Annotated in this window: 52 protein-coding genes (2 of these 52 running past the window's edge); 20 read left to right on the forward strand and 32 right to left on the reverse strand. The window is 67.0% G+C overall.

The features are described from left to right. A protein-coding gene (locus tag AC5P8Y_RS04560) for a M20 family metallopeptidase (RefSeq protein ID WP_033835553.1) crosses the window boundary here: on the reverse strand, positions 1-88 show its beginning. The gene continues 1,406 nt to the left of window position 1, outside the view; the window shows 88 of its 1,494 coding nt (coding positions 1-88); its start codon is at positions 86-88; the stop codon falls past the left edge of the window. Between the two features lie 199 nt (positions 89-287). Here AC5P8Y_RS04560 and AC5P8Y_RS04565 point away from each other — a divergent pair, with 199 nt between their 5' ends. The 4 genes from AC5P8Y_RS04565 (at position 288) to AC5P8Y_RS04580 (ending at position 3,438) form a co-directional block, all read left to right on the forward strand. Next, complete coding sequence (locus AC5P8Y_RS04565; protein WP_024958219.1) at positions 288-614, forward strand: ComEA family DNA-binding protein; 327 nt, start codon at positions 288-290, stop codon at positions 612-614. 352 nt (positions 615-966) lie between these two features. Beyond that, positions 967-2,052: a L,D-transpeptidase gene (locus tag AC5P8Y_RS04570; RefSeq protein ID WP_495201844.1), complete on the forward strand. Its 1,086-nt coding sequence runs from the start codon at positions 967-969 to the stop codon at positions 2,050-2,052. A gap of 17 nt (positions 2,053-2,069) precedes the next feature. Next, positions 2,070-2,795, forward strand: a complete 726-nt coding sequence (locus AC5P8Y_RS04575) for a murein L,D-transpeptidase catalytic domain family protein (protein ID WP_005408415.1) — start codon at positions 2,070-2,072, stop codon at positions 2,793-2,795. 34 nt (positions 2,796-2,829) lie between these two features. After that, positions 2,830-3,438 (forward strand): HutD/Ves family protein, encoded by a 609-nt coding sequence (locus AC5P8Y_RS04580; RefSeq protein ID WP_495201845.1) that lies wholly within the window; start codon positions 2,830-2,832, stop codon positions 3,436-3,438. A gap of 147 nt (positions 3,439-3,585) precedes the next feature. Here the strand turns inward: AC5P8Y_RS04580 and AC5P8Y_RS04585 are convergent, their stop codons facing one another. The 13 genes from AC5P8Y_RS04585 to AC5P8Y_RS04645 all read right to left on the reverse strand — a co-directional run bounded on the left by AC5P8Y_RS04585 (position 3,586) and on the right by AC5P8Y_RS04645 (position 17,059). Beyond that, positions 3,586-5,190, reverse strand: a complete 1,605-nt coding sequence (locus AC5P8Y_RS04585) for a sulfite reductase subunit alpha (RefSeq protein ID WP_049403271.1) — start codon at positions 5,188-5,190, stop codon at positions 3,586-3,588. Continuing rightward, positions 5,187-6,158 (reverse strand): FAD:protein FMN transferase, encoded by a 972-nt coding sequence (locus tag AC5P8Y_RS04590; protein WP_111188185.1) that lies wholly within the window; start codon positions 6,156-6,158, stop codon positions 5,187-5,189. The genes AC5P8Y_RS04585 and AC5P8Y_RS04590 overlap by 4 nt, the downstream gene beginning before the upstream one ends. Positions 6,159-6,211: 53 nt before the next feature. After that, positions 6,212-7,015, reverse strand: coding sequence for a DUF4198 domain-containing protein (locus tag AC5P8Y_RS04595; protein WP_049403270.1), 804 nt, complete (start codon positions 7,013-7,015; stop codon positions 6,212-6,214). Between the two features lie 122 nt (positions 7,016-7,137). Continuing rightward, complete coding sequence (locus AC5P8Y_RS04600; RefSeq protein WP_005408420.1) at positions 7,138-7,656, reverse strand: DUF2271 domain-containing protein; 519 nt, start codon at positions 7,654-7,656, stop codon at positions 7,138-7,140. A gap of 26 nt (positions 7,657-7,682) precedes the next feature. Continuing rightward, positions 7,683-8,321, reverse strand: a complete 639-nt coding sequence (locus AC5P8Y_RS04605) for a PepSY-associated TM helix domain-containing protein (RefSeq protein ID WP_005408421.1) — start codon at positions 8,319-8,321, stop codon at positions 7,683-7,685. Positions 8,322-8,519: 198 nt separating this feature from the next. Further along, entirely contained in the window at positions 8,520-10,940 is a 2,421-nt protein-coding gene (locus AC5P8Y_RS04610) for a TonB-dependent receptor domain-containing protein (RefSeq protein ID WP_164133323.1), read from the reverse strand. Between the two features lie 146 nt (positions 10,941-11,086). Beyond that, entirely contained in the window at positions 11,087-11,485 is a 399-nt protein-coding gene (locus tag AC5P8Y_RS04615) for a hypothetical protein (RefSeq protein WP_005408423.1), read from the reverse strand. A 164-nt stretch (positions 11,486-11,649) separates the two neighbouring features. Next, a complete protein-coding gene (locus tag AC5P8Y_RS04620) occupies positions 11,650-12,327 on the reverse strand; it encodes a Fe2+-dependent dioxygenase (RefSeq protein WP_049403267.1) in 678 nt (225 codons plus the stop codon). A gap of 10 nt (positions 12,328-12,337) precedes the next feature. Beyond that, a complete protein-coding gene (locus AC5P8Y_RS04625; RefSeq protein WP_227415301.1) occupies positions 12,338-13,057 on the reverse strand; it encodes a tetratricopeptide repeat protein in 720 nt (239 codons plus the stop codon). Between the two features lie 68 nt (positions 13,058-13,125). Then, positions 13,126-15,432: a TonB-dependent receptor gene (locus AC5P8Y_RS04630; RefSeq protein ID WP_033835561.1), complete on the reverse strand. Its 2,307-nt coding sequence runs from the start codon at positions 15,430-15,432 to the stop codon at positions 13,126-13,128. 152 nt (positions 15,433-15,584) lie between these two features. Beyond that, entirely contained in the window at positions 15,585-15,989 is a 405-nt protein-coding gene (locus tag AC5P8Y_RS04635; protein WP_005408427.1) for a hypothetical protein, read from the reverse strand. A gap of 201 nt (positions 15,990-16,190) precedes the next feature. Then, entirely contained in the window at positions 16,191-16,523 is a 333-nt protein-coding gene (locus AC5P8Y_RS04640) for a non-heme iron oxygenase ferredoxin subunit (RefSeq protein WP_005412525.1), read from the reverse strand. After that, a complete protein-coding gene (locus AC5P8Y_RS04645) occupies positions 16,520-17,059 on the reverse strand; it encodes a GNAT family N-acetyltransferase (RefSeq protein ID WP_033835564.1) in 540 nt (179 codons plus the stop codon). Before AC5P8Y_RS04645 ends, AC5P8Y_RS04640 begins: the two co-directional genes overlap by 4 nt. Before the next feature lie 229 nt (positions 17,060-17,288). Between AC5P8Y_RS04645 and AC5P8Y_RS04650 the strand changes: the two genes are divergently transcribed. After that, positions 17,289-18,002: a transposase gene (locus AC5P8Y_RS04650; RefSeq protein WP_049456627.1), complete on the forward strand. Its 714-nt coding sequence runs from the start codon at positions 17,289-17,291 to the stop codon at positions 18,000-18,002. Here the strand turns inward: AC5P8Y_RS04650 and AC5P8Y_RS04655 are convergent. The 6 genes from AC5P8Y_RS04655 to AC5P8Y_RS04680 are packed head-to-tail and all read right to left on the reverse strand — an operon-like array spanning position 17,933 to position 23,564. After that, positions 17,933-19,189, reverse strand: coding sequence for a cysteine desulfurase (locus AC5P8Y_RS04655; protein WP_033835565.1), 1,257 nt, complete (start codon positions 19,187-19,189; stop codon positions 17,933-17,935). The genes AC5P8Y_RS04650 and AC5P8Y_RS04655 overlap by 70 nt on opposite strands. After that, complete coding sequence (gene sufD, locus AC5P8Y_RS04660) at positions 19,186-20,448, reverse strand: Fe-S cluster assembly protein SufD (RefSeq protein WP_033835566.1); 1,263 nt, start codon at positions 20,446-20,448, stop codon at positions 19,186-19,188. The genes AC5P8Y_RS04655 and sufD overlap by 4 nt, the downstream gene beginning before the upstream one ends. Next, positions 20,448-21,212 carry a Fe-S cluster assembly ATPase SufC gene (sufC, locus tag AC5P8Y_RS04665; RefSeq protein ID WP_033835567.1) on the reverse strand — a complete coding sequence of 255 codons (765 nt, stop codon included), beginning with the start codon at positions 21,210-21,212 and terminating at the stop codon, positions 20,448-20,450. Before sufC ends, sufD begins: the two co-directional genes overlap by 1 nt. Before the next feature lie 2 nt (positions 21,213-21,214). Beyond that, positions 21,215-21,619, reverse strand: coding sequence for a hypothetical protein (locus tag AC5P8Y_RS04670; protein WP_164133325.1), 405 nt, complete (start codon positions 21,617-21,619; stop codon positions 21,215-21,217). Next, the gene (sufB, locus tag AC5P8Y_RS04675; RefSeq protein WP_005408435.1) at positions 21,616-23,091 is read right to left on the reverse strand and encodes a Fe-S cluster assembly protein SufB; all 1,476 of its coding nucleotides are present in this window, start codon (positions 23,089-23,091) and stop codon (positions 21,616-21,618) included. Before sufB ends, AC5P8Y_RS04670 begins: the two co-directional genes overlap by 4 nt. A 17-nt stretch (positions 23,092-23,108) precedes the next feature. After that, the gene (locus AC5P8Y_RS04680; RefSeq protein ID WP_005408436.1) at positions 23,109-23,564 is read right to left on the reverse strand and encodes an SUF system Fe-S cluster assembly regulator; all 456 of its coding nucleotides are present in this window, start codon (positions 23,562-23,564) and stop codon (positions 23,109-23,111) included. 208 nt (positions 23,565-23,772) lie between these two features. Between AC5P8Y_RS04680 and AC5P8Y_RS04685 the strand changes: the two genes are divergently transcribed. Then, entirely contained in the window at positions 23,773-24,240 is a 468-nt protein-coding gene (locus tag AC5P8Y_RS04685; protein WP_012479369.1) for an SET domain-containing protein, read from the forward strand. Between the two features lie 162 nt (positions 24,241-24,402). Further along, entirely contained in the window at positions 24,403-24,945 is a 543-nt protein-coding gene (locus tag AC5P8Y_RS04690) for a type 1 glutamine amidotransferase domain-containing protein (RefSeq protein ID WP_033835569.1), read from the forward strand. Positions 24,946-24,983: 38 nt separating this feature from the next. On the opposite strand, the gene AC5P8Y_RS04695 is transcribed toward AC5P8Y_RS04690, so the two are convergent. The 4 genes from AC5P8Y_RS04695 to AC5P8Y_RS04710 all read right to left on the reverse strand — a co-directional run bounded on the left by AC5P8Y_RS04695 (position 24,984) and on the right by AC5P8Y_RS04710 (position 27,247). Then, positions 24,984-25,580 (reverse strand): YceB family lipoprotein, encoded by a 597-nt coding sequence (locus tag AC5P8Y_RS04695; RefSeq protein ID WP_111188180.1) that lies wholly within the window; start codon positions 25,578-25,580, stop codon positions 24,984-24,986. Positions 25,581-25,662: 82 nt separating this feature from the next. Next, entirely contained in the window at positions 25,663-26,193 is a 531-nt protein-coding gene (locus AC5P8Y_RS04700; protein WP_033835571.1) for a hypothetical protein, read from the reverse strand. Positions 26,194-26,244: 51 nt separating this feature from the next. Next, complete coding sequence (locus AC5P8Y_RS04705) at positions 26,245-26,553, reverse strand: DUF3861 family protein (RefSeq protein ID WP_005408441.1); 309 nt, start codon at positions 26,551-26,553, stop codon at positions 26,245-26,247. A gap of 295 nt (positions 26,554-26,848) precedes the next feature. Then, positions 26,849-27,247 carry an HU family DNA-binding protein gene (locus AC5P8Y_RS04710; protein WP_005408442.1) on the reverse strand — a complete coding sequence of 133 codons (399 nt, stop codon included), beginning with the start codon at positions 27,245-27,247 and terminating at the stop codon, positions 26,849-26,851. 372 nt (positions 27,248-27,619) lie between these two features. Between AC5P8Y_RS04710 and AC5P8Y_RS04715 the strand changes: the two genes are divergently transcribed. After that, complete coding sequence (locus AC5P8Y_RS04715) at positions 27,620-28,051, forward strand: OsmC family protein (protein ID WP_005408443.1); 432 nt, start codon at positions 27,620-27,622, stop codon at positions 28,049-28,051. Between the two features lie 158 nt (positions 28,052-28,209). On the opposite strand, the gene AC5P8Y_RS04720 is transcribed toward AC5P8Y_RS04715, so the two are convergent. Together AC5P8Y_RS04720 and AC5P8Y_RS04725 are read right to left on the reverse strand one after the other, a co-directional pair. Then, complete coding sequence (locus tag AC5P8Y_RS04720) at positions 28,210-29,088, reverse strand: PhzF family phenazine biosynthesis protein (protein ID WP_033835572.1); 879 nt, start codon at positions 29,086-29,088, stop codon at positions 28,210-28,212. A 131-nt stretch (positions 29,089-29,219) separates the two neighbouring features. Next, positions 29,220-30,092, reverse strand: coding sequence for a PhzF family phenazine biosynthesis protein (locus AC5P8Y_RS04725; protein ID WP_111188181.1), 873 nt, complete (start codon positions 30,090-30,092; stop codon positions 29,220-29,222). Positions 30,093-30,167: 75 nt separating this feature from the next. Between AC5P8Y_RS04725 and AC5P8Y_RS04730 the strand changes: the two genes are divergently transcribed. The 3 genes from AC5P8Y_RS04730 (at position 30,168) to murD (ending at position 35,581) form a co-directional block, all read left to right on the forward strand. Then, positions 30,168-32,762, forward strand: coding sequence for a bifunctional aspartate kinase/diaminopimelate decarboxylase (locus AC5P8Y_RS04730; protein ID WP_164133326.1), 2,595 nt, complete (start codon positions 30,168-30,170; stop codon positions 32,760-32,762). A gap of 76 nt (positions 32,763-32,838) precedes the next feature. Next, positions 32,839-34,191 carry a UDP-N-acetyl-alpha-D-muramoyl-L-alanyl-L-glutamate epimerase gene (gene murL, locus AC5P8Y_RS04735; protein WP_111188183.1) on the forward strand — a complete coding sequence of 451 codons (1,353 nt, stop codon included), beginning with the start codon at positions 32,839-32,841 and terminating at the stop codon, positions 34,189-34,191. After that, positions 34,172-35,581, forward strand: a complete 1,410-nt coding sequence (murD, locus tag AC5P8Y_RS04740) for a UDP-N-acetylmuramoyl-L-alanine--D-glutamate ligase (RefSeq protein ID WP_111188184.1) — start codon at positions 34,172-34,174, stop codon at positions 35,579-35,581. Before murL ends, murD begins: the two co-directional genes overlap by 20 nt. Before the next feature lie 88 nt (positions 35,582-35,669). Here murD and AC5P8Y_RS04745 read toward each other — a convergent pair whose 3' ends face one another. Next, entirely contained in the window at positions 35,670-36,257 is a 588-nt protein-coding gene (locus AC5P8Y_RS04745; RefSeq protein WP_049403255.1) for an SMI1/KNR4 family protein, read from the reverse strand. Positions 36,258-36,394: 137 nt separating this feature from the next. Here AC5P8Y_RS04745 and AC5P8Y_RS04750 point away from each other — a divergent pair, with 137 nt between their 5' ends. Together AC5P8Y_RS04750 and AC5P8Y_RS04755 are read left to right on the forward strand one after the other, a co-directional pair. Beyond that, positions 36,395-36,814 carry an SMI1/KNR4 family protein gene (locus AC5P8Y_RS04750; protein ID WP_049403254.1) on the forward strand — a complete coding sequence of 140 codons (420 nt, stop codon included), beginning with the start codon at positions 36,395-36,397 and terminating at the stop codon, positions 36,812-36,814. A gap of 113 nt (positions 36,815-36,927) precedes the next feature. Then, positions 36,928-37,719 (forward strand): dienelactone hydrolase family protein, encoded by a 792-nt coding sequence (locus AC5P8Y_RS04755; protein WP_049403253.1) that lies wholly within the window; start codon positions 36,928-36,930, stop codon positions 37,717-37,719. A gap of 258 nt (positions 37,720-37,977) precedes the next feature. On the opposite strand, the gene AC5P8Y_RS04760 is transcribed toward AC5P8Y_RS04755, so the two are convergent. Then, positions 37,978-38,976 (reverse strand): polyprenyl synthetase family protein, encoded by a 999-nt coding sequence (locus AC5P8Y_RS04760; protein WP_005408451.1) that lies wholly within the window; start codon positions 38,974-38,976, stop codon positions 37,978-37,980. 214 nt (positions 38,977-39,190) lie between these two features. On the opposite strand from AC5P8Y_RS04760, the gene AC5P8Y_RS04765 reads away from it, so the two are divergent. After that, the gene (locus AC5P8Y_RS04765) at positions 39,191-40,804 is read left to right on the forward strand and encodes an alpha-glucosidase family protein (RefSeq protein ID WP_049403252.1); all 1,614 of its coding nucleotides are present in this window, start codon (positions 39,191-39,193) and stop codon (positions 40,802-40,804) included. 208 nt (positions 40,805-41,012) lie between these two features. Here AC5P8Y_RS04765 and AC5P8Y_RS04770 read toward each other — a convergent pair whose 3' ends face one another. Together AC5P8Y_RS04770 and AC5P8Y_RS04775 are read right to left on the reverse strand one after the other, a co-directional pair. Next, positions 41,013-43,781, reverse strand: coding sequence for a TonB-dependent receptor (locus AC5P8Y_RS04770; RefSeq protein WP_049403333.1), 2,769 nt, complete (start codon positions 43,779-43,781; stop codon positions 41,013-41,015). Between the two features lie 216 nt (positions 43,782-43,997). Further along, positions 43,998-46,049, reverse strand: coding sequence for a glycoside hydrolase family 97 protein (locus AC5P8Y_RS04775; protein WP_049403251.1), 2,052 nt, complete (start codon positions 46,047-46,049; stop codon positions 43,998-44,000). A gap of 237 nt (positions 46,050-46,286) precedes the next feature. Between AC5P8Y_RS04775 and AC5P8Y_RS04780 the strand changes: the two genes are divergently transcribed. From AC5P8Y_RS04780 to AC5P8Y_RS04805, 6 genes are all read left to right on the forward strand, one after another. Further along, positions 46,287-48,479, forward strand: a complete 2,193-nt coding sequence (locus AC5P8Y_RS04780) for a glucosidase family protein (RefSeq protein WP_495201846.1) — start codon at positions 46,287-46,289, stop codon at positions 48,477-48,479. Continuing rightward, the gene (locus AC5P8Y_RS04785; RefSeq protein ID WP_005412548.1) at positions 48,476-49,963 is read left to right on the forward strand and encodes an MFS transporter; all 1,488 of its coding nucleotides are present in this window, start codon (positions 48,476-48,478) and stop codon (positions 49,961-49,963) included. Before AC5P8Y_RS04780 ends, AC5P8Y_RS04785 begins: the two co-directional genes overlap by 4 nt. Continuing rightward, the gene (locus AC5P8Y_RS04790; protein WP_329771700.1) at positions 49,963-51,678 is read left to right on the forward strand and encodes an alpha-amylase family glycosyl hydrolase; all 1,716 of its coding nucleotides are present in this window, start codon (positions 49,963-49,965) and stop codon (positions 51,676-51,678) included. The genes AC5P8Y_RS04785 and AC5P8Y_RS04790 overlap by 1 nt, the downstream gene beginning before the upstream one ends. 120 nt (positions 51,679-51,798) lie before the next feature. Continuing rightward, positions 51,799-52,185, forward strand: coding sequence for an SseB family protein (locus AC5P8Y_RS04795; RefSeq protein ID WP_024956961.1), 387 nt, complete (start codon positions 51,799-51,801; stop codon positions 52,183-52,185). A gap of 150 nt (positions 52,186-52,335) precedes the next feature. Then, the gene (locus AC5P8Y_RS04800) at positions 52,336-52,800 is read left to right on the forward strand and encodes a GNAT family N-acetyltransferase (protein WP_111188035.1); all 465 of its coding nucleotides are present in this window, start codon (positions 52,336-52,338) and stop codon (positions 52,798-52,800) included. Continuing rightward, positions 52,797-53,099 (forward strand): hypothetical protein, encoded by a 303-nt coding sequence (locus AC5P8Y_RS04805; protein WP_049403246.1) that lies wholly within the window; start codon positions 52,797-52,799, stop codon positions 53,097-53,099. Before AC5P8Y_RS04800 ends, AC5P8Y_RS04805 begins: the two co-directional genes overlap by 4 nt. Before the next feature lie 27 nt (positions 53,100-53,126). On the opposite strand, the gene AC5P8Y_RS04810 is transcribed toward AC5P8Y_RS04805, so the two are convergent. Continuing rightward, complete coding sequence (locus AC5P8Y_RS04810; RefSeq protein WP_111188036.1) at positions 53,127-53,528, reverse strand: hypothetical protein; 402 nt, start codon at positions 53,526-53,528, stop codon at positions 53,127-53,129. Positions 53,529-54,003: 475 nt separating this feature from the next. Continuing rightward, positions 54,004-55,619 carry the final stretch of an ABC transporter permease/M1 family aminopeptidase gene (locus tag AC5P8Y_RS04815; protein WP_111188037.1) on the reverse strand. Its footprint extends 1,969 nt past the window's final position, so only the last 1,616 of its 3,585 coding nucleotides appear in the window; its start codon lies beyond the right edge, outside the window; its stop codon occupies positions 54,004-54,006.

Here is a 55,619-nt window from a genome sequence, read left to right on the forward strand (position 1 = left end):
TGGGAATGCGGATGTAGTCGACCAACTGCGGGACAATCTCGCTGTCCCACTTGTCATTGACGAATTGGCCGAGCTTGGCGCTGTCCATCTGAAACTCCGGTTGCATGGGCTGATGCGGCCATTCTACGCCTGTGCCACGGGTAGGGTTTTTCCTACATCACGTCGGGTATTTGGCTGGCTTACGGAAATCCGGGAAACCGATAGGCTGTGTGCATGTGGTGACGGACACTGTTCCTACCGACGGGATTGCCGGTCGGGGCGGCCAGAATCACAAGGAGATACACGTTGTGCCTTGGTTTGTCGTGTTGAGGGCACTGGTGCTGGTCATGGGGATCGCTGGGGCGCATGCCGCCGAACCGATCGACATCAACCGCGCCGATGCCCAGGCGCTGCAGCAGGGATTGACGATGGTCGGAGCCGCCAAGGCCGAGGCGATCGTCGAGCACCGGCGCAGACACGGCCCGTTTCATCGCGTCGAGGACCTGACGCAGGTGAAGGGGATAGGGAAAGCAATCGTCGAACGGAATCGACAGCGGATCACCGTAGGCAACAGGTTGTTGCCGGCGGATCCGGTACCCGGATCGGTACCGGTGCGAACCGTACCGAGGCGCTGACAGCAGGAATCGTCGGAACCGGCAGGAAGCTGGTTCAGCGGTCACGGACAGGACGGCCGTGACCACCGACCGCCGCAGGACGCGGCACCAATCACCAGGATGGTGGCATCACAGACCTGTGGAAGGGGCTGAGATACAAACAGGACAGACGCGGCCGCGTGCAGGATGCAACGCTACCCCCACAGCGCAGGATGCGAGGGGGCGGCAGCAGGCCGACAAGGACGTAACGATTGCCCGGTACGACACATGGCTGTGTCGCCGGGCAGTTTCATTTCCGGCGCCTGGTTTTGCCGCGGCCACCACGGGCCGATGGTGTACGGTGGCCGCACCGCATGGAAAGGACCCCCGCTGGATGCTCCCGCGCCGCCCCACCACCCTGATGCTCGCCCTTGCACTGGCCCTGCCGCTGCTGGCCCATGCCGCTGCGCCGACAGCGGCTGCCAAGCCCACGGCTGCCGCAGCCAGCAGCGCTGAAGTGCGCGGGCCGACCGACCTCAAGCCGGGCGAATACCTCTGGCATCCGGAAATCTCGCCGACCGGCCCGATCGTGCTGGTGGTCAGCCTCGATGAGCAGCGCGCCTACGTCTACCGCAACGGCATTGCCATCGGCCTGACCACGATCAGCTCGGGCAAGGCCGGGCACGAGACGCCAACCGGCGTGTTCACCATCCTGCAGAAGGACAAGGACCACAGGTCCAACCTCTACAACAGCGCGCCGATGCCGTACATGCAGCGGCTGACCTGGGACGGCATCGCCCTGCATGGCGGCAGCCTGCCCGGGCATCCCGCCTCGCACGGCTGCGTGCGCCTGCCGCAGGCCTTCGCGCAGAAGCTGTTCAGCGAAACCCAGCGCGGCGATACCGTGGTCGTGGCCGATGCCAAGAGCTCACCGATGACCCTGGCCTATCCGTCGGTGCTGGCGCCGGTGAACGCGCGCGGCCAGGCCCTGCCGGAGGCCGAGGGCGGAGCCCCGGCACAGGCCTGGTGGGACGACAGCGCGGCGCCGGCCGGGCAGGTCGGCATCCTGGTCAGCCTGCACGACCAGCGCCTGTACGTGCTGCGCGATGGCGTGATGATCGGCGAGTCGCCGCTGAAGGCTGACGCCCTGCCGGCGTTCCAGGGCACCACGCTGTTCGTGATGGGGCAGGGTTACAGCGACACCCCCAGCCCGCTGGACGTGAACCAGCGCCTGCACCAGTGGACGGCCTACCCGTTGCTGGGCCAGGACCGTGCCCAGGCCACGCCGGACCTGCTGGCCACGCCCTCGCTGCCGATGGCGCTGCCGGCCGATTTCGCCCGCCAGCTGTACCAGGTGCTGGTGCCGGGCACGACCCTGCTGGTGACCTCGCTGCCGGCGGTCCGCCCAAGCCCGGCTGAATCCGGAATGCAGCCGGTCTTGGAATCCGAGCCGCCAGGGTCCACCCTCAAGGGCTACTGAGTCCCTTCGTTGTGCCCATGACTGCATCCCGCCTGTGCCGGCTGGCCGCGTTCGGCCTGCTGGCGACCTCGGCCAGCGCCCCGGCGCTGGCACAGACGCCCGCCCTTGCCACCAGCGCCGATGATCTGGCTGCCCTGCTGTCGCGCAGTGCGCCCAAGGCCGACCGCCACGTGTTGCAGCTGGCGGCGCACGCCATGCGCTGTGCGCTGCAGCGGCCGGAACTGGGCATCAATGGTGATCGCCTCAGCGTGATCGACTATTCGCGCCCGTCCACCGAGCCGCGCCTGTGGGTGTTCGACCTGGCCCACCAGCGCCTGCTGTTCGAGGAGTGGGTGGCGCATGGCCGCAACAGTGGCGAGAACCGCACCGAGCACTTCTCCAACCGCGATGGCAGTTTCATGTCCAGTCTCGGCGCGTTCACCGCGCAGGAGACCTACATGGGTGGCAATGGATATTCGCTGCGCCTGGCCGGGCTGGAACCGGGCTTCAACGACCGCGCGCGTGACCGAGCCATCGTCATCCATGGTGCGCCATACGTGAACCCGGCTGCCGCGCAGCTGCAGGGGCGGCTGGGCCGCAGCCTGGGTTGCCCGGCGGTGCGCCTGTCGGTGGCCAGGCCGCTGATCGATGCGTTGCGTGGCGGCACGATGGTGTTTGCTTACTACCCCGACCAGGATTGGCTGAAGCACTCGCAGCTGCTGGCCGGCGGGTGCGGTGGCCAGGGCACGCTCGCCACGCGGTGATGCACGACGGCGCGCGGCATGATGCAATGCGCCGATGAACATCGACTCCCTGCTGCACACTCCGAGCCAGGTGATCTCCAGCCTGGACTACCGCCGCGAACGTTGGCGCAACGGACTGGGCTGGACCCGCGAGATCCTGCGCCTGCCCGCGCAGGGCGATGACTGGGCGCTGCGCCTGTCGGTGGCCGAAATCGAACAGGATGCCGCGTTTTCTGCCTTCCCCGGCGTGGAGCGCGAACTGGTGTTGCTGCAGGGCAATGGCGTGCGCCTGCGCTTCGGCGATGGACGCGTGGCGGAAGTGCTGCCGCCACACGGACGAGTGCGGTTTGCTGGTGAGGAGACACTGCACGGGGAACTGGTCGATGGCACCACCCACGACTTCAACCTGATGTGGAAGCGCGAGCTGCTGCAGGCCGAACTGCTGCACCGGCCGCTGGTGGGCGCGATGTTCTTCTTCTGCGAACCGGGCGTGGCCTGGGCGCTGCATCTGCTGGCCGGTCAGGCGGAGTTTGGTGCCGACAGCGGGCAGCCGGCGTTGCAGGCGGGCGATACCGCATGGTTGGCGGCCGGCGAACGTCAGCGGCACGCATTGCAGGGCGGTGGCGAGTTGCTGGCGATACGGGTCAGTGCAGCAGCGGGATGATTCCTGGGCGCCGGTGGGCGCCATCCACGCATGGCGTGGATCTACAGCTGTGCGGTTGTCACCATGCCTGGGCACGCCGTCATGGTGCGGCTGTGGTTGGGGTCAGAGCCCTTTCCTGCGGAAAGGGATCCGACCCCGATGGTTCGTTCAATACACATCGCGCCGGTAACGACCGGCCAGCAACAGCGCTTCCTTGCCCGCAGTACCCAACACCTGCTCGATCACCGCATCCACCGCCGGGGCCATGCCCTGCAGGCTGCCGCAGACCAGGATCGTCGTGCCTTCATCCACCCACTGCCGCAGCGTTGCCGCTTCGGCCAGCAGCCGGTCCTGCACATAGCGATGCGCGCCGCCATCTCGGCTGAACACTGCATCCAACCGCGCCAGCGTGCCGTCGGCCAGCATCGCCTGCAGTTCTTCACCGAAGTGGAAGTCGTGCGCGGCGGTACGCTCACCGAACAGCAGCCAGGTGCGGCGCGCGCCACTCCGGGCACGTTCGTGCAGATGCGCGCGCAGGCCGGCGATGCCGGTGCCGTTGCCGATCAGCAGCAGCGGCACATCGGCGGGCACGCCATGGAAATTGTCGTTGCGGCGCAGACGCAGCTGCACCGGTTCGTCGATGGCCGCGTGGTCGCACAGCCAGCCACTGCCGATGCCCGGTGTTCCATCGGCGCGCAGTTGGCGGCGCAGCAGCAGCTCCACCGCACCGTCGGCCATCACCGAGGCGATCGAGTACTCGCGATGCGGCAGCGGCTGCAGGGTCGCCAGCAATGCAGGCAGATCACCCGGGGGAACCAATGAGGGCAGGTGCGAGCGCGCGACGCGTGCCAGCAACGTCTGTCCGTCATCCAGCACGATGTCCGCGTCAAAGCGTTGTGTGTCCAGCCAGGCACGCACGGTGTGCGATGCGTGCTGTGGGCCGATCTCGGCGATGTCACCGGCCTGCCATTGCGCCTCTGCATCGGCTGGGGGCTGCAGGCGCAACCAATACACGGGACCGCCGGGGCTGCCCGGGTTCAGATGCTCGCGTTGCAGCAGCGTCCACGGCTGGTACTCGGCCGGACTCCAGTCGGGCAGTTCGCTGGCGTTACCGCCGAGTTGTCCCAGCAGCTGTTGCCAATGACGCAGCGCTGCCGGATCGGCGTTGTCGACTTCGATTGCATCGAACAGTGGATGCGCGCCGTGCTGGCGCAGCCATTGGTCGAGCTGGTGACCGAATCCGCAGAAGTGGCCATAGCTGCGGTCGCCCAGTGCGAGCACGCCGTAGTGCAGATGCTGCAGCGAGGGCGGCGTGGCCATCACCCCGCGCAGGAAAGGCAGCGCGTGGTCGGGCGCATCACCTTCGCCGGTGGTGCTGGCGATGAACAGCGCGCGCTGGCTGCCGGCCAGCAACGCGGCGTCGACCTCATGCAGTCCGCGCACGCGCGCTGGCACGCCGGCACCGCGCAGGGCCTCGGCGCTGCGTTCGGCCAGTTCGCGGGCAAAGCCGGTCTGGCTGGACCAGGCCAGCAGGATGGGCGCGGTGTCTCCGCTTGCGGCATCGTCGCGCGGGCGCCCACGCCACCACAGCGCAACGCAGGCCAGCGCATACAGCGCCGTGGCGAGTACCGCGATCTGAGACTGCCGCGCCGGTGGCGCGCCCTGCCCCCAGGCTTCACCGAGGTGCAGGCGCAGCAGCGCCCAGCCGATCAGCGCCAGCAGAAGCAGGACCAGCGCGTTGCCGAGCCACGCGCGCGACGGCCGGGTACTCATGGGCTCTGCTCGTCGAGCAGGCGCTGGAAGGCGCTGCTGAGGAATTCCTGCGGGCCGTCCGCTGCGCGTTGCAGGTAGCGCGCAGCCAGCCCTTCGCGTTCGGCCAGCGCCATGCCCTGTTCGCGGCCCAGCACGGTCAGTGCGGTGGCCCAGGCATCGGCGTGCATGGCGTCGTCGGCCACCACGGTGACTGCCGCGGCAACCTGGCGCACCGGTCTGCCCGAACGCGGGTCCAGGCTGTGACTGTAGGCCTCGCCATCGACCTGGTACTGGTGCCAGCGATCGCCGGAGGTGGCCACCGCCTTGCCCTCCAGCGCCAGCACCCGCAGCGGGGTATTGGTGTGCGCATCTTCTTCCGGCGCGGACTCCACCAGCACGCGCCACGGCTGGCCGTCCGGTTTGCGGCCGTAGCCGGCCAGTTCGCCGCCGACTTCGACCAGCGCGGCAGTGATGCCCTGTGTGCGCAGCCACGCAGCGACATGGTCGACGCCAAAGCCCTTGGCGATCGCGGAGAGATCCAGTTCCAGCCCACCCGGTTGCAGCAGCGCATCGTCCTGCCACTGCAGGCGCTGCCAACCGCAGCGATCGCGCGTGGCCTGCAGGGTAGCGTCGTCGGGCTGGCGGCGTTCACCGGCATGTGCACCGAAGCCCCACAGGGCAACCAGCGGACCGACGGTGGGATCGAAGGCGCCGCCACTGGTGGACGCGATCGCCTGTGCGCAGGCCACAACGTGGCGGGTCTCGGCCGGCAGCACGCACCATTGGCCCGCGTCGGCGCGGTTGTAGCGGCTCAGGTCCGAACCGGGCTCCCAGGTACTCATCTGCGCGACCACTTCGTCCAGCCGCGCCTGGATGCCGGCGTGCAGCGGGTGCAGGTCGCGCTGGCGCGGCGCGACCAGCGACACGCTCCAGGTGGTGCCCATGGTGGTGCCGCCGAGGCGGGCGATGTCGAGCAGGGAATCGGTCATGGTGATGCGTTGTGGGTGCGATGCCGGGCTGCCCGGCATCGCGGTCCACGTCATTACTGCGGCAGCACTTCCAGCGTGGCGACGTAGCTCAGGCGGCGCTTGGCGGCCTGCTTCACCGACGTCTTGTTGTCCTCGGTGCCGGTTTCCAGCCAGTACATGCCGGCTTCCGGCCAGGTCACCTTGATCTCGCCCTTGGCATCGCTGGTGACCTTCAGCTCGTCCTGTGCGTTGCGGTAGCGGGTGGCACCACGCACGATCTCGAATTCCAGGCCGGCCGCCGGCTTGCCATCGACCAGCACGCGGAAGGTGGCTTCCTCGCCGGCGAACAGATCGTTCGGGTGGCCGACGGCGACCAGCTCGATGCCACGGTTGGTCGGCTTCAGCGCGGTATCGTTCGGCGCGCCGTTGGTGACGAAGGTCTCCACGCGGCCGACCGACTGGCTCACTTCCAGCTTCTTCGCGTCCTTCGGCAGTTCGCCGAAGGTGGCAACGCTGCCGCGCCAGCGCTTGCGCTCGCCGTTCTGCTCGTAGGTGGCGAACAGGCCATCGTTGACCGACGCGATGCGGTAGGTGCCCGGCTGCTTCAGTTCGATGTCGAACACGCTGCGGTACTTGCCGGTCGACGCGTTCTGCGGCTGCACGCTGCTGCCGTCCGGTGCGGTGATCACCAGCGATTCCAGGCGCAGCGGCACGTGGTTGAAGTAGAACAGGTCGTTGGAGACCGCACCGTCGACAGTGATCCACGGCGCGTTGCCGGCGATCACGGTCTGCGAGGGCAGCAGCCAGGCCTTGTGGGCCAGGGCGGAGAAGGGAAGGGCAGCGGCCAGGGCGGCGGCGAGGACGAGCGTGCGCTTCATGCGGAAGACTCCAGTTGGAAGGGGTCGGATCCCTTTCCATCGGAAAGGGCTCTGACCCCGGGGGATACGGCGATGGGGTCAGAGCCCTTCCTGCGGAAGGGATCCGACCCCGGCTCAGGCAGTTATGGTTTGACGGCGAGGGTGACCTGGCCCAGTTCGGTGGCGCCCTGCGCCTTGCCGTTCTGCGCGGCGGTGGCCGGCCAGGTGAAGGGGATCTTCAGCAGTTCGCGGCCGCCGACTTCGCGCACCGCTTCCACTACCAGGGTGTAGTTGCCCGGGGCCAGCTGCTTCAGTGCCGGCTGCCTGTCATTGAACGACAGTGCGTGCTTGCCGGCCGGGCGGGTCGGACCGGTCACGCCGTCCACCGGCACCTGCAGGGTGCGGCCGCTCTTGCGCCACCACTGGCGCAGGTCGGGCAGCCACTTGGTGCCGTGGCCTTCGCTGTTGCTGGTCTGCTGGTACCAGACCGAGAGGTTGGCCGCGACCTTCTGGTCGGCGCCTTCCAGCCACACGGCCACATACGGGCGGTGGTATTCGGCCACGTTGAGCTTGGGCACTTCGACGTTGATGTCGAGGGTGGTGGCATAGGCCGGCGAGGTGGCCAGCAGGCCGCTGAGGGCGATGGTCAGGGTGACGCGCATGGGGCGGCTCCGGAAACGGGGAAAAGTCAGTGGATCAGCAACAGGGCGATCAGCAGCGGGATCATCAGGCCGAGGCCGACCAGCGGCCAGGTCATGCGCCGCTGCCGCGCATGCAGGTGCAGCAGGAACAGGCCGGTGATGCAGAACACCAGGCAGGCCACGGCGAACAGGTCCAGGAACCAGCCCCACGCCGGGCCCGCGTTGCGGCCCTTGTGCAGGTCGTTGAGGTAGGACACCGCGCCGCGCGAGGTCGATTCGTATTCCACCGCGCCGGTCTCGCGATCGATGCTCAGCCAGGCGTCGCCGCCGGGGCGGGGCAGCGACAGGTAGATCTCTTCGGGCGACCACTCGGCCGGTCGCCCGCCGATGGCGATGCCCAGCTGCGTGTCCAGCCACTGCCGGGCAGGGCGCGGAATCGGTGCGTTGCCGTCTTCGCGCGTGCCGAGCTGTCCAAGCAGCGCGGCCGGCAGTTCCAGATGCTGGTTCTGCACCTCGGGCTTGGCCTCGATCTTCGCGGCATGGTTGAGGGTCAGGCCGGTCACCGCGAACAGCAGCATGCCGATCAGGCACACCGCCGAGCTGATCCAGTGCCACTGGTGCAGCGTCCGCAGCCAGAAGCCACGGTTCTGTTGCTGCTGCACGGTGGAAGAGGCAGGACGGCTCACGGCACGGTTCGAGGCGGACGAGGACTGCCCATTACATCATTGATGAGAATAGCTCGCAATTGCGTATCGTTCTGTATCCCGGGAGCAGGCATTGCGGGTTGCCGGCCAGCGGCCGGCACTACCGATCGGAGATCCAGGCCATGCGTGGATGAAGCGGTGCCGACCAAGGTCGGCACCCACCGGGGAAGGGCACGGCGATCAGAACTTCGCGTTCAACGAAATCCAGTAGCTGCGGCGCTGGTCCTTGGTCGCGTAGTCATCCACGCAACTGAACTCGCTGGGATTGAGCAGCAGGCACGACTGCGAAACGAAGTCCTTGTCGAACAGGTTGTTGACCCGTGCATTGACCGTCAGCCACGGCGTAGCCTTCCAGCTGCCCCCCAGGTGGAAGATCGTGTAGTCCTCGTAATAGCGCACGTGGCGGGTGCCGGCACTGTCGATGAGGGTGTCGCGATAGCGGTCGTAGCGGCTTTCGCCGATCAGCGACAGGCTGATCGCTTCGTTGATCTGCCAGTTGAGGCTGGCGTTGGCCATGTGCTTTGCCGGCGTGGTGCCTGAGATCGGGCGTCCCTTGTCGGGGCCGCTGGTCTGCTCGCTCCTGGTCCAGGTGTAGTTGCCGCGCAGCTGCAGGGTTTCGAGCAGGTCGACATGACCGGCCAGTTCGGCGCCGCGGGTCTCGGCCTTGTCGATGTTCACGCTCTGGGTGAAGGTGCTGTAGCCCAGTGCTGCCCAGCCTGGGCCGATGTCCACGCAGTAGCCGCTGGCGGCGCGCGCCACTTCGCAGTTCGGGAACGTTCCGCCGCTGGCGATCTTGTCTTCGAACATGTTGAAGAAGCCGGTGACGTTGAAGCCCCAGCGCTGGCCTTCGTAGTAGGCGGCCAGCTCGTAGTTGGTGCTGGTTTCAGGCTTGAGGTTCGGGGAACCGACCAGCGGCAGCACGCCCTGGCCACCAAAGCCGGTGATGCCCGGGAACAACTGGTCCGGTCGCGGGGTCTTGTAGCCGGTGCTGACGCCACCCTTGAAGGTCCACGCATCGCTGGCGTTCCACACCAGGTAGCCACGCGGACTGACGTGGCTGCCGAACACGTTGTGGTCGTCGTAGCGCAGGCCGAAGGTAGCGGTGAGGGTATCGGTCAGCGCCCAGTTGTCCTCGGCGAACAGCGCCCACATGCGGTGCTTCTGCCTGGTGTTGCTGCGATAACCGGCGCCATCCATGCCGAACACGCCGTCGATCATGTCGGTGTCGTTGTACTGGCCGCCGACGGTCAGCTTGTGCGCGCCGAAGTCGAGGTCGAGCATCGTGTCGAGCACGTAGCCTTCCAGTTCCATGGTGCGCAGCGGACGCGGCAGGAACGCCTGCAGGCGCGCCATCTCGCTCGGGTTGAGCGCGGCCAGGGCATTGCCACGGCCGGCCGCGCAGTTGTTGGCGGCACCGGTGCGGCGGCAGACGTCATTCCACAGCGTCTGCAGGTTGGCGCGCTCGTCCAGGGTCAGCGGCAGCGAACGACCCAGGTTGCTGCTCTTGCTGTGGGTCAGTGAGGTCTGCCAGGTGCCGAAGCTGTAGCGGCCCTGGTGGGTCAGCGACAGCTGATCGCGCTCGTAGCGCTGGTAGGCGGTGTAGCCGACGCGCGGCTGCACCACGCGGCGGGTGACGGTGCCGCTGCCGTTCGGGTTGGGGATGACCGCATTGCCGACGCGCCACAGGCTGGCCAGGCTGTCCAGCGTGCCGGTCTGGCCTTCGCTGTTGTCGTACTTCTGCCGCGATACGTCGTAGTCCAGCCACAGTTCGTGGTCATCGTTGACCCGGAAGTCCAGGCGCACGCCGGTATTCCAGTTGGTGTTGGCCACCGACTTGCCACCGCCGCCGAAGCCGATGCTGCGCTCCCACAGGCTGCCGTCGGGCAGGGTCAGTGCGTCCCACTCCGGATTGGAGGCCTTGGCGTCGTAGTAGCTGCCGCGCACCGCCAGGCTGAGGCGGTCCTTCAGCAGCGGGCCGCTGAGATACAGGTCGGTGGTGCGCGCATCACCGAACTGGTCGTCCTGCTGCACGGTGAAGCCCTGGGTCACGGCGCCGTGCCAGCTGTCCTGGTTGCGTCGGGTGATGATGTTGATGACGCCACCCATCGCGTCCGAGCCGTACAGCGTGGACATCGGGCCGCGCACGACTTCGATGCGCTCGATCGCGTCCAGCGGCGGCAGGTAGGCGAACTGGCCGCCACCGAAATTGTTCGGGTACAGCTGGCCGACATTGCTCTGGCGGCGGCCGTCGATCAGCACCAGGGTGTATTCGGACGGCAGGCCGCGCATGGAGATGGTGGCGCGGCCGTTCTTGTCGGTGGCCTCCAGGCCGACGTCGATGCCCTCGACGTCGCGCAGCGCGTCGACCAGGTTGGTGTAGGGGCGCTTGCTGAGTTCTTCGCGGCTGACCACGCTGATGCTGGCCGGTGCATCGATCACCTTCTGCTCGAAGCCGGAGGCGGTGACCACCACCTTGTCCAGCGTCTGTGGCGCGCCGGAAGCGTCACCGTGGGCGAAGGCAGGGGCGGTCATGGCCGCCAGCACGGCGCTGGTCAGCAGGGTACGGGACAGGGACGAACGGACACGATGGCGCTGGGCCATGGCAGTAACCTCAAAGGATGCAGGGTGGTGCGATGCCAGGCGCGAACGGCGCGGCATGCACGGGGAGGCCCGGTCAGGGGCGGCAGGGATGAAGCAGGCAGCGGCGCGCGGGCGCGACCGCGCAGGCGGTCACGCGGGGCCGTGAATCAGGCGAGCGGCGGCGCCTGGCCGCGTTGCTGGCGGCGCCCGGGCGCATCGGCCCAGGGCGTATCCGGAGCGGCCAGCGGCCAGTCCGGGCGCACGCCGGGCATGGCCGGCGTGGCGGGTACGAGTTCAAGCTCGGTGCGCAGCCATTGGCTGGCCAGCAGCAACGGCGGGCGTGCCTTCTCGGCTGATTTCACCGGAGCGGCAGCACAGCGGCGCAGCTTGGCCGGTGCCTCTTCCTGCAAGGCTTCGCCGCCGCGCTCTTCCAGCGGCATCTGCACGGCCATTCCGGCCTGGCCGTGTGGCAGCAGCGGCAGGGTGCCCAGCAGCAAGGCCAGCATCGCCACCCACGCCAGCAGGCTGGCCAGCGCAGGACGCTGGCCGCGCATGGCGGTGCCCATCTTGCGATGGATGAGTGGACGAGGGCGAAGCGGGCGCAGCAAGCAGGGGTCCCCAGGGGTCTGCCGGCAGCGGCCGGCATCAACGGGGCGTGATTGTAATGAGAGCTGTTAGCTGTTGCAAATGAGAATGATTGCCAAAATGTCGCAGGCCAGCCCGACCGGGCTCAGACCTCGCTCCAGCGCCGCAGCAGGTTGTGGTACACGCCGGTCAGCTGCAGCACCGCCTCGGCGTCGCCGCCGGTCTGCCGCAGGCGCTCGATCGAGCCGTCCATTTCCCATAGCAGGCGGCGCTGCACATCGTCGCGGACCATGCTCTGCACCCAGAAGAACGAGGCCACGCGCGCGCCGGCGGTGACGGGGCGCACCCGGTGCAGGCTGCTGGACGGGTACACGATCAGGTCGCCGGCGGGCAGCTTCACTTCGTGCTCGCCGTAGGTGTCGCTGATGATCAGTTCGCCGCCCTCGTACTCGTCCGGCGCCGACAGGAACAGGGTGCAGGAAATGTCCGAACGCAGCTGTTCGCCGTTGGCCAGGTTCATCACCGCGCCATCAACATGGAAGCCATAGGTGCCGCCACCGCTGTAGCGGTTGAAGCGCGGCGGCAGGTATTTCAGCGGCAGCGCGGCGCTGAAGAACAGCGGGTGCCGGGCCAGCGCGACGAGGACGATCTCGCCCAGTTCGCGGCGCAGCGGTGAGGCCTCGGGCAGCTGCTGGTTGTGCTTGGCCTGCGCGCCCAGATGGCCGACGGTTTCGCGGCCATCGGTCCAGTCTGCGGCATCCAGTCGGCGGCGAAAGTCGGCCACCTGGTCGGCGCTGAGAATGTCGGGGATGTGCAGCAGCATGCGGGACTCCTCAGAGGGACGGCGGCGCGACCAGGGCGCGCACTTGTGGATGCGGCGACGCGGCCAGTTCGGGCACGATGTGCGCCATGAACGCCGGGCTGCCGTGGGCCAGTGCGAGCCGCAGCCAGTGCACGGCCTGCTCGACCTGTCCGGCCTGCAGCAGGATCGAGGCGTAGTTCGCCTGGCCGCGGAAATCGCCGGCTTCGGCCGCGCGCTGGTACCAGGCCAGGGCTGCCTGCGGATCGGGTGCGGTATCCAGCCCGTCTTCGAGGTGGCGGGCCAGCAGGTTCATCGATTTGGCATGGCCGAGGTGTGCGGCACGGGTGTACAGGGCCAGCGCCTGTGCGCGGTCCTGGGGCACGCCGCGGCCGGTGGCCAGCAGGTTGGCCAGGTTGTACAGGCCCCAGTCCAAGCCGGTGTCGGCCGCGCGCCGGTACCACACCGCGGCCAGCACCGGGTCGGGTGCGGTGCCCTGGCCCAGTTCGTGGCAGCGGCCCAGCATGTTCATCGCCATCGGCGCGCCGTTGTTGGCGGCGGTTTCGTACCAGAGCCGTGCCGCCGAGGCGTCCTGTGCGGTGCCTTTGCCTTCCATGTGCATCTGCGCGAGCAGCAGTTGTGCCTCGACCTGTCCGGCCTGCGCGGCGTCGCGCACGCGTGCGAAGGCAGCCTGCGGATCGTGCTGCAGCAGCGCGGCCAGAGCATCGCTGTCGATGGGGGTACGGGTTGCCATGGGATGAGTATCGCCGGAAACAAAAACGGCGGCAGGAGAGCCTGCCGCCGTGGTGGAGCGCAATTACATCAGAACTTCACGTTCAGTGCCAGGGTGGCCGAGCGACCCGGGGCGATGCTCGCGTAGTGCGAGGCATAGGCCTTGGTGAAGTAGGTCTTGTCGGTCAGGTTCTGCACGTTGAGCTGCAGGCTGATGTTGTCCTGGATCGCGTAGCTGGCCATCGCGTCGAAGCGGGTGTAGCTGGCAATCCACTTGGTGTTGGCGACGTCACCGTACTGCTTGTCCGAGTAGAACGCACCGGCGCCGATGGTCAGGCCGATCGGGAAGCGGTAGGTGGTCCACAGGTTGGCGCTGTGCTTGGCGGTGTTCGGGAACACGTTGCCGTTGTTCGGCGACGGCACGTAGACGTTGGACGGGCAGGTGCGGCCCACCGGTGCGCCACAGACGAAACCGTTGTCCTTCAGTTCCGAGTCCAGGTAGGTGTAGCCGCCGTACAGGCTCCAGGCATCGGTCAGCTGGCCGGTGAAGCCCAGCTCGAAGCCGTTGATTTCCTTCTTGCCGGCGTTCTGGCTGGTGCCGTTGTCGATGGTCACGCGTGCGTTGTTCATCACGGTGTGGAAGATCGCTGCGGTCAGGTTCAGGCGCTTGTCGAACAGGTCCCACTTGGTGCCCAGTTCGAGGTTCCTGGTGTCCTGCGGCTTGAGGTCGGCCACGGCGGCGCTCAGGCCGTCCGAACCGTCACCACCGTCCATGCCCGGCGGGGTCGAGGAGGTGCCCCAGGACAGGTAGATGCTGCCGTTGGCGGCCGGCTTGAACACCACGCCGGCCTGGTAGTTCAGGAAGTCGTTGCTGTTGCGCACGCGGGTCGGTGCCTTGCCGGCCACCGGAGTGGTCAGGGTGGTACGGAAGTCGTCGTAGCGAAGGCCGAGGTTGATCATCCACTGCTCATTGAGCTCGATGGTGTCGAACACGTAGGCCGAGGTGGTCTTGGTGCGCTGCTCGACGTCCAGTGCCTTGTCGCTGCGATAGACGATCTGACCGGCCGCCCATGGATCGTTCGGGTTCGGATTGTTGAAGTCGGTGCAGTTGTAGCCGGTGGCCGCGCCGGACACCTGGCAGCGAGTGCTGTTGGCGCTGTTTTCAAGGGGATTGGCGGTGCCCGGCGACATCAGGTAGCTGCCACGGGTCATCTTCTCGTCGCTGTACTCCACGCCCGCGCTGTAGCTGTGCTTGAGCGCGCCGGTCTGGAACGCACCGGTCAGGCCCAGCTGGTCGGCGAAGCTCTTGACGTCGACCGCACGGGTGTTGGTGCGACGCCACAAGGTGCCGTACAGGTTGGGGTTGCCCTTGCTGTCGTCCGGCTGGGTCCACAGGTAGTCGTTGCTGGTGTTGCCCAGGCGCGCGATGTTGCGCAGCTTGTGGCCACCGAAGTCGTAGCTGGCATCCAGGGTGCTGATGTCGGCGCGGGTGCGCTGGAAGTCACGGTCGACCAGACCGTAGTAGTTGTTGCGGTCCGGCACCATCGGGCGGCCATCACCATTCTTGGCCACGTTCGGGCCGCTGGAGAACGGATTGCTGTAGGGGAAGCCACCCGCATCGGGCAGGTCATCGCTCTGCATGTGGTAGTGGCTGGCGATCAGCTGCGCCGGGCCGTTCAGGCCGAACGCGATCGACGGCGCGATGCCCCAGCGGCTGACGTTGGCGGCGTCGCGGCCGGCGATGTCCGACTCGTGCTTCATCAGGTTCAGGCGGGCGGCGATGCCGTCGCCCAGCACGTAGTTGGCGTCCACGGTGCCGCGCGCGTAGCTGTCGGTGCCGATGCCCATGCTGGCGCTGGTCTCGTTCTTCAGCTTCGGCGTCTTGCTCACCAGGTTCAGGCTGCCACCACCGGAGTCACGGCCGCCGTAGGCCGAGCTCGGGCCCTTGACCACTTCCACCTGTTCCAGGTCGAAGATCTCGCGGGTCTGCGAGCCGACGTCGCGCAGGCCGTCGACGAACACGTTGCTCTGCGAATCGAAGCCACGGATGAAGGGGCGGTCACCGGTCGGGTTGCCGCCTTCGCCGGCACCGAAGGTGATGCCCGGCACCATGCGCAGCGCATCCTGCAGGTTGGTCGCACCGGTTTCGGCGATCAGCTTCTCCGACACGATCGACACCGACTTCGGGGTGTCCAGCAGCTCGGCGGTGAACTTCGGCGAGGACGGGTTGAACCAGCTGCCGCGCACCTGCACCTTGTCCAGCTCGGTGGCGTTGCGGGAACCGGCGTCGGCGCCGTCGGCAGCCTGCGCAGCCAGCGGAGCAAAGCCCGCGGCCAGGGTGGCGGTGGCGAGCAGGGAAACGCGCGGGGCGTGCTTGCGGGACGTGATGTGGGTCATGACTGTGGGTAGTGGCTTGGATCGGGAAAGGGCGAGCGCGAGCCGGCGCAGATGGGCATGCGGCGACAGGCGGGAAGTGGGTGCTGTAGAGCCGAGCCAGGCTCGGCTGGCGGGAAACGCAATCAGGCGCACGGCAACGGCCGCAGGGCGCCTCAGCTGGCGTGCGGTGCGGGCGGTGCGTGGCCGGGGTTCAACCGCAGCGCGGGATCATGCAACTGCCAGCGCAGGGCATCGGAGCGCCATAGCGGGATACGCGCGACCAGAGCGGCGCGTGCAGGGACCAGACCGGTGCAGGGCGAGGTGCCCTCGCCATCGAACGGAGGCTCCGGTGCTGGTGCGGCGTGCTGCGGGCATTCGTCGGCTGGCGGTTGCGGCAGCGGCATCGCCTGCAGCAGATCTTCAGCGTGTGCCTGCCAGCCGTGCGCGGCCGGATCGCCGCCACGCCCTTCGTGCAAGGCCGACCAGCCCAGCAGCAACGTCAGCAGCACGGCCACGAGCAGTGGCCACCCTTGGCGGGCGAGCTGGCACAGCGTGGCGGTGGGCGCGGGCGAAGCCATGGCGCAGGGGCGATGTCGTTACGAAGATGTTACGTAGAATAACATCAACGATAATGATTCGCATATGCGCAATCGGGTTGCCGATCTGGATGGCCTGGAAGGGCCTTGGAGGGCCCCCCAGTGCACTTCAGTGGATCCGCCCCATGGGTGCATGCTCTCCCGCGAGGCGCCCTCTGGGGGCTCTCCGGGCCGGGCGCCGCCTCAATCCCGGTCGTCGCGGGTCCAGACCGCGTCGTGCTCGCGCTTCACCGGGAACTTGGGCACAGGGCTGTAGGCCGGGGCGCACAGGGCGCGGCCATCGCGCACGTCGAAGCGCGCGCCGTGCAGCACGCACTCCACGCTGCCTTCCGTCGTGTTGAACTCGCCCGAGGACAGTTCGAACTCTTCATGAGTGCACTGGTCTTCCAGGGCGTACAGCTCACCGTCCAGGTTGAACACCACGATCGGCGTGCCGGTCACTTCGTCGAACACGCTCTTCATTTCACCCGGCAGCAGCTCGTTGCCGGCACAGACAAAGGTCCAGGCCTCGCTCACGCGGTGGCTCCGTTCAGCGGCTTTTCCAGGATCTCGAAGCGCAGGTCGTCGCGCTTCGGGATGCCGAAGCGTTCGTCGCCATACGGGAACGGCTTCTTGATGCCGGTACGGCTGTAGCCGCGGCGCTCGTAGAAGGCGATCAGCTCGTCGCGCACGTCGATGACGGTCATCTGCATCACCGGTACGTTCCATTCGCGCGCGGCGTGTGCTTCGGCGGCATCCATCAGCTGCTTGCCGACGCCGCCGCCCTGCTGGGCCGGATCGACCGAGAACATGCCGAAGTAGCCCTTGCCGTCGACATCGGCGACGTGGGCGCAGGCCACCAGCTGGTCCCCGCGCTCGGCCAGCAGGATGGTGGAGCGCGGGCGGTCGAGGTCGGCCTGGATGCCTTCGGCGTCGATGCGGGCGCCATCCAGCAGGTCGGCTTCGGTGGTCCAGCCAACGCGGCTGGCGTCGCCACGGTAGGCCGAGGTGACGAGGGCGATCAGGGCGGGGATGTCGGCCGGCGTGGCGGCGCGGAAGGTCAGGGTGCTCATGGCCCCATTCTAGGTGGGGCGTGGGCGGGCGCAAATGGGGGGAGGGGGCAGATCCCTTTCGCAACGCGGAGGAGCTCTGCCCCCGGCGTCTACTGACCCAACGGCAGGCCATGGACCGACTGGCACGGGCGCGGAATCGGCGGATGCTCGGGGTCGGATCCCTTTGCGCAGCGAAGGGCTCTGACCCCCTGTTACCAGGAGCAGGCCATGCCGAGGCCACGACGGGTCGATGCACCCGGATACCCGCAAACATGTCGTCCAGCGCGGCAACAATCGCCAGCCCGTGTTCTTCACCGATGGCGACCGCGCCGCCTGCCTTCGCCTGCTGTGTCATCACGCGCACCAGCAGCATTGCCGGGTTCACGCCTATGTGTTGATGGGCAACCACGTCCATCTTCTGGCAACGCCTGATGTCTGCGGCGGGCTGTCAACGATGATGCAGGCCGTGAGCCGGGCCTACGTACGTCGGGTGAATGATCGGCAGGGCCGCACCGGCACGTTATGGGAGGGGCGCTTCCACTCCACGGTGGTGGATTCGGATCGCTATCTGCTGGCCTGCCAGCGCTACATAGAGCTCAACCCGGTTCGGGCGGGGAAGGTGGCGCATCCCGGCGACTATCGTTGGTCCAGCTATCGCGCCAATGCGCGTGGCAGGCCCAATGCGCTGCTCGAGCCGCATTCGGCATTCGAGCTGATGGGTTCTGATGCGGATGAACGGCGCAGGCGCTATGTGGAGTTCATCGAGGCGGGCATTCCGGCGGGGGATCTGCTGGCGATCCGGCGGGCATTGCAGTCGCAACGGCGGCTGTCGGGAATGCTGGTGGGGTCAGATCCCTTTCGCGTCGCGAAAGGACCTGACCCCGGTGTGCCGGCTCAGCCCAGCAGCTTGCGCACCTTGGTCAGCGCGGTCATGAAGCGCTCGATCTCGGCGTGGGTGTTGTAGAACGCCAGCGAGGCACGGCAGGTTGCCGCGACGCCGAAGTACTGCAGCAGCGGGTGCGCGCAGTGCTGGCCTGACCGCACGGCCACGCCTTCCAGGTCGAGCAGGGTTGCCAGGTCGTGGGCATGTGCGCCGTCGATCAGGAACGAGACCACGGCGGCCTTCTCCGGTGCTTCGCCGATGATGCGCAGGCCATCGACGCGGCGCAGCTCTTCGGTGAAATGCGCCAGCAGTTCAGCCTCGCGTGCTTCCACGTTCTCCTGGCCAAGCTGCTGCAGGTAGTCGGCGGCCACGCCCAGGCCGATGAAGCCGGCGATGTTCGGGGTGCCGGCTTCGAACTTGTGCGGGGCATCGTTGAACACGGTGCCGTCGAAGCTGACTTCCTTGATCATCTCGCCGCCGCCAAGGAACGGCGGCATCGCATCCAGGTGCTCGCGGCGCGCCCACAGCGCACCGGTGCCGGTCGGACCACACATTTTGTGGCCGGTGATGGCGTAGAAGTCACAGCCGATCGCGGCCACGTCGACCTTGCGGTGCGGCACGGCCTGCGAGCCATCAACCACGGTGATGATGCCGCGCTTGCGCGCTTCACGGCAGATCTCGCGCACCGGGTTGACCGTGCCCAGCACGTTGGACACGTGGGTGACCGCCAGCAGCTTGACCTCCGGGGTCATTGCCGCGCGCAGCGCATCCAGATCGAGTGCGCCGTCAGGAGTGATCTCGGCCACGCGGATGGTGGCGCCGGTACGCTGTGCGACCAGCTGCCACGGCACGATGTTGGCGTGGTGTTCCATGCGCGTGATCAGGATCACGTCGCCGGCCTTCAATCGCGGCAGGGCCCACGAATACGCCACCAGGTTGATGGCGAAGGTAGTGCCGCTGCACAGCACCAGGTCGCTGGGGCGCACGTTGAGGAAGCGTGCCAGCGTGTTGCGCGCGCCTTCGTAGGCGTCGGTGGCTTCGCTGCCCAGTGCATGCACCGCGCGGCTGACGTTGGCGTTGTAACGCCGGTAGAACTCGTCCACCGCGCCGATCACCTGCACCGGCTTCTGGCCGGTGTTGGCATTGTCGAAATAGACCAGCGGCTTGCCGTGCACTTCACGCATCAGCAGCGGGAAGTCGAGGCGGACGCGATCCCAATCGAGCGCGCCGGTGCGTTCTTCGATCGGGCGCGGGGTGGACAGGTTCATGCCACACCCGCCTCGGCCAGGGCCTTGTCCAAACGGCGTGCCAGCTGCTCGCGCAGGGCTTCCGGCAGGATCTTCAGCGGCTCGTGGCAGAACGCGGCGCTCAGCAGTGCCTGCGCCTGTGCCTGCGGCAGGCCGCGCGAGCGCAGGTAGAACAGCGCGTTGGCATCGAGCTGGCCGACAGTGGCACCATGCGCGGCCTTCACTTCATCGGCGTCGATGACCAGCGTCGGCTGGGTATCGATCTCGGCGTCGGCCGACAGCAGCAGGTTCTTGTTGGACAGGTTCGCATCGGTGCCGTCGGCGCCTTCGCGGATCTGAATGCCACCATGGAACACCACGCGGCTGCGGTTGGCGGCAACGCCACGCCACAGCAGCTCGCAACTCGTATCGCGTGCGATGTGGTCGATGCCCAGGCGGGTTTCGACGTGGCGGCGGCCATTGCCGAGCAGCACGCCGTTGGCGGTCAGCTGGGCATTGTCGCCTTCCAGGCGCACGTTCAGTTCATGGCGGCTGAGCGCGGCGCCCAGTTCCAGATCGACGCGGTGGTACTGCGCGTCGCGGGCCAGCACGGCGTCGGTGCGCAGGAAGCTGGTCTGGCGCGCGCTGCCGGCCTGCACGCGGGCGTGCTTGAGCACGCCATCGCGGGCGACATGGGCGTGCAGCACGGTGTTGTCCAGGTGGGCCGAATCGCCGACGCTGAGGCGGTGCTCGACCACGCCCAGGCTGGCGCCGGCACGCAGTTCGATCAGGTGGCGGTGGTGCCAGGCCAGGTCGGTATCGCCGGCGACGCTGGCGAACACCAGCTGCAGCGGCGCTTCGACCTGCACGCCTTCGTCCACGCGCAGCACCACGCCTTCATCGGCCAGCGCGGCATTCAGGCGGGCGAAGATCTCTTCGCTGCGCTCGTAGCGGCGGCCAAGGAAACGCACGGCGTCTTCGCCGGAGGCCAGTGCGGCCGACAGCGGCTGCAGCTGCACGCCGGCCGGCAGGCTCTGCACGTCGCTCAGCGCGGCATCCAGGCGGCCGTTGACGAACACCAGGCGCGGTGCCGGGATGTCGTCCAGCAGCGCGGCGTCCAGCGCCGGGCCCTGCAGTGGTGCAGCCGCGAACGCACGGCGTTCCAGCTGGCGCAGCGAGGTGTACTTCCAGGCTTCGTTGCGCGCGGCTGGCAGGCCGTCACGCAGGGCCGCGTCCAGCACTTCGCGGCGCGCGTCGCTGCCGCAGAAGGCCTGGGCCATGGAGTCGAGCAGGGCGCTCATCAGACCGCCGCCTCGCGCACCACGCGATCCTTGAGGAAATCGTAGCCGTGCGCTTCCAGTTCCAGCGCCAGTTCCGGGCCGCCACTCTTGACGATGCGGCCATCGGCCAGCACGTGCACCACGTCCGGCTTGATGTAGTCGAGCAGTCGCTGGTAGTGGGTGATGACCAGGAACGAGCGGTCGGCGCCGCGCAGCGCGTTGACGCCGTCGGCGACGCTCTTCAGCGCGTCGATGTCCAGGCCCGAATCGGTTTCGTCCAGGATCGCCAGCTTCGGCTCGAGCACGGCCAGCTGGAAGATCTCGTTGCGCTTCTTTTCGCCACCGGAGAAGCCTTCGTTGACGCCACGGTGCAGCAGCTCGTCCTTCAGGTGCAGCACGGCCAGCTTCTGGCGCACCAGCTTGAGGAACTGCATGGAGTCCAGTTCGTCCTCGCCACGCGCCTTGCGCTGCGCGTTCAGCGCGGCGCGCAGGAAGTAGGTGTTGTTCACACCCGGGATTTCCACCGGGTACTGGAACGCCAGGAACAGGCCGGCGGCGGCGCGCGCTTCCGGGTCCTGGTCGAGCAGGTCGCTGCCTTCGAACTGCACGCTGCCTTCGGTCACTTCATAGCCGTCGCGGCCTGCCAGGACATTGCCCAGGGTGGACTTGCCGGCGCCGTTCGGGCCCATGATGGCGTGCACCTGGCCGGGCTTAACATCCAGCGACAGGCCCTTGAGGATTTCCTTGTCGCCGATGCGGGCGTGGAGGTTTTCGATCTTCAGCATGGTCATGGCTTGGTAGGTTTCGGGGCTGCGGGGTCGATGCGGACGATCTGCACCGTGCCGTTGCCGGACTGCCCAGGTTGAGCGGGGAGGGCGGAGAAAACCACGATGATCTCTTCACCGGGTTCTTGCAGGCAGGAGACTGCGAGGGAGGCCTGTCGGATGGATTCGGCAGCGGCGCGATCCAGCTCACGGTTGCCCGAGCTCAGGCGAGCCCGGATCGCGCCGAAGCTGCCGTCCTGCCGCGTTGTCAGCAGTATCGAGAATTCTTTCGGCGCGGAGATGACCGTGCTGGCGGGCAATTTGACCGGGGTGGCACCCACCAGTTCTTCGGGGGTGCAGGACGCGTTGGCCAGGGCCCAGGGCGAAAGGCCCAGCAGCAACAGTGCGGGCAAAGACGTACGCATCATCCGACGCTTCCTTCCAGCGAGACTTCCAGCAGCTTCTTGGCCTCCACCGCGAACTCCATCGGCAGTTCGCGGAACACCTGCTTGCAGAAGCCGTCGACGATCATCGACACCGCGTCTTCCTGGCTGATGCCACGGGCGCGGCAGTAGAACAGCTGGTCGTCGGAAATCTTCGAGGTGGTCGCCTCGTGTTCGACGGTGGCGCCCGGGTTCTTCACCTCGATGTAGGGGAAGGTGTGCGCGCCGCACTGCTTGCCGATCAGCAGCGAATCGCACTGGGTGTAGTTGCGCGCGCCATCGGCGTTGCGGTCCACCCGCACCAGGCCGCGGTAAGTGTTCTGGCCACGGCCGGCACTGATGCCCTTGCTGACGATCTTGCTCTTGGTGCGCTTGCCGACGTGGATCATCTTGGTGCCGGTGTCCGCCTGCTGGCGGTGATGGGTCAGCGCCACGGAGTGGAACTCACCGACCGAGTCGTCGCCGAGCAGCACGCAGGACGGGTACTTCCAGGTGATCGCCGAACCGGTTTCGACCTGGGTCCAGGTGACCTTGCTGCGCGCGCCACGGCATTCGGCACGCTTGGTGACGAAGTTGTAGATGCCGCCGACGCCGTTCTCGTCGCCCGGGTACCAGTTCTGCACGGTGGAGTACTTGATCTCCGCGTCTTCCAGCGCGACCAGCTCGACCACCGCCGCGTGCAGCTGGTTCTCGTCGCGCATCGGCGCGGTGCAGCCTTCCAGGTAGGACACGTAGGCCTTGTCCTCGCACACGATCAGGGTGCGCTCGAACTGGCCGGTGTGGCCGGCATTGATGCGGAAGTAGGTGCTCAGTTCCATCGGGCAACGCACGCCCTTGGGAATGAACACGAAGCTGCCATCGGAGAACACCGCCGAATTGAGCGCGGCGAAGTAGTTGTCGCCTACCGGCACCACGGTGCCCAGGTACTGGCGGACCAGTTCCGGATGTTCCTTGATGGCCTCGGACATCGAGCAGAAGATGATGCCCTTCTCGGCCAGTTCCTTGCGGAACGTGGTACCGACGGACACCGAGTCGAACACCGCGTCCACCGCCACGCCTGCCAGCTTGGCACGCTCGTGCAGCGGCACGCCCAGCTTGTCGTAGGTGTCCAGCAGCTCCTTGGGCACGTCATCCAGCGAGGCGTACTTCGGGCCCTTCGGCGCGGAGTAGTAGCTGAGCGCCTGCAGGTCGATCGGCGCGATCTCCAGCTTGGCCCAGTCCGGCATCGGCATGGTCAGGAAGTGGCGGTAGGCGTCCAGGCGCCACTGCGTCATCCACTCCGGCTCGTCCTTCTTGGCCGACAGGGCACGGATGGTGTCCTCGTCCAGGCCCGGCGGCAGGGAGTCCGATTCGATCTCGGTGATGAAGCCGGCCGAATACTTGCGGCCGAGCTGCTCGTGGATCTCGCGGTTGGGGGTGTCGTCGTGGGCGACGTTTTCGATGGTTTCGGTGGCCATGGGGGGCTGCCTGTGGATCAGGAGACGACGTCGACAGCGATGGTGCGGCGCTGTTCGTCATCGGCAAGGGGAAGAGGGGGCAGGATCTGGGCGAGGGTGACATCGCGCAGGGCCTCGGAGACCACGTCGTTGATCAGCCGCCAGCTGCTGCGCGCGCCGCACTTGGGCGCCATGCCGCACTGGTGGTGGTCGTGGCTGCATTCGGTCAGGGCCAATGGCCCTTCCATCGCTTCGACCACTTCGAACAGCGAGATCTCGATGGCCGGGCGGGTCAGGCGGTAGCCGCCACGGACACCGCGCAGGCCTTCGACCAGGCCGGCCTGGGCCAGCGGCTTGAGCACCTTGCTGACGGTGGGCGGCTCCAGGCCGGTGAATTCGGCCAGTTCGGTGGCACTGAGCACCTCGCCCGGACGGGCGGCAAGCACGGTCAGCACCACGGTGGCGTAATCGGTGAGCTTGGTGACACGCAACATGGGAATGCGAGCGGTTCTTAAAGCGGACTGAAATTGTACGCTTTTATTCGCCGGCATCCAACCCGGGCATTCAGCCGGCGCTGGGACGGACCGGGACGACGCACCGGGGTCACCGCCGGGGCGCCATGCTGCGCCAACGGGGTGATTTTCGCAATCACCCGGAATGGGCGAGAATCCCGGTTCCATCCGCTGCAAACAGCCCGTGCCGATGCCGAAGAAGATCCAAGCCCGCAAGTCCGCCATCCATGGCAACGGCGTGTTCGCCGTGGCCCCGATCAAGCAGGGCGAGCGCGTGATCCAGTACAAGGGCCTGCTGCGCAGCCACGGCGACGTTGATGCCGATGACAGCGGCGACGTCGAAAGCGGCCATACCTTCCTGTTCACCCTCAACGATGACTGGGTGATCGATGCCAACTACAAGGGCAACGATGCGCGCTGGATCAACCACAGCTGCGATCCGAACTGCGAGGCGGTGATCGAGGAAGACGAGGACGGTGACAGCCGTGGCGACAAGGTGTTCATCGAGGCGCTGCGTGACATCAAGGCCGGCGAAGAGCTGACCTACAACTACGGCATCACCCTGGCCGAGCGTCACACCGCCAAGCTGAAGAAGATCTGGGAGTGCCGCTGCGGCTCGCCCAAGTGCACCGGCACCATGCTGCAGCCCAAGCGCTGACTGGTACCGGGTAGTGCCGACCGCTGGCCGGCAAGGCGCAATCCAGGTGCCGGCCAGCGGCCGGCACCACCCGGAGGCTCTCCACCTGCCGTGCACGGCAGGGTCACCGCCGTGCAAGGGCCGTTCTTCCATTCTGTCGGCACCCCCAACCGGAGTGCACCCATGGCAGAACGATTGAAGGGCAAGCAGATTGCCATCCTTGCCACCCACGGCTTTGAACAGTCCGAACTGACCGAACCCAAGCGTCTGCTGGAAGCCGAAGGCGCGCGCGTCAGCGTCGTGTCGCCTGCAAAGGAGGCGACGATCAAGGGCTGGAAAGAGAAGGACTGGGGCGACGCCGTTGCAGTGGATATTCCGCTGGATGAGGCCGATCCGGCCAGCTTCGATGCCCTGGTGCTGCCGGGAGGGGTCATCAATCCGGACACGCTGCGTACCGACGAGGCTGTACTCGGCTTCGTCCGCGCAGTAGACGAAGCCGGCAAGCCTGTGGCGGCGATCTGCCATGGCCCGTGGCTGCTGATCAACAGTGGCCTCGCCGATGGCCGCGAGCTGACGTCCTGGCCGTCCCTGCAGCAGGATCTGACCAATGCGGGGGCGAACTGGCGCGATGCCGAGGTCGTGGTCGACGGCAACGTGATCACCAGCCGCAAGCCGGACGACATCCCAGCCTTCAGTGAGGCGGTGGTCAAGGCACTCGCCGCCTGATGCGCTGCCGGTAGTGCCGGCCGCTGGCCGGCACTACCTTACTTGCCCAGCACGCCTGCCGGCACCAGGTTGCCCAGGTTCTGGTTGAAGGTGACCACCAGCTTGCCGTTCTTCACCTGTGCCGATTGCACCTGCAGCGCGCCAAGCACGCCGGCCACGGCCGGGTCCAGCTTGTAGATCGGCTCCCGCTGGGCGTAGTCGCTCAGCCAGGCGTTTAGCAGGCCACGGGTACGGGAGTCGAGACGACCGCCCTGGTTGGCCGGTGTGAAGTCATCCACGCTCGGCTGCTGCAGGTGGAATCCCTGGGTCTGCGCGTCGTAGCGCAGGCCGCTGCTGAGCTTCACCGTACCCAGTCTGGCCGGATTGCCACCGGCAGTGGCCAGTGCCACGTCCATGCCAAGGTTCAAGCGCTCGCCGGCCGGGAGGCTCAGCTGGGGGTGGCTCATGGTGAGGGCGATGAGTCCGCCCAGCGCGTCCTGGGTGCGCGGGAAGCTGCCATCGAGATACTGCTGCACATCGCTGGCGCCGACCGACAGTTCGCGGCCGGAAATGGATGGGGCGGCCTGCGCGCCGATCGCGGCGGCGATCAGCACGGTGGAGGCGGCGACGCGGGTCATCAGGGAACGCAGGCGCATGGCGGTGACCGCTGGACTGGGAAAGGATGGAGGAAAGAGTAGCCGGGGCGGCTGAATCGCGCGTGCATGCCGCTGCAACGGTTCAGTCCAGCGTTGGCCGCAGTTGCGCCGACTGGATCTGCCAGCCGCGGCCATCAGCACTGGGCTGCACGCGGTACCAGCCGCCGAAGCGGAAGGTGCCTTGCGTGGTGACCGCGCGGATCCGCACCGGCACCTCCAGCAGCTGGGGAGGATGCTGGCCGTCGCGCGCCACCGGGGGCTCGCTGTCCAGCCGCAGCGTACGCACGCCCTGCAGCTGGCGTATGGCAGCGTCATCTGCGCGGTGAGGATCGGCCGGTGGAATCGCCCATGCCGCGTCGCTGGCGCTACGGTTGCGGTTGAGCAGCGCGATCACGTAGCGGTTGAGCATCACCGATGGTGGTTGGGCGTCGGCGGCGACCGCAGCGAACAGCGGATCGATCGCCGGTGTCTGCAGGGGCGCCGCTTCGGTGCCGGCGATGCCCTGCGTTCCGGCGCTGGCGACAGCTGGCGCTGGCGCAACATCAGGCGCTGCCGCAGGCCTGGAGCAGCCGAGCAGCGCCAGGGGCGCGATCAGGAAAAGCGTCCTGCGCATGCCTCCTCCCCGAGGCGATGTGGGGGAGACAGTGTATCGGCTGCGCGGGAATCAGCGGGAGGAGGGCAACTGTTCCAGCGCATCCAGTGCCGGCAGCACCTGCCCGGCGATGGCGGCCAACGCATGTCCATCGGTCTCTGCGTGGCGCTGCACGATGTCGCGCAGCAGCTGGGTGGCGATCACCAGGGTCGCGCGTTCATCACCGCTGATGCCAGCGGTGCGTGGCGCCGCTTCCAGCAGGCGCATCAGGTCGCGGCTGGCGCGATGTTCCAGTTCGATGGTGCAGCGCCCGGTGCACTGCAACCCGTCCTTTTCGATGGGGGTCACCGAGATCCGGTAGCGGGTGGAGGGGCTGGCCATGAGGGGATGCTCGCCGTAGCTGTGGAGGATGTGCCCACCTTAGGCAAGGCCGTGCCCGGCGGCGATGGCCGGGGCTGCACGCAGTGTTCCACCCGGTACGTTCCAGGGCCTGCCCAGGCCGCGCCTGGCTAATGGCGACGGGCTTGAACGCGGATTTTCCAGTATGCGGCAACGCTGTGTTGCGGATGCCCCGGGGCAGCGCATCCACGCGTGGCGTGGACCTACTGCCGGGAACGTGCAAAAGAAAACGGGACGGCCAGAGCCGTCCCGTCGGAATCCGCGTTGGGGCGCGCGCTTACAGCGCGGCGTCCTTCAGCTTCTTCAGCGGACGCACCTTCAGCTTGGTGGTGGCCGGCTTGGCAGCGAACCACTGCTCTTCCTTGGTGAACGGGTTGATGCCCTTGCGCTTCGGCTTGGCCGGCACATTGACGGTGGTGATCTTCAGCAGGCCCGGCAGGGTGAAGGAGCCAGCGCCCTTCTTGTGCACCGAGGAGGCAACGGCGCTTTCCAGCGAGGCCAGCACAGCGCGGACGTCCTTGGCGACGACGCCGGAGGCTTCAGCGATGTGTGCAACCAGGCCGGACTTGGTCAGCACTTCCTTGATCGGCTTCGGAGCGGCCGGCTTGGCGGCTGCCTTCGTCGCGACTTTCTTCACTGCCTTCTTCGGGGCAGCCTTCTTAGCGGTCTTTGCCATGGTTTCCTGTTCCGTGAACGGTTGGTTGTTTGGTCGGCGCCGAACCCCGTCGGCAAGCGCAATGTAGGGCAACTCTTGGGCGCCGCCAATAGCCCGAAGCGCGGAAAGTGCATGTTTTTTCATATCCAGGCCGATTCAGTACATGGCGCGCAGCGGGGGACGGGGGTGTGGCAGCGCGCGCGACGGCCCACGCCCGCCCATCGGCGGAATGCGCGAAACCACTGAAAACAAGAGAAAACTGCGTTTCCGGCTGGTGAGAAAGTGTCCACGCGCCGGGTTCGGAGGGCGACCTGCGGCGTGCGGCGGAGCGACGCAGGGCTAACGCCTCCCGTGCGAGGGTGACCGTTCATCACCGTCACGCAGGAGCAGCACATGGGAATCTCGCGACACGCCACCGCGCACTGGGAAGGCGATCTGAAGTCGGGCAAGGGGCAGCTGAGCACGCCGCAGAGCGGGCTGCTGGACAAGACACGCTACGGCTTCAACAGCCGTTTCGGCGACGAAAAGGGCACCAATCCGGAAGAGCTCATCGCTGCTGCGCACGCCGGTTGCTTCACCATGGCGCTGTCGGCCAAGCTCGGCGAAGCCGGCTTTACCCCGACCTCGCTGGATACCGAAGCCAAGGTCGATCTGTCATTGGAGGGCGGCCCGCAGCTGTCGCAGATCCGGCTGAAGGTGAAGGCAGTGGTGCCGGGTATCGACGCGACGCAGTTCCGTGCGATTGCCGATGACGCCAAGCAGAACTGCCCGGTGTCCAAGGCGCTGAGCGCGGTGCCGATCAGCCTGGAAGCCGAGCTGGGCTGAGGGTAGTGCCGGCCGCTGGCCGGCAACCGCATGATGTCGAGGTCCAGGTAACAGCCGGCCAGCGTTATGGCGGCCTTCCTGGCCGCCACCCTCCGGGCCGTCGCGTCCGACGTTGGCAGCGGCTCCTGCCGCTGCCTTCGGCTCCACCTCGATGGTGTTTACCAATCAATGGTGCCGCTGATCACCGTCTGCACCTGGCCGCCCGACCAGACCTCGCCGTCATGGTCGACCAGCAGGGTCAGGCGCGCGTCATGGCCGACTTCGCGGCCCTGGCTGACTTCAAACGGCGTCCGTCCACGCGGCAGCGCGTCACGCAGGTCCAGCCACGCGGCCAGCACCGCATTGGCCGCACCCGAGGCGGCGTCCTCGAAGCGGCGTCCATTGCCGACGAAGGCACGTACGGCCAGGTCGAAACCCTCGCTGCCATCGCTGAAGGCATAGGCGAACACGCCCATGCTGTCGGTGGATTCAGCCAGTGCGGCCACCGCATCCCAGTCCGGCTGCAGCGCGCGCAATGCGGCCTCATCGGCCACCTGCACCACCCACCAGCTGCGGCCACCCTGCATGCGTGCCGGCGGCAGTGTGCCCAGCGGCCAGTCCTTCAGCGCGGCCTGCAGGCGAGGATCGGTCGCCTCGGCAGTCTCGGCCAGCTGCGCGCGCGGGGTGCGGATGGCGATGCGCTGCTGCGTACCCTCACCGCTGACGCGCAGCGGCAGCGCGCCGGCAATGCCGTCCTGCACCAGCACGCCGTCGACCGCTGCGGCCAGGCCCGCCTGCAGCACCGCGTGCGCGGTACCGACGCTGGGGTGGCCGGCGAACGGTACTTCCTTCTGCGGGCTGAACATGCGCAATCGATAGCTGGCGCCCGGCACCTGCGGCGGGAACACGAAGGTGGTTTCGGGCAGGCGCGTCCAGCGCGCGATGGCCTGCATGCTGGCGTCGTCCAGGCCCTCGGCATCGAGTACCACGGCCAGCGGATTGCCAGCGCCGGCGCGCGGGGAGAACACGTCCAGCTGCAGGAAACGGCGGGTGGACATCAGGCGGCACTCCAGTAAACAGGCCGCATAGCGTAGCGCGGGGCACCAAAAAGGGGACGGAGGGAATTAAGTCGCTTTTGCCCCATGTGCCATAAGCGACTTAATTCCCTCCGTCCCCTTTCTTCCGTGGGCTACCAGCGGATGCTGCCATCGATCACGCACTGCACCTGGCCGCCGATCCACACCGTGCCCTGCGCATCAACCTCGACCTGTACGCGACCATCGCGGCCGACTTCGCGGCCCTGGCTGGCCACGTAGCGGCCCTCGCGGCCGGGCAGGGCATCGCGCTGGCGCAGCCAGGCACCGATCAGCGCATTGGCGCTGCCGGTCACTGGATCCTCGGGCACGGCGGCTGCATCAGCCGGGCAGAAGGCGCGCACCACCCGGGTATGGTCGTCGCCGGCCTCGTCGGCGAACACGGCCACACCGGTCGCGTCGGTGGCGAGGCTCCAGTCGGCCAGCGTGGCCATGTCCGGCACAAGGTTGCGTACGGCGGCGGCATCGCGCAGCGGCAACAGCCACCAGCGTGCGCCGTTGTCCCACAGTTCGGGCACGTGCCCGCTGTCGGCCAGCGCCAGCAGCGCTTCGGGCGCTCCGTCGGCCGCTGTGTCCAGCCGCCGCGCCGGTGGGCTGGCCAGCTGGATCTGCAGTGCCTCGGCCGGGCCGCTCACCCGTACCGGCAGCAACCCCGCCGCGCATTGCTGCAGCAGGGCACGGTCGTGCGGGTGCGCCAGGCCGCAGGTCACCGCCGCCCAGGCGGCGCCGACGCTGGGGTGGCCGGCGAAGGCCAGCTCGCGGGTCGGGGTGAAGATGCGGATGTGGTAGTCGGCGCCCGGCGCGCTGGGGCGCAGGAAGAACACCGTCTCGGACAGGTTCAGCCAGGCGGCCAGGGCCTGCATCTGGCTGCTGGAGAGCCCGTCGGCGTCCAGGATGACGCCCAGCGGGTTGCCGGTGCCGGGGCGGGGGGCGAAGACATCGAGCTGCAGGTAACGGAGGACGGCCATCTACGGGGATATTGCGCTTAGAATCAAAGGTTCCGCCCCCGAGGGCGGCTTCCCCACATTCTACATAGCCAATCCATGTCAGCTTCCCCCCTTGTCGATCGTTGGATCGTACTGAAGTTCGGCGGCACCTCGGTGTCGCGTCGTCACCGCTGGGACACGATCGGGAAGCTGGCGAAAAAACGCGCGGAAGAGACCGGCTCGCGCGTGCTGGTGGTGGTGTCGGCGCTGTCCGGGGTCACCAACGAACTGACCGCGATCGCCGATGGCGCGCCCGACAGCCGGGACCGCGTGGCAGCGCTGGTCGAACGCCACGAGGCCTTCCTGGTTGAACTCGGCCTGGGCCGCGAGGTGCTGGCCGATCGCCTCGCCGCGCTGCAGGGCCTGCTCGACGACGCGCGTGCAGCCACCCGTCCGCTCGACTGGCAGGCCGAAGTGCTGGGCCAGGGCGAGCTGCTGTCCTCCACCCTGGGTGCGGCCTACCTGCGCGCGTTGGGCCTGGACATGGGCTGGATGGATGCCCGCCAGTGGCTGGACGCGATGCCACCGCAGCCGAACCAGAGCGACTGGTCGCAGCGCCTGTCGGTGAACTGCCAGTGGCGTGCCGACGCGGAATGGATGCAGCGCTTCCGTGCGCAGCCGACCCGCCTGCTGATCACCCAGGGCTTCATCTCGCGGCACGCCGATGGCGGTACCGCCATCCTCGGCCGCGGTGGCTCGGATACCTCGGCGGCGTACTTCGGTGCGCTGCTCGGTGCCAGCCGCGTGGAGATCTGGACCGATGTGCCGGGCATGTTCAGTGCCAATCCGAAGGATGTGCCGGACGCGCGCCTGCTGACCCGCCTGGACTATTACGAGGCGCAGGAAATCGCCACCACCGGCGCCAAGGTGCTGCACCCGCGCTCGATCAAGCCGTGCCGCGATGCCGGCGTACCGATGGCCATCCTCGATACCGAGCGCCCGGAACTGCCCGGCACCAGCATCGATGGCAGCGCCGCGCCGGTACCAGGGGTGAAGGCGATCAGCCGCCGCAACGGCATCGTGCTGGTGTCGATGGAAGGCATCGGCATGTGGCAGCAGGTCGGCTTCCTGGCCGATGTGTTCAACCTGTTCAAGAAGCATGGCCTGTCGGTGGACCTGATCGGTTCGGCCGAGACCAACGTCACCGTGTCGCTGGACCCGTCCGAGAACCTGGTCAACACCGATGTGCTGGCCGCGCTGTCGGCCGACCTGTCGCAGATCTGCAAGGTGAAGGTGATCGTGCCGTGCGCGGCGATCACCCTGGTTGGCCGTGGCATGCGTTCGCTGCTGCACAAGCTGTCGGATGTGTGGGCCACCTTCGGCCGCGAGCGCGTGCACATGATCTCGCAGTCGTCCAACGACCTGAACCTGACCTTCGTCATCGACGAGGCCGATGCTGACGGCCTGTTGCCGATCCTGCATGCCGAGCTGATCGACAGCGGCGCGATGCCGGTGGAAGAGACCGAAGTGTTCGGCCCGCGCTGGCGCGAGATTGCCGGCACCGTGCGCCCGCGTGGCACGCCGTGGTGGCGGGGCCAGCGTGCGCACCTGCTGCAGCTGGCCGATGCCGGTACGCCGCGCTACGTCTACCACCTGCCGACGGTGCGCGCCCGCGCACGTGCGCTGGCTGCGATCAAGCCGATCGACCAGCGCTACTACGCGATCAAGGCCAACAGCCACCCGGCCATCCTGCAGCTGCTGGAAACCGAGGGCTTCGGCCTGGAATGCGTGTCGCACGGCGAGCTGAAGCATGTGTTCCAGCACCTTCCGGAACTGTCGCCCAAGCGCGTGCTGTTCACCCCCAGCTTCTGCCCGCGCAGCGAGTACGAGGCGGCGTTCGCGCTCGGCGTGACCGTGACGGTCGACAACGTCGAGGCACTGCAGCGCTGGCCGGACCTGTTCCGCAACCGCGAGCTGTGGCTGCGCGTCGACCTGGGCCGGGGCGAAGGCCATCATGCCAAGGTCCGTACCGGCGGCAAGGACTCCAAGTTCGGCCTGCCGATCGCCCGCGTCGACGAATTCGTGCGCGCGGCCACCGATCTGGGCAGCCGCGTAGTCGGCCTGCATGCGCACCTCGGCAGCGGTGTAGAGACCGCGCAGCACTGGCGCCTGATGTGCGATGAACTGGCCGGTTTCGCCCGCCGCATCGGCAGCGTGCACACCATCGACATCGGTGGCGGCCTGCCGATTCCGTATTCCGCCGAGGACGAGCCGTTCGACCTGGATGCGTGGGCCGAGGGTCTGGCCGAGGTCAAGGCGCTGCATCCGGCGTTCCGCCTGGCGATCGAGCCGGGCCGCTACCTGGTCGCCGAATCCGGCGTGCTGCTGACCCACGCCACTCAGGTTGTGGAAAAGGACGGCGTGCGCCGTGTTGGCCTGGATGCCGGCATGAACGCACTGATGCGTCCGGCGCTGTACGACGCCTGGCACGACATCGAGAACCTCAGCCGCCAGGGCGGCTACGCCGAGGCGGCATTCGATGTGGTCGGCCCGATCTGCGAATCCAGCGACGTGTTCGGCAAGCGCCGCAAGCTGCCGGTGTCGACCGCGCCGGACGACGTGATGCTGATCGCCGATGCCGGCGCCTACGGCTATTCGATGGCCAACACCTACAACCAGCGGATGCTGCCGCGCGAAGACGTGATCGAGTGATCACCACCCGCGCCCTGCACCCGCCCACCGACACGCCCCGCGCAGCTGCGCGGGCCCGTGCCTGACCGGATACACCATGACTGCTTTCGACAAACACCAGGTTTCCCGCTTCCGCTTCGTCCGCTGCGAATTCGCTGCGGAGACCGGCGTGGCCAAGCTGGTCTACGCCTTCGATGACGGCCCGGAGATGGTGGAAACCATCACCGTGCCGGGCGCCCCGTTCGTGCTGGACGAGGCGCGCGCCGCCGCGGTGCAGCGTGCGCTGCAGCTGCTGCACTTGATTGCCGGTGTCAGCTACTACAAGGCAGGCGTGCCGGAGACGGTCAGCATCGACACTTATGCCATCGACGCCGATACCGCTGCGATGGTGGAGGCGGTCTACCTCAACGGCCTGGGCGAATTCGCCTACCGCAACGGCCTGAACCTGCGCGGGCGCTTCCGCCTGCCGGTGCAGGGCGAGGCGGTGCAGGCGCCGGTGCTGGGCCTGCAGGCGCACGCGCTGGTGGCCATCGGTGGCGGCAAGGATTCGCTGGTCAGCATCGAAGCGCTGCGCCGTGCCGGCGTGGACGAAACGGTGACCTGGATTGGTGGTTCGCAGCTGATCCGCGCCTGTGCCGAGCGTACCGGCCTGCCGACGCTGAACCTGGGCCGCGCGCTGGCGCCGGAACTGTTCGAGCTCAACCGCCAGGGCGCCTGGAACGGCCATATCCCGGTCACCGCGGTGAACTCGGCGATCATGGTGCTGGCCGCGTTGCTGCAGGGCGTGGACCAGGTGGTGTTCTCCAATGAGCGTTCGGCCAGCTACGGCAGCCAGATTCCGGGCACCGGCGAAGTGAACCACCAGTGGTCGAAGGGCTGGGCGTTCGAGCAGGCCTTCGGCAGCCATGTGCAGGCGCACGTGGCGGCGGACCTGCAGTACTACTCGCTGCTGCGCCCGATGTCCGAGCTGGCGGTGGCCCGCCAGTTCGCCAAGACTGATTTCTACGACGCGCACTTCTCCAGCTGCAACCGCAACTTCCACATCCTCGGCGAGCGCCCGGTGAACCGCTGGTGCGGCGTCTGCCCGAAGTGCCATTTCGTGTTCCTGGCGCTGGCCCCGTTCATGCCCAAGACGCGCCTGGTGCGCATCTTCGGCCGCAACCTGCTGGACGATGCCGAGCAGGCCGGTGGCTTCGATGCGCTGCTGGAATTCCAGGACCACAAGCCGTTCGAGTGCGTGGGCGAAGGCCGCGAATCGCGTGCGGCGATGGCGACCCTGGCGCTGCGCCCGGAATGGAAGGAAGACGTGCTGGTGAAGCGCTTCTGCAATGAGATCCAGCCGCAGCTGGATGCCGCCGAACTGGAACTGGCACCGCTGCTGCAGCTGCAGGGCGAGCACCGCGTTCCGGCTGCGCTGTGGGAACGGGTGCGTGAAGATTTCGAAGCTTGAAGGAAAGCGCATTGCGCTGTGGGGCTGGGGCCGCGAGGGCCGCGCCGCGTTTGCGGTACTGCGTGAGCGCCTGCCGTCGCTGGCGCTGAGCCTGTTCTGTCCGGCCGCCGAGGCCGAAGCCGCGCGTGCGGAAACGCAGGGGCTGCTGGAGGTGCGGGGTGAACCCACTGCCGAAGCGCTGGCCGCGTTCGATGTGGTGATCAAATCGCCTGGTATCAGCCCCTACCAGCCGATCGCACTGGCGGCGGCGGAGCAGGGCACTACGTTCATCGGCGGCACCGCGCTGTGGTTCGCCGAACACGCCGCCGACGATGGCATCGTGCACGACACCGTGTGCGTGACCGGCACCAAGGGCAAGAGCACCACCACCGCGCTGGTCGCGCACCTGCTGCGGGCGGCCGGCCACCGCACCGGCCTGGTCGGCAACATCGGCCTGCCGCTGCTGGAAGTGCTGGACCCGCAGCCCGCGCCGGAGTACTGGGCGGTGGAACTGTCCAGCTACCAGACCGGCGAAGTGGCGCGCAGTGGCGCCCGCCCGCAGGTGGCGGTGGTGCTGAACCTGTTCCCGGAACACCTGGACTGGCACGGCAGCGAACAGCGTTACATCGAAGACAAGCTGCGGCTGGTGACTGAAGCCGCGCCGCGCATCGCTGTGCTCAACGCTGCCGATCCGCACCTGGCCGCGCTGTCGCTGCCCGACAGCGAAGTGGTCTGGTTCAACCAGCCGCAGGGCTGGCACATGCGCGGTGACATCGTGCATCGCGGTGAGCAGGCCGTGTTCGACACCCGCAACACCCCGCTGCCGGGCCGCCACAACCGCGGCAACCTGTGCGCGGTGCTGGCCGCGCTGGAAGCGCTGGGGCTTCATGCGGTGGCGCTGGCACCGGCGGTGCAGGATTTCCGTCCGTTGCCGAACCGCCTGCAGCGCATCGGCATGGCCGATGGCCTGACCTACATCAACGATTCGATCAGCACCACGCCGCACGCCAGCCTGGCCGCGCTGGAGTGCTTTGCCGGGCAGCGCATCGCGTTGCTGGTGGGCGGCCATGATCGTGGCCTGGACTGGACCGATTTCATGCAGCACATGGCCCACGATGTGCCGCCGGTGGAGATCGTGACCATGGGCAGCAACGGCCCGCGCATCCACGCCATGCTTCAGCCGCTGGCCGATGCCGGTCGCTTCGGTCTGCACGCTGCAGGTGATCTGCCCGAGGCGATGGCTTTGGCGCGCGCCGCGCTGGGGGAGCACGGTGGGGTGGTGCTGCTGTCGCCGGGCGCACCGAGCTTTGGTGCGTACCGGGATTACGTGGCGCGTGGCCGTCATTTCGCCGAGCTGGCCGGATTCGACCCGGACAGCATCAGCGCGATTCCGGGGTTGGGCATCGCCTGATCCACCTGCCCGGGGTCGGATCCCTTTCCGCAGGAAAGGGCTCTGACCCCAGCGGGATCCCGTACACCCATCCACGCGCGGCGTGGATCTACTGCTCCTGGTCGATGAACGCGTAATCGCGATCAATCATCTGTTGCAGGTACGCGTCGAAGCTGCGTGCGATCACCGCATAGCTGTCCGGATCGTGCAGGTAGCGCACCACCTGACCGACCGTGCCGCCCGGCGCCGGGTCGAAATCCAGGTACAGCATCGACGTGCCGCCGTTGTTCATGCAGTGCGAGAAGCACAGGCGGCGGTTCATCGGCAGATCGGCGTCGATGCCTTCACCCAGGATCTCCGGCTCGTCGTCCAGCCATTCCTCGTAGATGGAGCGGATGCTGTCGTCCCACTGCTGCTGGTCCTCGAAGATCTGCGCGACCGAGCGCAGGTAGTACGGGTAATCGCCCACATCTGAACCCAGCATCAGCACGCAGACCTCGCCGCCGGGGTACTCGCGGAAGTGGGTGCCATCCACGCGGGACAGCAGTTCCACCAGGCTGTCCGGCACCTGCGGCCACTGCACACGCAGGCGCTGCAGGTCTTCGGCGCTGGCGCCCTGGACATGTGCCCACTGCGGGGCATCCTCGGCAGGCAAACGCGGGATCAGGCCAGACAGAAAGCGGTCAACAAGGTTCATTCAGTTCGCAAGGTTGATGAGCAAAGGGCACAAGATTTCAATCAAAGCCGCGCCTTGCTGGTAGTGTAGTCCAGTGCGTTTTGTCCGGCGGGATCGCCGACAATCCGTAGAGTTTTCAGAATGTGAAGAGGCGAAGCATGAAACTCATAGGGCAGGAGCAACGGCTTACCCGTGAAGACCTCTGCGACTTCTCAAAAAGTACAGGTTTGAGGCTCTCCGATGAGTTCTCGGACTTTTACCTGATGAACAACGGCGGATATCCGGATATTCGTCCGGACGAGGCGAATCCACTTCTGCTGAATAGCTTTCTTTCGATCCGCTACGGTGATGCGACGATTGACGCTGTCTACCAATCGCTGGTGAGAGGCAACCCGGCGCTGGAGGGGTTGGTTCCCTTCGCTTACGACGATTGCGGGAATGTTTTCTTGTTGTCCGGAAAGCCCGGTATGCCTGAAGAGGTCTTTCTCTGGTTGCCGGGGGAGAAGGAGCAGGAGACCATTTTCAGCTCATTCGCTGAATTTCTTCATGCCCTCTACGAAGAGAAGGAGTGCCGCTGAAGCGGTGGCCTGTAACCTCAACCACACCTGCGTCACGCCGCCAATGCAGAATGCGACGCGGGAGGGGCGAATGCGGCTTAATCCCCTCCGTCCCCTTTTTCTGGAGCAGGCACATGAACCGTTGGCGATGCGGTGTGGTGATGGTGCTGGGGCTGGCGGCGATGCCGGCGTGGGCGGCGATGAAGACGCAGCCGGTGGAGTGGAAACACCAGGGCACGACCTTCAGCGGCGTGCTGGTCTATGACGACGGCGAGCATGACAAGCGCCCGGGCCTGGTGATGGTGCCGAACTGGAAGGGCGTGAACGAATCGGCCATCGAGAAGGCCAAGCAGCTGGCCGGCGACGATTACGTAGTGCTGGTCGCCGATGTGTACGGCAAGGGCGTGCGGCCGAAGACCGATGCCGAGGCCGGGCCAGTGGCCACCAAGCTGCGCAACGACCGGCCGTTGCTGCGTGCCCGCGCGCTGGAGGCGGTGAACGTGCTCAAGGCGCAGGCCGGCAAGGTGCCGCTGGATGCCAGCCGGATCGGCGCGGTGGGCTTCTGTTTTGGCGGCACCACGGTGCTGGAGCTGGCCCGGGCCGGTGCGCCGCTGGCCGGTGTGGTGAGCCTGCACGGTGGATTGGGCTCGCCGTTGCCGGCGCAGGCCGGTGGCAGCCATCCGTCGGTGCTGGTGCTCAATGGCGCCGACGACAAGAGCGTGACCGCCGAGGACATCGCCGGTTTCCAGAAGGAAATGAACGCGGCCAAGGTCGATTGGGAGTTCACCAACTACAGTGGTGCGGTGCACTGCTTTGCCGAGCGCGATGCCAACAGTCCGCCGGGGTGCCAGTACAACGAGCGGGCGGCCAAGCGCGCGTGGAAGGCGCTGGATGAGTTCTTCGAGGAGCGCTTCGAGAAACGTTGATTCGTGCAGCGGTAGTGCCGGCCGCTGGCCGGCAACCTCATGATGCTGCGGATGTCATCGGGAATGCCGGCCAGCGGCCGGCACTACCGATGCGTCAGTGCCGACCAACGGTCGGCACCCACCGATGCTTCAATGCCGGCCAGCGGCCGGCACTACCAGATGCGGTCAATGCGACCGTTTCAGTGCCGACCAACGGTCGGCACCCACCGGAATGCCGGTTTGGTAGGTGCCGACCGTTGGTCGGCACACCTCAACCCATCAATGCGAGCGCTGCACCGCGTAACGCGCCAGGCCACGCAGGGCCGCCACGGCATCGTTGTCGCCCAGGCCATCGAGCGCGCGCTCGGCGGCTTCGGCATATTCCTCCGCACGCGCGCGGCTGTACTCCAGGCCGCCAGTGGCGCGGATCGCGGCCAGTACTTCCGGCATCGCCGAAGCGTCGCCGTCCTGCACGATGGTGCGCAGGCGCTCGCGGGTGGCGTCGTCGGAGTGGGCCATCGCGTGGATCAGCGGCAGCGTGGCCTTGCCCTCGGCGAGGTCGTCGCCCAGGTTCTTGCCCAGTTCCTCGGCATTGGCCGAGTAGTCCAGCACGTCGTCGGCGATCTGGAACGCGTAGCCCAGGTGCATGCCGTAGTCGAACAGGGCCTGCTGGGTGGCTTCGTCCACGCCGCTGGCCAGCGCACCCAGGCGGGTGCCGGCGGCGAACAGCACCGCGGTCTTGCGCTCGATCACACGCAGGTAGGCGGCTTCGTCGGTGTCCGGGTTGTGCACGTGCAGCAGCTGCAGCACTTCACCCTCGGCGATGCGGTTGGTGGCGTCGGCCAGGATCTGCATCACCGGCATGCGCTCCAGCTCGACCATCAGCTGGAAGCTGCGCGAGTACAGGAAGTCGCCGACCAGCACGCTGGGCGCGTTGCCCCACAGCGCGTTGGCGGTGCTGCGGCCACGGCGCAGGCTGGATTCGTCCACCACGTCATCGTGCAGCAGGGTGGAGGTATGGATGAACTCGATGATCGCCGCCAGCTGGTGGTGCTCCGGACCGGCCTGGCCGACCGCGTGACCCGCCAGCATCACCAGCATCGGGCGCAGGCGCTTGCCGCCGGCGGAAATGATGTGGTCGGCGATCTGGTTGATCAGCACGACGTCCGAGGACAGCCGGCGCCGGATCAGGGCGTCGACGGCGGCCATGTCGGCCGCGGCAAGCGACTGGATCTGGGGCAGGCCCAGGGCGGGACGGGTGTCTTCGGTGATGGTCATGCGATCAGGCTTTCAGGCTCACCATCGATTATAGGCGCTGGCCGTGAATTCGGGCGCAAACCGGGCGGGCCGGCGTTCCCGGCCCCGCAAACGCTGCCGCCTGCGTGAATACGTATGCAGGTTGCGCCATGCCCGCGGGGCCGCCGCTAAGCTTGCCGGAACAGGATTTCGGCCCGCTTCTGGCGGGTCCCGCATGCCCGGAGGGGGGCTGTCGATGTCGCACTATCCATGGTGGCGCGGAGCCGTCATCTACCAGATCTACCCGCGCAGCTACCTCGATGCCAACGGTGATGGAGTAGGCGACCTGCCGGGCATCATCCAGCGCCTGGACCACATCGCCGCGCTGGGCGTGGACGCAATCTGGATCTCGCCGTTCTTCAAGTCCCCCATGGCCGACTTCGGCTACGACATCGCCGACTACCGCGACGTCGACCCGTTGTTCGGCAACCTGGATGACTTCGACCGCCTGTTGGCCAAGGCCCATGGCCTGGGCCTGAAGGTGATGATCGACCAGGTGCTGAGCCATACCTCGATCGAGCACGCCTGGTTCCGCGAGAGCCGCCAGGACCGCAGCAATCCGAAGGCCGACTGGTACGTCTGGGCCGACCCGCGCGAGGACGGCACCCCGCCCAACAACTGGCTGTCGCTGTTCGGTGGCGGCGCCTGGCAGTGGGAGCCGCGCCGTGAGCAGTACTACCTGCACAACTTTCTGGTCGACCAGCCGGACCTGAACTTCCATCACCCGGATGTGCAGCAGGCCACCCTGGACAATGTGCGGTTCTGGCTGGACCGCGGCGTGGACGGCTTCCGCCTGGATGCGATCAACTTCTGCTTCCACGACGCGCAGCTGCGCGATAACCCGCCCAAGCCGGCGGACAAGCGCGTGGGCCGCGGCTTCAGTCCGGACAACCCGTACGCCTACCAGTACCACTTCTACAACAACACCCAACCGGAGAACCTGCCATTCCTGGAGCAGCTGCGCGCGCTGCTGGATGAGTATCCGGGCGCGGTGAGCCTGGGCGAGATCTCGTCGGAAGACTCGCTGGCCACCACCGCCGAGTACACCCAGGACGGCCGCCTGCACATGGGCTACAGCTTCGAGCTGCTGGTGGACGACTACAGCGCGGCCTACATCCGCGACACGGTCTCCCGGCTGGAAGCGGCGATGACCGAAGGCTGGCCGTGCTGGGCGGTTTCGAATCACGATGTGGAACGCGCGGTCAGCCGCTGGGGCGGCTATCCGGCCGATCCGCGCCTGGCACGGATGCTGGTGGCGATGCTGTGCTCGCTGCGCGGCTCGGTGTGCCTGTACCAGGGCGAGGAGCTGGGCCTGGCCGAGGCCGAGGTGCCGTTCGAGGCGCTGCAGGACCCGTATGGCATCACCTTCTGGCCGAATTTCAAGGGCCGCGACGGTTGCCGTACCCCGCTGCCGTGGACCGACGCTCCGCTGGCTGGCTTTACCTCCGGCACGCCCTGGCTGCCGATCCCGGCCGAGCACCGGGCGGCGGCGGTGGGCGTGCAGGAGCGCGACCCGCACTCGGTCCTGGCGGCGTTCCGCGCGTTTCTGGCCTGGCGGCATACCCAGCCGGCCCTCCTGCACGGCAGCATCAGATTTCTTGAAAGCGCCGAGCCCGTGCTGCTGTTCGAGCGTATGCTTGCAGATGAAACCCTCCTGCTGGCCTTCAACCTGTCGGCCGAAGCGGTGAGCCATCCGCTGCCGCCGGGCAACTGGCAGCAGGTGGTGGTACCGGGCCCGGATGCGGGCACGGTGCAGGGCAATGAACTCCAGCTGCCGCCGCGCGCGGTGTATTGCGCCCGACGCAGCTGACCGTTTTCTCCGGTGGCGGTACTTGCGGGGACGGGGCCGAAGCGCCCCGTCCCTTTTTTATGGGTGGGCCTTGCGACCAACGGCCGGCATCCGCGCAAAGGAAAACCCGCTGCCTGCGCAGCGGGTTTCCGGTCCTGCTCCCTGTTTCTGTTGCCGGCCAGCGGCCGGCACTACCGGGTCCGGCTGCCGGGCAGGGCCCGGCGCTACCTCAGAACTTGTAGTTCACGCCCAGCATGTAAGTGCGGCCCCATTCGATGTACTCCAGCGGGCGGTCCTTGCTGCCGGCGTAGGTGCGGTACGGCTCGTTGGTCAGGTTGCTGCCCTGCAGCAGCAGGGTCAGGCCACGCAGGGCGCTGCTGTCGCTGAAGGTGTAGCTGACCTGCGCATCGGTCACGTTCTCGCCCACTACGTAACGCAGTGTGCGGTTGCCGTTGAAGTTGCCGATCTCACCGATGAAGTCCGAACGGCGGCGCTGGCTTACGCGTGCTTCAAAGCCACTGCGTTCGTAGTAGACGGTGAAGTTGTAGACGCGCTTGGACAGGCCCGGCAGGCTGATCGGGTCACTGCCCACGCTGGAGGCGCTCTCCGGATCCAGGATGGTGATGTCGCTCTTGTTGAAGGTCGCGCTGGCCTGCACGCCGAAGCCGCGCAGGCTGTCGGTCAGCATCTCCAGCGGGAACGACCCTGTCAGCTCCAGCCCCTTCAACGTGCCGCCCTTGCCGTTCTGCGGCGTGGAGAAGGTGCCGGTGGTCAGCACCGGTGCGGTCATGCCCGGCGGCGGCACGTAGTTGCCCAGCAGCGCGGTGAAGTCGTAGTTGTCCACCGACTGGGTATAGACGTAGCTCTTCAGGTCCTTGTAGAAGATCGCGGCAGCCACGTAGGCCTTCTCGCCGAAGTACTTCTCATAGGACAGGTCCAGCGCGGTGGCGCGCCACGGATCCAGCAGCGGATTGCCACCACTGCCACCCGGCCGGCCGGTGCCGGTATCCACGCCGAACTCCAGGCCGGCGCGCATCTGGTCCACGCGCGGGCGCGCGACCTGCTTGGCGGCGGCGAAGCGCAGCGTCTGCTGGTGCGGGAACATGAAGGCCAGGTTCAAGCTCGGCAGCCAATCCTTGTAGGTCTTGCCGGCAGAGAAGGGCTGGATGTTGCTGCCAGCCGGCTGCGAGCTGTCCCAGTAGCGAGAATCCGAGCTCTGGTCGGTGTGCTGCATCTGCACGCCGATGTTGCCGCGCACGCCCACTTCACCGATGTCGGTGTTGATGTTCAGGCGCGCCCAGGCGGTGGTGATCTTCTCTTCGACCGTCCACGACTTGGGGATCAGGTAGTCCAGGTTGTCGACCGGGTTGAAGGTCATGTAACGACCCACAGCGGCCGGTACGTTCCACGACGGGATGTAGCCGATGCCGGCGAAACCGAGGTTGACCGGGCGGTACTGCAGGTCCTGGGCGATGGTGGATTCGCCTTGGGCGCCGAGCAGGATGCTGCCTTCGGCCTGGGCCTTCTGCTTGCGACGGTCGGCGTAGTTCACGCCCACGTCCACATCCGAGAACCAGCTGGACATGGCTTCGGGAACCGGCAGCGTCGCCGCCAGCTTGGCGCCCTTCAAGCGGTCTTCCACCTCCGGCACCTTGCCGTAGCCGGAACCATAGATCGTGTTGGTCAGGAACAGGCTGTCCGGATTGGAGTAGTCACGCCCCGGCGTGATCTGCGAGAAGCTGTTGTTGTTCACCACCAGGCCGATCGTGTCGAACTGCGGGCGCGGCACCAGCTGCAGGTTGTTTTCCAGGTTGATCTCGCGGCGGGTCGCCTTGGAGTAGTTCAGGTCGGCGACCAGCTTCACGCCACCGACGTTGAATTCGTTGTTCCAGCCGAACGCATCGATCTTGTCCTTGCGCTTGTTGTACATGCCGCGCACCAGCGGATATGCATTGTTGATCGTGCCGCCGGTGAAGCTGCCATCGGCATTGCGGCCGACATTGCTGAACACAGGCAGGATCGCGTTGGGATCCTTGGTGTCCTCGCCATTGCCACTGAGGCTCAGCTCGAACTGGTTGGCGGTGTCAATCTGCTCGGCTTCGGTGTGGAACGCATCGAAGGTGCTGGTCCAGCTGTTGTTCGGCCGGAACTGGATCGTGGCCATCACGCCGTCGCGCTTGTTGTTGCCGGTACGGCGCAGTGCCTTGATGCCGTCGGTGAAGTAGGTGCCTGGCGCGATTCCGCGACGCTCGCCCTTGTCGGTGTGTTCGGTGGTCCACGGTTCGTACAGGCCGACCTGGTTCTCCTGGATCGGCATGTCGCTGTGCGCGTAGCCGATGGCAATGCCCAGGGTCTTGTCCAGGAACTGGTCGATGTAGCTGGCGCTGAAGCGGTTGCCGTACGGATCGACGTTGGCGGCGCGGCCCAGCGAACTCTTCTGGTAGCGGCCGCTGACCGCGATCACGCGCTCGCCGAAGCTGAGCGGGCGCGCGGTCTGCATGTCGATGGTGCCCGACAGGCCCTGGCCGACCAGCGCCGCGTCCGGGGTCTTGTAGACGGTCACGCCGTTGACCAACTCGGACGGGTACTGGTCGAACTCGACACCGCGGTTGTCGCCGGTGCTGACCACTTCACGGCCATTGAGCAGGGTGGTGGCGAAGTCCGGCGACAGGCCGCGCACGCTGATCACCTGCGCACGGCCGGCCACGCGCTGGGCGGCCAGGCCGGGCAGGCGCGAGATGGATTCGGCGATGCTGACGTCGGGCAGCTTGCCGATGTCTTCGGCGGAAATCGCCTCGACCACCGAGGTGGCGTCCTGTTTGACCGCGATCGCGCTCTCGATGCCGCGGCGGATACCGGTGACCTGCACCGTATCCAGGTTGGTGGCGGCGGTGCCGGCCGGCGTGGTGGTGCTCTGCGTGGACTGTGCCGACGCCAGCGTCGGCGCCAGCACAACGGCCAGCGCGAGACTCAGCGCACTGCGCTTGTGGTTCAACATTTTCCCCTCCCAGGCAATGTTGCAGATCGATTCGTGAACGTCCCGGCGGTGCCGTGAACGTGCGACGCGGTGGCCGCTGTCGTCGCCGCTATGGTAGGCAGCGCATTCTTCGCGGGAATCACCCTGCATACGTATTCAATGGCGTTTGCAGGGGTGTAATCGCTTTCAGATCCTGCTTGCGGTGGTGCCGGCCAGCGGCCGGCACTACCGGGGCATTCACAGCGGCGTGAAGCGAATGGCCTGCCCACCGCCCGGTGCCAGCACCAGCGTCAGTGCATCGGCGCTGGTCACCTCGCGGGTTTCGCGCGCGAACGCGAACGGATTGCTACGGAAATCGGCGCCTTCGCCATCGCGGTAGATCTCGGCGCGATAGCGCACGCCTGGCTCCAGGAAGCCCAGCGATACCGGCAGCACGCGGCCGTGTTCGTCGGTGATGCTGCCGAGGAACCAGTCGCGGCTGTTGCGGTCGCGGCGCACGATCGTCACGTAGTCGCCCACTTCGCCATCGAGCACGCGGCTCTGCTCCCAGTCCACCGCCACGTCCTCGATGAAGCGGAATGCCTCGCGGTGCTGCAGGTAGTGCTCGGGCAGGTCGGCGGCCATCTGGATCGGGCTGTACAGCACCACGTACAGCGCCAGCTGGCGGGCCAGCGTGCTGGGGATGGCCTGGCCGTGGCGGCCCTTCAGGCTGAGGATGCCGGGGGTGTAATCCATCGGCCCGGCCAGCATGCGGGTGAACACCAGGTTGACCTCGTGCTCCGGCGGGTTCGGCGGCTGGCCCCAGGCGTTGTACTCCATGCCGCGCGCGCCTTCGCGAGAGATCCAGTTGGGGTAGGTGCGGCGCAGGCCGGTGTCCTTGATCGGCTCATGCGGGTTCACCGACAGGTGCCGGCGCGCAGCCTCCTGCACCACCTTCAGGTGATGGCCGGCCATGAACTGCCCGTCGTGCCACTCGCGCCTCAGCGGGCCCCCCGTGGGATTGCGGCGGTCGACCTGGCCATCGTCGCAGACGTAGCCGGTCTTGAACTGGTCCACGCCCAAGCGTGCGTACAGGTCCAGCGCGGCGCCCAGCTGATCCTCGTAGTGCTCGATGGCGCAGCCGGTTTCATGGTGGCCGATCAGGTGCACACCCTTTTTCAGGCCATACGCCGACAGCGCCTCGATGTCGAAATCAGGCGTGGCCCGGGTGAAATCGAAGTCGTAGCCGTTGCCCACCCACATGCCGTCCCAGCCCGGATTCCAGCCCTCCACCAGCACGCCGCGGAAGCCATGCGCGGCGGCGAAGTCGATCACCTTCTTCGTCCTGGCGGTGGTGGCCGCGTGCTTCGGCCCCGTGGCCCAGCTCTCGTTGTCCAGGTGCATCGACCACCACACGCCCACGTACTTGGCCGGCTTCACCCAGCTCACGTCGCCCAGCGCATTGGGTTCGTTGAGGTTGAGGATCAGGTCCGATTCGACCAGGCCACCGGCGCGGTCCGCGATCTGCAGCGTGCGCCACGGCGTGGCGAAGGGCAGGGCACGACGCACCTTCCAGCCTTCGGCCGAGGGTGACAGCTGCGCGCGCAGGCGTTGCCCCTCGGTGCGCCGCAGCCACATGCCGGCGTAGTCCACCAGAGCGGCCTCGTGAATGGCCACATGCAGGCCATCGCGGCTGCGCACGGTCATCGGCGTATGCACCAGCGGCACCTCGCGCAGCGGCGTGCGCTGGTACAGATATTCGTAGTGGATCGGCTCGCCGGCGGGGATCCACCAAGCGGTGGATTCAGGCGCGATGGCGAATTCGGTCAGTTCGTCATCGATGATCGCCTCGTGCAGGTTCGGCTGTTCGGGGAACACATAGCGGAAGCCCAGGCCATCGTCGTAGGCGCGGAACACCACATCCAGCCGACGCTTGCTGCCGGTGGTTTCGGCCAGCTGCACGGTCAGCTCGTTGAAGTGGTTGCGGGTGAGCCGGCGCTCGCCCCACGGCTGCTCCCAGCTGTCGTCGACGCTGCGCCGCTGCTGGCCAAGCAGGGCGAAATCGCGGTCCAGGCGGCCGTCGCGCAGGGCGAAGCCGAGCTTCGAATCCTCCACTACGGGGTCGCCGAAACGCTCGACGCGGTAGCGGGCGGTGCCGCCGTCCAGCACGAGGCTGACCTTGATTACCTTGCCCGGTGACTCGACGCTGGCCACCTGTGGCGCGGCCTGTGCCAGCGTGGCCACGCCCAACAGGGCCAGGCCGAACATGTGCGCGAACAGCGCGCGTACAACCGTGTGTGGCATCGGCATTTCCCCTCCCAAGGCGCCGTTGGCAGACCCGGACCATAAGCCAGCGCAGCAGGTGCGCTACCGCGTGGCGCCATGAATACGTATGCAGCTGGACGCAGCCGACAGCCCCGCGTCTACCATGGGGCCAAGGCACCTTGAGGGAGGGGCCGTGCCCGCCCGCCGGCAACGACGGTGCGGACCTACAACGCGTGCAGAGAGGGAGGGAGGCCGACGGGCGCAAGCCGGTCCGCCGCTTCGATGCTGAAGATCATTTGCCTGACCGCTGCCCTGGGGGCAGCGCTGGGGACGACCGCGCAGGCGGCCGACCTGCAATTCGACGGCCGCCATGCGCGCGCCGAAGCCGCTGCCAACGGCAGCTTCGTGCTGCATGCGCCGAAGGGCGCAGTGCAGATCGCAGCCGCACCGATGCGCAGCCAGACCGGCAGCGTGATGTTCGACGCGTTGTTCGCGCTGGCCCAGCAGGAGATGGACCAGGACCGCGTGGACGCGATTCGCGATCCCGCGTTCGACCAAGGCCGACCGGTGCCGTGCGAGTGCTTCCAGACCGGCGCGCGCTGGCCCTATGTGTGGACCCGCGATGTCAGCTTCGCCGCCGATCTGGCGCTGGCGCGGCTGGACCCGGAGCGCACCCGGCAGTCGCTGCAGTTCAAGCTGTCGGTGGCGCGCGACGGGCACACGCCCGGCCTGTTCGTGGCGCAGGACACCGGTTCCGGTGGCAGCTGGCCGATCAGCAGCGATCGCGTGGTGTGGTTCCTGGCGGCACGTCATCTGCTGGAGGATCGCGCGTTTGCCGACCAGGTCTGGCAGGCGCTGAAGGGCACGCTGGCGCAGGACCGCGCGATGGTGTTCGACGCGCAGGTGGGCCTGTACCGTGGCGAGACCTCGTTCCTGGACTGGCGCGAGCAGACCTATCCGGACTGGACCCGCGAGGACGTGCGCTTCATCGGTGATTCCTACGCATTGTCCACCAACGTGCTGCACTACCAGGCACTGCGCCTGGCCGAACGCCTGGCCGGCCAGCACGGCGACGCCCGCGCGGCCGACTACAAGGCGTGGGCCGATGCGTTGGCGCAGCAGATCGATGCGCGCTTCTGGCGCGAGGATATCGGCCAGTACATGAGCTACATCGGCGAAGCCGCGCACCCGGTGCCGTACGCCAAGGTCGATCTGCTGGGCCTGTCGCTGGGCATCCTCGCCGGGGTGCTGCCGCCCGAGCGCGCACGCCGTGCACTGGCTGCTTACCCGATGGGGCCAGCCGGCAGCCCCGTGGTCTGGCCGCAGGAAGCGCAGCAGCCGATCTACCACAACCGTGCGATCTGGCCGTTTGTCAGCGCGTACTCGCTGCGTGCGGCGCGGCAGCTGGACGATGCGCCGCGCATCGCCGCCGAGATCCGTTCGCTGATGCGGGGCGCCGCGCTGGCCGGTTCCAACATGGAGAACTACGAGCTGGTCAGCCAGGCCGTGCATGTCGAGGAAGGCGCGCTGAGCGGCCCGGTGGTCAACTCCGAACGCCAGCTGTGGTCGGTGGCCGGGTATCTGTCGATGGTGGTCGAAGGCGTGTTCGGCGTGCAGGACGATGGCCGTGTGCAGCCCAAGCTGCCGGCCGCGCTGGTGCCGGAACTGTTCGGCACGCAGCGCAGCATCAGCCTGGAAGTCACTGGCAAGCGCTATGTGCTGGAGCGTCCGCAGAGCGTGGGCGATGGCTTGCTGGTGGCGGGCAGGACCACCACACGCGGCACGACCACCACGGTGCAGCTGGTGACTGCCCCGGCAGCAACAGGCTTCGCTGCCACGACTGCGGATGCCAACGCGCGTGCGCCCGCAACACCGGCGGCACCGCAGGCCCTGCGCAGGGGCACGGGTTGGAACGTTCCGGTGCAAGCCGGGCAGGTTCTGTGGAAGGACGGTAGGGCCGTCGTCGCCAGCAATGGCCAGGTGCAGATCAGCGACGATGGGCTGCAGCATTGCCTCAGCCTGACCCGACGCGAAGGCGCGTTGGAATCGCTGCACAGCCCAATGGTCTGCGTCGGTCCGCAGCAGGTGCTGAAGGGTGCGCAGCGCTGGCCGTTCACCTCGGCCAAGGCCGGGCAGGTTCGCCTGCGCCTGCAATATCGAAACCCGAACGGGCCGATCAACACTGGCGTCACGGCTGCGGTCAAGCAGCTGGTGCTGCAGTGCCCGGGCCAGCCGTTGCAGCGGCATACGGTCACGCTGCCGCACAGCGTGGCCGTGCAGGACTCGACCTCGGCAACATTCACGGTGCCAAAGGGGCAGTGCACGGTCGCGCTTGAAGAGGGCTTCAACATGAGCGCGCTTGAACATTTCGCGCACTACACCGGGGGCAAGGGCGGCCGCGAAGGCGTGCTCAACCAGGCCCAGGTGCAGGCGCTGACGGTGGCGCCGGTGGCGATGGAAGAGGGTGCACGATGAATCGTCCCGCCAAACCGCAGCTGTCGTTCTGGCAGATCTGGAACATGTGTTTCGGCTTCCTCGGCATCCAGTTCGGGTTCGCCCTGCAGAACGCCAACGCCAGCCGCATCTTCGAGACGCTGGGTGCGGACATCGACGCGGTACCAGGGCTGTGGATTGCCGCGCCGCTGACCGGCCTGCTGGTGCAGCCCGTGATCGGTTACCTGTCCGACCGCACCTGGACCCGCTGGGGTCGCCGTCGTCCATACTTCATGATCGGTGCGGTGTTGACCACGCTGGCGCTGCTGGTGATGCCGAACTCGCCGACGCTGTGGATCGCGGCCGGCACGCTGTGGGTGCTGGATGCCTCGATCAACGTATCGATGGAGCCGTTCCGTGCCTTTGTCGGCGACCAGCTGGCGCCACGCCAGCGTCCGGCCGGCTACGCGATGCAGAGCTTCTTCATCGGCGTGGGCGCCATCGTCGCCAGCTTCCTGCCATTCATCCTGGCCCACTTCGGCGTTGCCAACACCGCGTCCGCCGGGGAAGTGCCCGACACTGTGCGTTATGCGTTCTACTTCGGCGCGGTGGTGCTGCTCGCGGCGATCACCTGGACGGTGGTCAGCACCCGCGAATATTCACCGGCGGAGCTGGCCGGGTTCGATGATGCCGAGCCGCCGGAACATCACGCGGCGGCCGCGATCAACGGCCCGGCTTCATGGACGCGGGTGACCCTGTGGCTTGGGTTGGGTGTGTTGTTGGCGCTGCTGATCACCTGGCGGCAAGGCGACAGGATGCTGTACGTTCTGGCAGGCCTGTGCGCCGGCTACGGCTTGCTGCTGGCGGCGGCGCGCGCGCTGCCGGCTACGCATATGCTGGCAGCCATCGTCGGCGACCTGCGCGCAATGCCGGTCACCATGCGCCGCCTGGCGTGGGTGCAGTTCTTCTCGTGGTTCGCGCTGTTCGCCATGTGGATCTACACCACCGCTGCGGTGGCCGGTACCCACTTCGGTTCGACCGATCCACAGTCGGCCGCCTACAACGAAGGTGCCAACTGGGTGGGCGTGCTGTTTGGCGCCTACAACGGCTTCGCTGCGCTGGCGGCGGTGCTGATTCCGCCGATGGTGCGTGCGATCGGCCTGCGCTGGAGCCACCTGGTCAACCTGTGGCTGGGCGGCGCCGGCCTGGTCTCGCTGATGTTCATCCGCGACCCGCACTGGCTGCTGCTGTCGATGGTGGGTGTGGGCTTTGCCTGGGCCTCGATCCTGTCGTTGCCGTATGCACTGCTGTCCGACAGCGTGCCGGCGTCGAAGATGGGTGTGTACATGGGCATCTTCAATTTCTTCATCGTGATTCCGCAGCTGGTGGCGGCCAGTGCGCTTGGCTTTGCCCTGCGCGCATGGCTGGGTGGCCAGCCGATGCATGTGCTGGTGCTGGGCGGCTGCAGCCTGTTCCTGGCCGGCCTGTGCGTGCTGCGGGTTCCGTCCCGTCCGGAGGTGGTGTGATGCGTGGTGTCCTGGCTGTTGCTGTTTCCCTTGCCCTGTTCGCCGGCCAGGCCGCGGCCGCGCCGCGCCCGGACTACGTCGGCACCACCGAGCCGTTCGCCAGCGATGCGGTGTATTTCGTGGTCACCGACCGCTTCGTCAACGGTGATCCGTCCAACGACCATCGCGATCAGGGCGGCACGCATCGCACCTTCGATATTCCGGTGCCGTGCCCGGACAAGGTGGACGGCAACATCGGCTACCTCGGCGGCGACTTCCGCGGCGTGCTCGACAACGCGCAGTACATCCGCAACCTCGGCTTCGGTGCGGTGTGGATCACGCCCATCGTCGACAACCCGGACGAGGCCTTTACCGGCAGCAAGCCGATCAGCTGTACCAGCACGCTGACCGACCGCGGCAAGACCGGTTACCACGGTTACTGGGGCATCAACTTCTACAAACTCGACGAGCACCTGCCGAGCAGGAACCTGGACTTCGCCGGGCTGACCAAGGGCCTGCACGGTGCTGGCTTGAAGGTGGTGCTGGATATCGTAGGCAACCACGGTTCGCCGGCCTGGACCATGCCGACACGGCAGCCGCAGTTCGGGCAGATCTTCGACAAGGACGGAAAACTGATCGCCGACCACCAGAACCTGCCGCCGCAGAAACTGGATCCGAAGCACAACCCGTTGCACGCGTTCTACAACAACATCGGTCCGGTCGACAGCAAGGACGGCTCGATCTTCGACGGCAACCTGGCCGAGCTGTCGGACTTCAATCAGGACAATCCGGCGGTGATGGACTACCTGGTCGGCGCCTACCTGCAATGGACCGCGCAGGGCGTGGACGCATTGCGCATCGACACTATCGGCTGGCTGCCGCACCCGTGGTGGCATGAATTCGTCAAGCGCATCCGCGCCGAGCATCCGGGCATGTTCATGTTCGGCGAAGCGTTCGACTACGATGCCGCGCGCATCGCCGAGCACACCTGGCCCGCCAACGCGAACGTGAGCGTGCTCGATTTCCCATTGCGCGGCGCGCTGGAGCAGACCTTCGGCACCGCCGCCAAGGGCTTCGAGACACTGACCGAGCCGCTGCACCTGAGCGGCGGACCGTACGCCAACCCGTACGAGCTGATGAGCTTCTACGACAACCACGACATGCCGCGCCTGCAGGCCAGCGACGATGGCTTCATCGATGCACACAACTGGCTGTTCACCGCGCGCGGCATTCCGGTGGTCTACTACGGTTCGGAGACGGGCTTCATGCGTGGCCGCGCCGAGCATGCCGGCAATCGTGCGTACTTCGGCCAGCCGCGTGTGGATGCGGCGCCGAAGAGCCCGATCTTCGTGCCGCTGCAGCGTATCGCCAGGCTGCGCGAAGCCACCCCGGCGCTGCAGCGCGGCCTGCAGGTGAACGAGCGCCTGCAGGGCGATGAGGCAGTGTTCTTCCGCGTGCTGCAGCATGGCGAGGTGGCGCAGACCGCGCTGGTGCTGCTGAACAAGGGCGACAGAGCAAAGAGCTTCACTGTGTCGCGTTACGTCCAGGCGGGCCGCTGGCGCGATGCGCTGGACGGCGGCTCGTTGCAGGTGAACGGTCCGCTGAAGGCCGACGTGCCCGCGCACGGCGTGAAGGTCTATGTGCTGGACGCTGCCGTGCAGCAGCCGGCGCTGCAGGCCGAGCTGGACAAGGCGATGGCCGACCAGAAGGCGCGGGACCAGCGTCTGGGGCGGTAGTGCCGGCCGCTGGCCGGCAGCCCCGGATTCCGGGTACCTGCAGGTGCCGGCCAGTGGCCGGCACTACCGGGTTTGGCCGCATCCGGCACAATAGGCACCCCTCACGCCCCGCGTATCGCCATGACCGACCTCGCCCCGCAGACCCCGATCGAAACCCTGCTGAAGGCGGCGATGGACGGGGCGGTGCCGATCCGCGCCTTCATGGAGGCCTTCGTCGCTTCCGAGGTAGTGCTGCTGACCGGCAGCCTGGTCACCCCGGACGGCAGCGGCTTCGACCCGCTGCTGTTCGACAAGCAGGGCACCCTGCATGTGGCGGTGTTCACCGAGCCGTCGCGGGTGGGCGTCTACAGCCAGCAGGCCGAACACCAGATCCGCTGGCTGATGCTGGACGTGCTGCGCCGCGTGCCGGGTGGCTACGGCGTGGTGATCAACCCGGGTACTTCGCTGGGCTTTGAGATCTCGCCCAGCGGCGTTGGCGAGATCCTGAAGGACTTCGCCCAGGGCTGAGTTGCCGTCGCGCCATTTGTAGCGTCGAGCCATGCTCGACTGCCTTTCGCGCATGGCCTGATGTGTCGAGCATGGCTCGACGCTACAGAAGGCTTCCCTTCGGGCGCCGTCCATGATCCCCTTGGGTGACATCGGGATCGAGGCATTGCCATGGAATTCAGGGGACTACCCGCCGACGCACCGGAACGGCAGCAATTGGCCCAGTGGTACCACGCGGAATGGGGCCAGGACGCCGGCCTGACACTGGAACAGGAACTGCAGCGGCTCAATCCGCCACAGGACGCCGAAGGTTTCCCGCACCTGATCGCCGTATTCGATGACGGTCAGGTGGTTGGCGCAGTCCAGCTCAAGCGGCGGGAAATGCAGGCGTTCCCACAGTACGAACATTGGCTGGGCGGCGTATTCGTGGCCGACAGCCATCGCGGGCGTGGGCTGGCTGGCGCGCTGGTGGAGCAAGCAGCGGCGCAGGCGGTGCGAATGGGGGTTTCCGATCTCTACCTGCAGACCGAGGCCCTGGACGGTGGGCTGTATGCGCGGCTGGGCTGGAAGCCGCTGCAGGAAGCCGACAACCGCAGCTATCGCGTGCTGGTGATGGTGCGCAGGTTGGCCGCATGAGCGTATCCACGGCACGCCATTCCCGCTCGGCCCTGATCTTCCTGATCGCGGCGATCGCTGCCGCGCTGGTGTCCATGCCCCTGCTGCGCGCGGTGGGCATGGTGCTGTGGCCGGTGTTCGTCATTGCCTGGCTGATCAACCTGGGCGCGGCCTGGCATCTGGCCCAGTGGGCGCGCCAGCAGCGCCGTTCGGCGTGGGCATTCGGGCTGCCGGCGGCGCTCGGTACCGTCGCCTCGATCGTGGTCTATGTGCTGCTGGCGTTGCTGGGGCCGAAGGCCGCGGCGTCGCCCGGCGGCTGACGCCCTCATGCCGGGCGTGTCCTGGCATTAGCGGGGGGGCGAGCCGTGTGTTGGCAGGTCGCGTGTCAGATGAACGGCCCCGTCAAGCGCATTGCGCCGCGCATCCGACTGCTCGACATATCTCAGCAGATCCTGCTGCAGTACCCGACGGCTGAGGGCTCTCAGGCGCTCGAGTTCTGTCTCCGACCTGCCCGGTGATCTGGCGGAAAGGTGCAGGCTGTTGGCGATGTTCAGAGAGATTCTGCGGCGAAGGTCGGCCTCGTCCCTTGGCTGCCCCTGTTCGTCGAAAAGAAGTTGGATCGACATCGCAAGTTCATTGCTGTACTGCTGCCGCAGGCTGGGAAACGTCTGGATTACGTATAGCCCTCCCAGTAGGGAGGAGATCATGGCGATCAGGATATGCGTTCCCAGCAGAAGCCACTTCTTCATTGTGTTGCTCCTAGCGAGGCAGGACCCATTCGCAACGATCCAGCCTGGATGCTTCTCACAAGTGGAACTCCTTGGATGAGGAATCATGTCTGTGGACCCGCCTCGTGTTCGAGGTTGTTCCGTAGCTCCACATTGCGGGCGCGGCGATCCGCCTTGCATCAGCGGTCTGCTCGCGAAGCGCAAGGATTCTGGATCAACGTGATGTCAGGAGACGGGAAGCGGGCGCGCGAGCCGGAGTGCGACAAGGGGCATCGTTGCTGATGCGGTTATGCCTGGGACAGACGTCAGGGGAGAGTCTTCAGGCAGATGGTGCCGAGCATGGCTCGGCACTGCAGATGGACTACGCGCGATGCCAGCGATCAGTCGGGGTAGTGAGCTAAAGCAGAACCTTCAGCCATGGATCATCGCGATCACGTTGCATTCCCATACACGCAGTCGACGGTGGTGCTGGCCGCTACCGGCACCACCGCATACCTCATATCGTTACCTTGCGCCGGTTGTCATCGCTCACCCGGTCGATCAGCTTGTTGTACGGGTCGAAGCCCGCTTCATCCGGCTTTTCGTCCACCGTTACCGTGATCTTAGGCTCCGCACTGGTGATGTGGTGGCGCTGCAGGTACAGCACCTTCTGGTCGCGCTCCTTGCCCGACGGCCCATTGGCGAACACGCCGACCTCGACCCAGTCATCCATCTTTCCGTCGCTCTCCTTGCCCTTGCCGTCGGCGTACTGCTTGGCGGCGTGCAGGTCCAGGGTCACGTCGTAGCGGCCGTCATCGCGCTTGCGGGCGCTGGCGGCCATTACGCGGTTGTCGTAGAAGCTGATCTTCTCGAACAGGTCGGTGACCAGCTGCTGGCGGTCGGCCGGGGTCTCGGCGCGGATGTAGTCCAGCAGCTCGCGTGAGGTGGTGTACGGCGGTTGCTGGTACCCCTTGTCCTGCAGGAAGCGCTTCAATGCGCGGTTAAGCGCCTGCTCGCCGATCTCCTCGCGCAGCCGGTAGAACACCAGCGAACCCTTCTGGTAGTGGATGTACTGCTGGTTCTCCACACGTTCCAGCGGCTGTTCCTCGATGGCCTCGCCGCCGCGGCCGGACAGGTAGCCGTCCAGCTCGCGCTTGAGGAACTGGCGCATGTGCTGGCGGCCGTACTCCTGCTCCATCACCATCAGTGCCGAATACTGCGACAGCGATTCGGACAGCACCGTCGCGCCCTGCACGTTGGCACCGATCACCTGGTGCGCCCACCACTGGTGCGCGATCTCGTGCGCGGTTACGTAGAAAACGTAGTCCACCTTGTCCGGGTCACGCAGGTCGGCGATGAAACCGATGGCCTCGGAGTAGGGGATGGTGTTGGCGAACGACTGCGCGAAGCGCGCATAGCCCGGGAACTCGATGATGCGCACCTGGCGATGCTGGTACGGGGTGAAGTTCGCTTCGTAGTAGGTCAGCGACTTCTGCACCGCTTCGATCATCCGGTCCACGTTGTAGCCGTGCGCCGGGTCGAAGTAGACCTCCACCGGGATGTTCTTGTACTTCGCCCTGCGCACCTCCCAGCGTGCCGACAGGTAGGCGTAGAAGTTCAGCATTGGCCGGTCCATGGCGTAGCTGAAGCAGCGCCGGCCATTTACCGTGGTCTCCTTCAGAAGGTAGCCCGGCGCCAACGCCACCTGGTCCGGTGCCGTGCAGACCGTGGTGCGGAAGTCGAGCCAGTCGGCATCGTTGGCTATGTACGTGTTGGCACGCGCGGCTTCGTCTTCCAGCTTGGGCATGCGCCGCGGCTCACCCAGGTCGCGTTTGCGCCGCTCGTTGCGGTCGCTGATCTCGGCGCCTTCGTTGTAACCGAAGGAAGGCAGTACGCGGCTGTTGAAGAAGGTGCCGTTGTCGACGATGTTGCTTGGTGCCTGGCCCGCGGTGATGCCGTTGGGCTTCTGCACCACGCGGAAATGCACGCTGCGGGTTTCACCCGGTTGCAGCGGTTTCTGCAGGCGGTAGATGCGGTAGCCGAGATCGGCGTCATGCATCGATAGTGTCTGCCCACCCAGGTCGACCGCGACCAGCTGCTTGTCATCGCCCATCGAGACGTGCACGTCCTGGA

The organism is Stenotrophomonas sp. YJH_SMC_12-1 (genome assembly GCF_059370935.1).

Bases quoted from the DNA above. Each gene is read 5' to 3' on its own strand.
- AC5P8Y_RS04570 (WP_495201844.1), top strand. From the start codon at position 967: ATGCTCCCGCGCCGCCCCACCACCCTGATGCTCGCCCTTGCACTGGCC.
- AC5P8Y_RS04575 (WP_005408415.1), top strand. From the start codon at position 2,070: ATGACTGCATCCCGCCTGTGCCGGCTGGCCGCGTTCGGCCTGCTGGCG.
- AC5P8Y_RS04580 (WP_495201845.1), top strand. From the start codon at position 2,830: ATGAACATCGACTCCCTGCTGCACACTCCGAGCCAGGTGATCTCCAGC.
- AC5P8Y_RS04585 (WP_049403271.1), bottom strand. From the start codon at position 5,190: ATGAGTACCCGGCCGTCGCGCGCGTGGCTCGGCAACGCGCTGGTCCTG.
- AC5P8Y_RS04590 (WP_111188185.1), bottom strand. From the start codon at position 6,158: ATGACCGATTCCCTGCTCGACATCGCCCGCCTCGGCGGCACCACCATG.
- AC5P8Y_RS04595 (WP_049403270.1), bottom strand. From the start codon at position 7,015: ATGAAGCGCACGCTCGTCCTCGCCGCCGCCCTGGCCGCTGCCCTTCCC.
- AC5P8Y_RS04600 (WP_005408420.1), bottom strand. From the start codon at position 7,656: ATGCGCGTCACCCTGACCATCGCCCTCAGCGGCCTGCTGGCCACCTCG.
- AC5P8Y_RS04610 (WP_164133323.1), bottom strand. From the start codon at position 10,940: ATGGCCCAGCGCCATCGTGTCCGTTCGTCCCTGTCCCGTACCCTGCTG.
- AC5P8Y_RS04615 (WP_005408423.1), bottom strand. From the start codon at position 11,485: ATGGGCACCGCCATGCGCGGCCAGCGTCCTGCGCTGGCCAGCCTGCTG.
- AC5P8Y_RS04620 (WP_049403267.1), bottom strand. From the start codon at position 12,327: ATGCTGCTGCACATCCCCGACATTCTCAGCGCCGACCAGGTGGCCGAC.
- AC5P8Y_RS04625 (WP_227415301.1), bottom strand. From the start codon at position 13,057: ATGGCAACCCGTACCCCCATCGACAGCGATGCTCTGGCCGCGCTGCTG.
- AC5P8Y_RS04630 (WP_033835561.1), bottom strand. From the start codon at position 15,432: ATGACCCACATCACGTCCCGCAAGCACGCCCCGCGCGTTTCCCTGCTC.
- AC5P8Y_RS04635 (WP_005408427.1), bottom strand. From the start codon at position 15,989: ATGGCTTCGCCCGCGCCCACCGCCACGCTGTGCCAGCTCGCCCGCCAA.
- AC5P8Y_RS04645 (WP_033835564.1), bottom strand. From the start codon at position 17,059: ATGAGCACCCTGACCTTCCGCGCCGCCACGCCGGCCGACATCCCCGCC.
- AC5P8Y_RS04650 (WP_049456627.1), top strand. From the start codon at position 17,289: ATGCACCCGGATACCCGCAAACATGTCGTCCAGCGCGGCAACAATCGC.
- AC5P8Y_RS04655 (WP_033835565.1), bottom strand. From the start codon at position 19,189: ATGAACCTGTCCACCCCGCGCCCGATCGAAGAACGCACCGGCGCGCTC.
- sufD (WP_033835566.1), bottom strand. From the start codon at position 20,448: ATGAGCGCCCTGCTCGACTCCATGGCCCAGGCCTTCTGCGGCAGCGAC.
- sufC (WP_033835567.1), bottom strand. From the start codon at position 21,212: ATGCTGAAGATCGAAAACCTCCACGCCCGCATCGGCGACAAGGAAATC.
- AC5P8Y_RS04670 (WP_164133325.1), bottom strand. From the start codon at position 21,619: ATGATGCGTACGTCTTTGCCCGCACTGTTGCTGCTGGGCCTTTCGCCC.
- sufB (WP_005408435.1), bottom strand. From the start codon at position 23,091: ATGGCCACCGAAACCATCGAAAACGTCGCCCACGACGACACCCCCAAC.
- AC5P8Y_RS04680 (WP_005408436.1), bottom strand. From the start codon at position 23,564: ATGTTGCGTGTCACCAAGCTCACCGATTACGCCACCGTGGTGCTGACC.
- AC5P8Y_RS04685 (WP_012479369.1), top strand. From the start codon at position 23,773: ATGCCGAAGAAGATCCAAGCCCGCAAGTCCGCCATCCATGGCAACGGC.
- AC5P8Y_RS04690 (WP_033835569.1), top strand. From the start codon at position 24,403: ATGGCAGAACGATTGAAGGGCAAGCAGATTGCCATCCTTGCCACCCAC.
- AC5P8Y_RS04695 (WP_111188180.1), bottom strand. From the start codon at position 25,580: ATGCGCCTGCGTTCCCTGATGACCCGCGTCGCCGCCTCCACCGTGCTG.
- AC5P8Y_RS04700 (WP_033835571.1), bottom strand. From the start codon at position 26,193: ATGCGCAGGACGCTTTTCCTGATCGCGCCCCTGGCGCTGCTCGGCTGC.
- AC5P8Y_RS04705 (WP_005408441.1), bottom strand. From the start codon at position 26,553: ATGGCCAGCCCCTCCACCCGCTACCGGATCTCGGTGACCCCCATCGAA.
- AC5P8Y_RS04710 (WP_005408442.1), bottom strand. From the start codon at position 27,247: ATGGCAAAGACCGCTAAGAAGGCTGCCCCGAAGAAGGCAGTGAAGAAA.
- AC5P8Y_RS04715 (WP_005408443.1), top strand. From the start codon at position 27,620: ATGGGAATCTCGCGACACGCCACCGCGCACTGGGAAGGCGATCTGAAG.
- AC5P8Y_RS04720 (WP_033835572.1), bottom strand. From the start codon at position 29,088: ATGTCCACCCGCCGTTTCCTGCAGCTGGACGTGTTCTCCCCGCGCGCC.
- AC5P8Y_RS04725 (WP_111188181.1), bottom strand. From the start codon at position 30,092: ATGGCCGTCCTCCGTTACCTGCAGCTCGATGTCTTCGCCCCCCGCCCC.
- AC5P8Y_RS04730 (WP_164133326.1), top strand. From the start codon at position 30,168: ATGTCAGCTTCCCCCCTTGTCGATCGTTGGATCGTACTGAAGTTCGGC.
- murL (WP_111188183.1), top strand. From the start codon at position 32,839: ATGACTGCTTTCGACAAACACCAGGTTTCCCGCTTCCGCTTCGTCCGC.
- AC5P8Y_RS04745 (WP_049403255.1), bottom strand. From the start codon at position 36,257: ATGAACCTTGTTGACCGCTTTCTGTCTGGCCTGATCCCGCGTTTGCCT.
- AC5P8Y_RS04750 (WP_049403254.1), top strand. From the start codon at position 36,395: ATGAAACTCATAGGGCAGGAGCAACGGCTTACCCGTGAAGACCTCTGC.
- AC5P8Y_RS04755 (WP_049403253.1), top strand. From the start codon at position 36,928: ATGAACCGTTGGCGATGCGGTGTGGTGATGGTGCTGGGGCTGGCGGCG.
- AC5P8Y_RS04760 (WP_005408451.1), bottom strand. From the start codon at position 38,976: ATGACCATCACCGAAGACACCCGTCCCGCCCTGGGCCTGCCCCAGATC.
- AC5P8Y_RS04765 (WP_049403252.1), top strand. From the start codon at position 39,191: ATGTCGCACTATCCATGGTGGCGCGGAGCCGTCATCTACCAGATCTAC.
- AC5P8Y_RS04770 (WP_049403333.1), bottom strand. From the start codon at position 43,781: ATGTTGAACCACAAGCGCAGTGCGCTGAGTCTCGCGCTGGCCGTTGTG.
- AC5P8Y_RS04775 (WP_049403251.1), bottom strand. From the start codon at position 46,049: ATGCCGATGCCACACACGGTTGTACGCGCGCTGTTCGCGCACATGTTC.
- AC5P8Y_RS04780 (WP_495201846.1), top strand. From the start codon at position 46,287: ATGCTGAAGATCATTTGCCTGACCGCTGCCCTGGGGGCAGCGCTGGGG.
- AC5P8Y_RS04785 (WP_005412548.1), top strand. From the start codon at position 48,476: ATGAATCGTCCCGCCAAACCGCAGCTGTCGTTCTGGCAGATCTGGAAC.
- AC5P8Y_RS04790 (WP_329771700.1), top strand. From the start codon at position 49,963: ATGCGTGGTGTCCTGGCTGTTGCTGTTTCCCTTGCCCTGTTCGCCGGC.
- AC5P8Y_RS04795 (WP_024956961.1), top strand. From the start codon at position 51,799: ATGACCGACCTCGCCCCGCAGACCCCGATCGAAACCCTGCTGAAGGCG.
- AC5P8Y_RS04800 (WP_111188035.1), top strand. From the start codon at position 52,336: ATGGAATTCAGGGGACTACCCGCCGACGCACCGGAACGGCAGCAATTG.
- AC5P8Y_RS04805 (WP_049403246.1), top strand. From the start codon at position 52,797: ATGAGCGTATCCACGGCACGCCATTCCCGCTCGGCCCTGATCTTCCTG.
- AC5P8Y_RS04810 (WP_111188036.1), bottom strand. From the start codon at position 53,528: ATGAAGAAGTGGCTTCTGCTGGGAACGCATATCCTGATCGCCATGATC.